This window comes from Streptomyces sp. NPDC000878, assembly GCF_053599695.1.
Genome location: NZ_JBSFMT010000041.1, coordinates 1 through 57,671 on the forward strand (window position 1 = coordinate 1; position 57,671 = coordinate 57,671).

The following is a 57,671-nucleotide window of genomic DNA, read 5'->3' on the forward strand; positions in this document are numbered from 1 at the left end:
ACCGACCACGGTCAAGACCCACATCAGCAGCATTCTCGCCAAGATCGGCGCCCGCGCCCGGGTGCAGGCCGTCGTACTGCCTGCGCGCTCGCGCAGGCACCCCGGGGGAAGTGGTCAGGAGTACCAGGTGGGTTCGGGCAGTTCGCCCTCGAGGACCCAGCGGCCGACCTCGCGCCGCTTGTAGGCGACGGGGTCGTGGAGCGTGTGCGTGCGGACGTTGCGCCAGAACCGGTCGAGGCCCTCGGCGCTCGCCGTGGAGCGGGCGCCGGTCACCTCGAAGATGCGGCCCGCGATCTCCAGGGCGACATCGGTGGCGCGGGCCTTGACGGCGGCGACCCTGACCTCGAAGTCGCCGCGCGTCTTCGCGGTGACGGCATCGGGGTCGTCGTGCAGCCGCTGTCCCTCGACGGCGACGGTGTCGGCGAGCGCCTCGACCGCCCAGAGCTTGGCGGTCAGGTCGCCGTAGGTGTCGATGACGTACGGCTCGTCGACCGCCCGCTCGTGCCCGCCGTGCAGCCAGGACCGGGCCTTGGTGCGGGTGTAGCCGGCCGCGGTGTCCAGTGCGCCGCCCGCGATACCGAGGTAGAAGTTGGCGAACACCAGTTGGATGGTGGGGACGTTGAGGGTGTTGTAGGTGCGCGGCCGGAACTCCCTGTCGACGTGACCGGCGGCCGAGGACCACGGCGTACGGACCCGGTCGAGGGTGACGCCGCCGCTCTCGGTGAGGCGCTGGCCGATGTTGTCCCAGTCGTCGTGGAAGGTCAGGCCCTCGGAGTCGGAGGGCACGATCGCGAAGACATGCTGGTCGGTGCCTTCCAGGACGCCTTCGAGGACGGTGACGTCGGAGACCCTGCTGCCGGTGGAGAAGGACTTGCGGCCGGTGAAGAGGAGGTCGTCGCCGTCCTCGGTGACCACGACGTCCTTGTCGCGCGGGTTGACGGCCCCGCCGAAGAACCACTGGTTGCGGGCGGCCTCGGCCTCGACGTGCTCCCACTGTTCACGGTTGCCGACCAACCGGGCGGCCCAGTTCCAGAGGTAGTGGTAGCCGAGGAGCTGCCCGATGGAGCCGTCGGCCTTGGCGACCTCGCGGACGACCCGGTAGGCGGTGGGCCAGTCCTGGCCTCCGCCGCCGTGCTCCGTGGGGCCGAGCAGGGTGACGATGCCGGAGTCCTTGAGGAGGCGGACCTCGGCGGACGGGGTCGCGCCGGTGCGGTCGCGTTCGGCGGCGTCGGTGGCGAGGACGGCGGCCACCTCGGTGGCGCGGGCGATCCAGTCCTGGGCGGTGTGCGGAGCGGGGCGGGTCCGCCAGTCGGCGGGCGTGACGATGCTCATCTCGATGACCTCCTCAGACCTGGGCGGTGACGACGGACTCGGGCTCGGTGTCGGGCAGTTGGGCCTCCAGCTCACGTACGAGCGGCAGCACCCGCTTGCCGAAGTACTCGACCTCCTCGTGGTAGTGCAGGAAGCCGAGGAGGAGCAGGTCGACGCCGAGCTTCTTGTACGCGACGATCCGCTCGGCGATCTGCTCGGGCGTGCCGATGAGCCCCGTACGGAAGCCGTCGTTGTACTGGACGAGGTCCTCGAAGGTGGAGTCCTGCCACATGCCCTTGCCGTCGGCGGCGGACTGTCCGGCCTGTTTGACGGCGGCGCCGAAGCCCTCGACGGCCTCCCGGTCGGCGTTCGCGACGATCTCGCGGAGCGTGTCGCGGGCCTCGGCCTCGGTGTCACGGGCGATCAGGAAGCCGTTGAGGCCGAACTTCGGTGCGCGGCGGCCGACTTGGGCGGCCGATGCCCGTACGTCGGCGATCTGCTCGACGACCCCGTCGAAGTCCTTGCCGTTGGAGAAGTACCAGTCGGAGACCCGGCCGGCCATGGCGCGGGCGGCGGTGGAGTTGCCGCCCTGGAAGATCTCGGGGTGCGGGCGCTCGGGCGTGTTGAGGGGCTTGGGCTTGAGGGAGAAGTCGCGCAACCGGTAGAAGTCACCGGCGAGTTCGGTGTGGTCCTCGGTCCAGATCTGGCGCAGCGCCTGAATGAACTCCTCGGAGCGGCGGATGGGGGTCCCCCCGGTTCGAGCGAAGCCGAGAACTGGGGGAGCTCGTCGTGCTCCAGCCAGGGCTCGCCGAGGGCGGTGAACTCGCCCTTGAACCAGCCGGAGACGACGTTCACGGCGAAGCGGCCGTTGGACAGGTGGTCGGCGGTGGCGCCGAGTTTGGCGAGGACACCCGGGTGCCAGAGGCCGGGGTGGACGGCGGCGATGACCTTCAGGCGCTGGGTGGCCAGGAGCAGGGCGAGGCTGAAGCTGGTCGACTCGTGCTGGAACTCGGCGCCGTAGCTGGCCATGTAGCGGACCTGGCTGAGCGCGTACTCGAAACCGTTGTTCTCGGCGAGGACGGCGAGTTCACGGTTGAAGTCGTAACCCCAGTCGGTGCGCTGCTCGATCTTGCTGGTGACGAGTCCACCACTGACATTGGGGACCCAGTAGGCGAATTTCACGGGCTCTGCGGGAACGGCCTCTGCGGGCATGCGGAACTCCTGTTGCGGAATGCGTTTCCGGGCACGCCAATTCCGGCCGGAACGAAATCCGGCAAGATGCCAGGCGGTTGCGGAAAGGACGCGGCGGATCGGGACGGGGATCAGGCCGCGGAACAACAGGAGGCGCTGGAGACGCGCGCGAGGTCGACGTGGCGTCGCCGCGTGAGGTCCAGTCGCATCTTCATGCCATCGATCGTGACAGTCACCGAAGAGAGCAGTCAAGGAAAACCCGACCGGTCTCGTATCGCGGACCACCTGATTTCACGAAGGCGTGACAGGGAAACCCTTGAACGGGCCCCTCGGACGCCCGCATTCTGCTGCGGTGCGTACAGAACAGCTGGAATACATCGCGGCCGTCACCCGGCTCGGTTCGCTGCGCCGGGCGGCCGAGGAACTGCGCCTCTCCCAGCCCGCGTTGAGCGAGACCGTGCGCAATCTGGAGCGGGAACTCGGGGTCGACCTGCTGGAGCGCAAACGGTCCGGGGCGACGATGAGCACGGAGGGCCGGGAGCTGCTGCCGCACATCGTCAACGTGCTGGACGCGGTGGACCGGCTCAGAGCGGCGGCGGGCGAGCAGCACCGCATCAGCCGCATGGTGCGCGTCGGCACGGTGAACGCGGCGACCGTGCCGTTGCTCATCCCGGCCGTCCGGGAGTTCCGCGCGGCGCACGAGCTGACGCAGGTGGAGGTGGTGGACGTACAGCAGGCGGAGATCCACCGGGGGCTCACGGAGGGCGGTTTCGATCTCGGCCTGGTGAACCAGCTGGAGGGTGACGACGTGCCCGCCGGCTTCGAGAGCACCGAGTTGCTGCGCGGGCGTCCCGTGGTGTGCGTACGTCCGGACAGTCCCCTCGCGGCCCGGGAGACGGTGTCGGTGGCCGATCTGCTCGCCGGGCCGCTGATCGCGATGCGCGCCGGGTATGTCATGCACCGCTATCTGCACCGGCTGCTGGGCGGGGACGGCGCGGCGTTCGCGTACTCCACGGACGGCGCCGAGATGGGCAAGCTGATGGTCGCGGAGGGGCTCGGGGCGACGGTACTGCCCGACTTCAGCGTGATCGGCGACCCGCTGGAGCGGTCCGGCGTCCTCACCTACCGGCCGATCGCGGAGGACGACACGACCCAGGTGCTGCTGACGCTCCGGCGGCGCCGTGCCGAGTCCGTGCCGCTGGCCGCGCGGGACCTGCACGAGGTGTTCGTACGCCGGGCCCGCGAGCTGGGCGGAACACTCACCGTGCGGGACGGGGCACCCAGCGTCGCCTCACTACGCATAAAGGAAAAATAAGAGCAGAATGTAGTTAGGCGGCATTTACCGCACACCGCATCAGACGCGGTCAGGCCTGCACAGTCGAAGGAGACGAGTCATGGCCAACGTCTCGCCCACCAGAGGTGACATCTCCAGCCACCCTGATGTACACGAAATGCGGGCGCGGTACGCCCGTATGCTCGGCGGTCGCGATGTGGCGCTCGTGGACGGACCGGTGTTCCTCGTCGGTCTGTACTGCGCGGCATCCCCCTGGATCCTCCACTACACGACGAGCCAGCCCCCGCTCGTGACCCACAACCTGATCATGGGCATCGCGATCGGCCTGCTGGCCCTCGGGTTCACCAACACCCCGGAGCGTATGTACGGCCTCAGCGGAGCCCTGTGCGCGATGGGTGTCTGGATGATCGTCTCGGCGTGGATCGTCGGCGACAGCCCTGACGCGGGTGTCGTGCTGAACAACATCATCATCGGCGTCCTGGCCCTGTTCCTGGGGCTGCTGAGCGCGGGCGCGACGGCGAGAAGCTCCAGCAGGACATAACCGGAAGCGGGACACAACCGGAAGCGGGCCCGGTCCTTGGAGGGGACCGGGCCGCTCGCCGTTCAGCTCACGTTGAGTGCCGTGTCGTCGACGACGAAGGACGTCTGGAGCACGGAGCCCTCCACGCCGGTGAACTTCACGGTGACCGTCTGGCCCGCGTAGGCGCTGAGGTCGAAGCTGCGCAGCGTGTAGCCGCCGGCCGCGTTCAGGTTGGAGTAGGTGGCCAGGGTCGACAGGACCGTGCCGCTGCTGTTGAGGATCTGCGGCTTCAGGGTGTCGTACGCCGTCGAGGTGGTCGTCTCGGCCGTGTCGATGTGCAGATAGAAGCTCAGGGTGGCCGCGCAGCCGGACGGGATCGTCACCGACTGGGCGAGCGTGTCGGTGTGGGCGGAGCCGTAGCCGTTCAGCCAGGCCTTGTAGGAGCCGGTACGGGCGGCCTGGCCGGAGTCGGTCGTGATGACACCGCTGGTCGCGGTCCAGGACGAACTGCCGGACTCGAAGCCGGGGTTGGCGAGCAGCTGGGCGGCGGTGCAGGTGCCGTCGCCGCCTCCGTCGTCACCGCCGTCGTCGTCGGTGGCACCGGCGAGCCAGGCCGTGGCGTTGAGGGCGAGTTCCGCGTTGGTGCCGGCGGTGTCGTTCCAGCCGTCGTACAGCGTGTTGCCGGACTGACCGGTGCCGTCGTCGATCGGGGAGCTGTCGCCCCAGAACGCGACCCGGCCGCTGCCGAAGGTGCTGGTGGCGAAGAAGGCTCCGGTGTTGCCGGAGTAACCGGTGCGGTAGACGAGGCCCTTTACCGAGGAGTTGGCGGTGGGGCTGAGCGTGGCCGTCGTACCGCTGCGGATGATGCTGCCGGTGACCGTGCCGAAGGCGCCGTTGAGGACCGGGTCCGTGCTGCTGGAGATGGCGCTCGGGTCGTCGGTGCTGACGTTGAGGGTGTCGACGGTGAAGCCGAACGGGTTGGTGCTGTCGACGCTGTTGTTGCTCATCAGGTCGTTGATGATCTCGACGGCGTCCTCGCCGTCGTTGTTGCGGTCGGCGCCGGTGTGGTCGGAGACGAGGAAGAGTCCGCCGCCGTTCTGCACGAAGGTCATCACGGCGGTCTTCTCGGCCGTGGAGAGCAGGACGTTCGGCTCGGGCAGCACGAAGGTGTCGAAGTTCTGCAGGTCAGTGGCGGCCGAGGTGCCGTAGGTGATGGTGCCGCCCGAGGCGAGCGTCTTCAGCGAGTAGTCGCCGGTCTGCTGCAGGGCGACGCCCCAGGCGGAGATCGCCCCGGTCCAGTCGGTCTCGGAGGACGGGGTGGAGTCCTGGCTCAGCGGGTCGGGCTGGCTGGTGCTGATGATCCAGTCGGCGTTGCCGGCCGTCTCCGCCTTGGAGTTGTCGAACAGGATGCGGTGCGGGGTGGCCGCCTCTGCCGGGGCGGCCGTCGACATCTGGACGGCGGCACTGGCGCCGAGCAGACCGAACACGGCGACGGCCGTGGTGACTCCGGAACCGAGTCTTCGATGCGGGGAGCTTCTGAACGAGGGCATCCGGGGAACCTCCGTCTGGGGTGGGAAGAGGTTGAAGAGGTTGTACGAGGGGGGAGTCTTCGCGCGTAGAACGACGAGCGGTCGGCTTCCACGCAACGCGAGTTTGAAATGTACATGGCACCCAGAGGGTTGACCAGGCCACCTCGGACTGTCCCGGACCGCAGCGGGCACTAGGAGGACATAGTCATTACCGGGCTTCATTACCGGCAAAAAGGGGTGGAGATGGGTATCTCCAGCATCATCGGCGCCATCATCATCGGCACGATCATCGGCATACTGGGCCGACTCGTCGTCCCGGGGCGCCAGCGCATCGGCATCCTCTGGACGATCGCGGTCGGCATCGTGGCCGCGCTCATCGGATCGGCGATCGCCGCCGGCTTCGACGTGTCCGACACGGACGGCATCGACTGGGTCGAGTGGCTCATCCAGATCGGCCTCGCAGCGTTCGGCGTGGCCGCACTGGACCGGGCGAAGGCACCGCGACGCAGCCAGGGCAGCAGGCGGCGCTGAGAATTCCATTGCGGGCACTGAGCGACGGGGACTAAACAGGCCTGGCGGAGTCCCGTGCGGTTCACCCGCGCCCCCGCAAGGGGCGCGGGAAACTGCGCGACCAGCCACGACGGACCCGCAGCCGAAGCACTGCTGCCGCTCACCGTCCTGGAGACGACTTGCCCCCACGCATCACCCGACTCACCGACCCCGACCCCGGAGCATCGAGCCGCCGACTCGTCTGGCTGGCCTCCGACCCGGACGGCACCCCGCTCGGCTGCGCCTCCCTCCGCCTGTTCACCAGGGAGGGCCAAGAGCATCTCGCCGAGCTGGAGCTGACCGTCCACCCTGCCGAGCGTCGGCAAGGGGTCGGCACAGCGCTCCTGGAGGCCGCCGTCACCGCGGCCCGCAGCGCCGGACGACGCTCACTCGTCGCGCAGGCCGAGGAGGACTCCCCCGGCGACCGCTTCCTGACGGACCGGGGTTTCCGCCGGGTGCTGACACTGACGTACGCCCGGCTGCCACTGGCCGACGCCGACCTCGCGGAGATCATCCGGCTCGCCGAACTCCCGCACCCCGGCTACCGGTTGACGTCCTGGGAGGGTACCGTGCCGCCCGAACTGGCCCGGAGCTACGCCGACTCGCGCCGCGCCATGGACGACATGCCGATGGAGGACACCGACTACGGCACGGTCGTGTGGGACGTCGACCGCGTCCTGGCGGCGGCCGAGGCGATCGCCAAGCGCGGCGACCTGCTGCACACCGTGGCCGTGCTGGACGCGGCGGACGGTTCCGTCGTCGGCTTCTCCGAGTTGGTGGTGCCGGGCGACGGCCGGGGCGACGGACAGCACTACGGCACGGCCGTCCTCCCCGAGCACCGCGGACACGGCCTCGGCCGCTGGATGAAGGCCGAGTCGATCCGCCGGGCCCGCGCACACCACCCCGGACTCACGGGGCTGCTCACCGACACGGCGAACAGCAACGCGCCGATGCTCGGCATCAACGACGAACTGGGGTACGTACCCACGCACCGGGCGGTGGAGTTCCAACTCGGCCTGTGAAGCAGCGGCCGGCGGCTCGCCCGTGCCGGTCAGCTGCCCGCCCCGCGATAGTCAGCAACCCGCCCCCGCCTCATCTCGGTCAGCGACCCTCCCGGGGTCCGCCCCCGCCACAGCGCGGGGCCCGCCCGGTGTCCGACCCGGCACGGGCCAGGGCTCGTGCCCGGCCACGGCACCGGGTCGTGGAGTCCCAGCTCGGCCCGCGAAGCCGCGACCGACGGCTCGCCCGGGTGTCGGTCGACGACCCGCCCCATGTGTCGGCCGGCGGCCCGCCCGGCGTCCGCCCCCGGCACGGGCCAGGGCCCGATGCCACGGTCATCGGACTCGGTGGCGCTGCCGCGCTCGGTGCGCCCCCCGCACCGCTCAGGGCTCGTACACGTACGGCGTTGTCGTGGTCAGTGGTTCGAAGCCGAGGCGTTCGAGGACGGGTCTGCTCTGGTGGGAGGCGTCGACCTGGAGGTAGCGGTAGCCGCGCTCCACGGCGTCGCGGGCGCGGTGGGCGACCAGGGCGCGGTAGATGCCCTTGCCGCGCCAGGTCTCGACGGTGCCGCCGCCCCACAGCCCGGCGAACCGGGTCCCGGGTACGAGTTCCATGCGGGCGGCGCTCACCGGCTCCTCGCCGGCCAGCGCCACGACGGCCGTGACGGTGTCCGGGTCATCGGTGAGCCGGGCGAGCAGTTGGCGCCGCAGTCGGGAGCTGTCGGTTCCGAAGGCCTTCTCGTGCACGTCGGCCACGAGGTCGACGCCTGCCCGGTCGGTCACCGGAACGAGACGGATGCCCTCGGGCGGCTCGGTGTCGAAGGTCAGCGCGGAGACCTCGCCGATCATCAGCGTCTCCTCGGGTTCGGGCGTGAACCCCGCTGTCCGCAGCCGGTGTCCCAGGTCGATGGGGAGGTCGTGGCCGTAGAGCTTCCACTCGAACCCGCGTCCGAGGGCGGTGTAGTGGCGGATCTGCTCGGCGATCGCCTCATCGGCGCTGTCCGCGTCGAGGTCGGACCAGACCACCCCGTTCCAGCCCTGGGCATCGGCGACCTGGCGCACCACCCCGCCCACCCGTTCGATCCGGGCGCCTGGCCCGTCGGGCTGTGCCCCTTCGCGCATGTCCCGGTCGTAAAGGGCGAGCACACCTACATGATCCATGCCGTAACTCCAGCACCCCTGTGCGGCAAGCGCAACGGTATTGGCGCCTGGGATACGTCACCCTTCCGATCATTCGCGCATGCGAAGCATATTGCTGCTTTCTGCGCCGCCACGGTGACATCCGGTGATCACCGGGCCGTCCCGCCCGCACGGACGTACCCTGCACCCTGAAACCGCACCGCGAGGAGGCCCGGTCAGCCATGGTGAAGAGCGACGAACTGCCCTATCTGCGCCGCTGCGTGGAGCTGGCCGCCGAGGCCCTGGCGGCCGGCGACGAGCCCTTCGGTTCCGTCCTGGTGGGCGAGGAGGGCGCCGTACTGGCGGAGGACCACAACCGGGTGGCGTCCGGCGACCGCACCCGCCACCCGGAGTTCGAGCTGGCCCGCTGGTCCGCCGCCCATCTGACCCCGGAGCAGCGGGCGGCGGCCACCGTCTACACCTCCGGCGAGCACTGCCCGATGTGCGCCGCCGCACACGCCTGGGTGGGCCTCGGACGGATCGTGTACGTCGCCTCGTCCGAGCAACTGACCGCCTGGCTAGGCGAGTTGGGCGTCCCCACAGCCCCGGTACGGCCCCTGCCGGTCAACGAGATCGCGCCCGGGGTGACGGTCGAGGGCCCGGTGCCGGAACTGGCCGAGGACGTGCGCGAGTTGCACCGCCGGTTCTACGCAGGGGCACCCCAACAGGGCTGACCTGTACGGGAGTTCACCGCTACCCGAGTTCGAGTGTGGTCACCCCGAAGACCCTCTCCCCCGCGAACTCCCGCACGGGGCCCGTGTACATGCGTGCCGTCTCGAAGGACGGGACGAAACCCGCCTCCTCCGCCAGCGCGACGGCGGCCGAGTTCGGCTCGGGGACGTCGATCGCGACCTCCGTCCCGGCCGCGTCGGCGGTCAGCGCGGCGAACAGCGCCCGGGCGTCGTCGGCGGTGTCGGCGAACAGCGGGCCGATCCGGGGCGCGTCACGGCCGGGGCGGACGACTCCGTAGCCGGTGACGGACCCGTTCCCGGCGCGGTTGCCGTCGGCCACGCGTACGAAGGCCCGATGCCCCGGGGCCGTCAGCCAGTACTCCAGGAAGCGGGGCCGGTCGGCGGGGGTGCACAGGGCGTCGTAGGCCGTGATCGCCGCCAGATCCTCCCGCCGTACGGGACGTACGCCCGCCGGGGTGTCGGCGGCGGGGACGGTTCCGGTGTACCGGACGGCGCGGTAGGCGGGTTCGAAGCCGGAGCGGCGGTAGTTGTCCTGCTGGGCGACCACTCCGTCGAGGCCGACCGTGCGGGTGCCGTCGTGGGCCAGCGCGGTCTTCCAGGTGGTGATCCCGTAGCCCCGGCCGCGTACGTCGGGACGGACGAGATAGAAACCCAAAAAGGCGTACGCGTCACCGTAGTTGACGACCGAGATCGCCGAGACGGACTCCCCGCCGATCCTGCCGATGAAGAAGCCCTCAGGGTCCTGGGCGAAGAACCCGGCGGTGTCCGACAGCCCCGGGTTCCAGCCCTCGTCGCCCGCCCATCCGGTGACCACCGGCCAGTCCTCGGGCGTGGCCCGGGTGACGAGGAGGTCTTCGGGGCCCGGAGAGATCGGGCCGGCGGAGGTGGTCATGGGTGTGCTCCGTTCCGTTCCATCGGGGGATGCGGCCCCCGTCCGGCCACAGCTCTCTGCCACGACTCTCGGCCATGGCTCTCGGCTGGGGTGCGACCACCCAGCGTAACCGTCGCCCGCGCCCGGCCGCCGGGAGGCGAGCCCCTGGTGGCCCGCATATCGTGTTCGAGGGCGCCGTCCCGGCCCGCAGCCGGGACCCCGCCTCTGGAGGCATTCATGCGGTCCGCGTACCGACGCCGGGCGCTCGCCTCGGCCGCGACACTCGCCCTGCTGGGGGCGGGCTCGCCGACGGTGGCCACGGCGGACGACAAGCCCGGCCTGTCCCGCTTCTACGACCAGAAGATCGACTGGTCGGCCTGCGCCGTCGGAGCCCTGTACGAGCCGCCGACGGACGACCTCCAGTGCGGCAAGGTCACCGTCCCGCTCGACTACGCGAAGCCCGACGGCGACACCCTCGAACTGGCGATGGCCCGGTACCGGGCGACCGGCAAGTCCCGGGGTTCCGTGCTGCTGAACTTCGGCGGTCCCGGCGGCCCGGGCGTCAGCCAACTCGCTTATGACGGCAAGGACTTCATGAGCCTGACGAACGGCTACGACGTGGTCACCTTCGACCCGCGCGGGGTCGGCAGATCCTCCCCCGTCAGCTGCGGCGAAGGCACGGACACGGCCGCGGACGTCGAGGTGACCGGTGGCGAGGCCGGCGACAATCCGCGTGCCGTCCTCGAACAGCTGCGCAAGGCGGCCCAGGCATGCGCCAGGCACTCCGGACCCGTCCTGCGGCACATCGGCACCGTGAACGCCTCACGCGACCTCGACGTGATGCGCCAGGCTCTCGGCGACAAGAAGCTCAACTACCTCGGTTTCTCGTACGGGACCCGGCTCGGCGCGGTGTACGCGACCCAGTTCCCCAAGAAGGTGGGCCGGTTCGTCCTCGACGGCGTCGACACCCTCACCGAGTCGCTCGCCGAGCAGGGACTGGCGGGCGCCGCCGGGCAGCAGACCGCGCTGGAGGCCTTCCTCACCTGGTGCGTGATCGACATCGCCTGCCCGTTCGGACAGGACGTGCGCGTCGCCCGCCAACGGGTCGTCGACCTGGTGGACTCCCTCGACGAGGACCCGGTGCCGACCGGCTACGGCGACCGTTTCTCCGGTCAGGATCTGGTGGGCGCCATCGGCCAGGGGCTCTACAGCAAGCGGATGTGGCCGCCGCTGGAGCGGGCCCTCGCCGGGCTGGTCGAGGACGGTGACGCGAGAGGGGTCATGGCCTTCGCCGGCCGAGGCGTCGCCGTTCCCCCGAGGCTGACCCCCGCGCGCGAGAACCCCGTGCGGCAGAACCTCGTACAGCAAGACCCCGTACCGCAGAGCCCCTCGCCGGACTCCGACGGGCATCTCGTCGACGAGGTGGAGGTGCCCATCGACAACCTCCCCGCCGCGCTGATGGCGATCAACTGCGCGGACGACCCCGACCGCCCCACCGCGGCCCGGATCACCAAGGATCTCGCCGCCCTGCGCGCCTCCTACGAGAAGGCCTCCCCGGTGTTCGGCAGCTACCGGCTCACCGAGGTCCTGACGTGCTACGGCCGGCCCAGGGGCACGGACTTCATCCGCACCGAGGTCCGGGACGTCGACACCCCGAAGATGCTCCTGGTGGGCACGCGCGGCGACCCGGCCACGCCGTACCGCTGGACCACGGAGACGGCCGAGCGGCTGGGCTCGGCGGCGGTCGTCCTCGACAACAAGGGCGAGGGCCACACCGGGTACGCGTCCTCGAAGTGCGTGCACCGCAAGGTCGACGCCTTCCTGCTGTACGGCTCCCTCCCGGCCGACGGCAGCTCCTGCGGCGCGGACGAGGCCGGCTGAGGCCCCCTCACTGCTCCCTGCCCTCACCGCCCGCCGAAGGGGCGCCCAGGAGGTCGGAGAGGCCACGGTCGACGGCGTCGCCGAGGTCCTCCCTCCCGGCCGCCACGACGGCGAACGTACGGAGCAGGAAACGGCGCAGCGCAGGGGTGTCGAACTGGAGCAGGGCCAGGCCGTGCGGCGAGTGCAGCTCCAGGACCGTCCGTGCGGGCCCGCACGGCCAGATGTGGACGTCGCCGCCGCCTGCGGGCCGTCGTACGCCTTCCTCCAGGAGGCTCCGGGCGAAGGTCCAGCTCACCCCCTCGCCGTCGAGGGCGGCCTCCGCCGGGAAGTCGATGTGCACGGCCAAGGGGTCGGTCGATGCGTAGCGGAGCGTGGCACGGACGGGAAGCTCCTGTTCCTCCGAGGTGATCAGGCGTGCGCGCGCGGGCTGTTCGAGGGTGACGTCCATGGCAGTCTCCGCTCCGGTTCGGGCCGACGATGGTGATGCCGACGCGTTGTGCCGACGTGGTGTTACGACCCCGAAATGGCCTCTTCGATTACGCGGAATCCGCAGCTTTTATTGTGAGCTGCATCACTAACTGGCGTGGTTTTCCGTGGGGATCGTGAACCGACGGGCGATTCGGGGGCAACCTGACCCTGCGCCCCGGCACCACATGGCCGCACATCGCACAAACGGTCGTCGAACACGCGAGTGAATGAGTTGCCACTCATCTCCATCGATCCATCAAGTCGCGTACCCCGACTACGACTTGGCACACCGGACGCGTACCGTTTTTGCCCCAGGAAAACCGTCCGAGAAGACTGTGGCATATGCCAGAAGCACCACCGTATCGGGTGTTGCCAAATCCCTTACAGGGCGTCGCAGGCTGTGCAAGAGTCGTAACCGGTCCTTCCGTCAGCCTTGGTCGTACCGTCCCTTCATCGGAGTGCGTCATGCCGCCCCATCTCTCCGCGGACCGCCCAGCCGCCCAGCCGCCCGCGCGCGGCTCGGTCGACGCGCTCATCACACAGGCGCGACAGCTCAAGGGCGACGTGGACGCCGTACGACGGGACACACCTGCCGACGGTTCGGACCCGCAGGAACGCTGGCAGCGCGCGCTGTACGACCTGGCACTGCATCAACTCAACGACCTCGACGAGCACTTGGCCCAGCTGCGGGACGGACCGCAGCCCCTGCCCGAGGATCCCGTGGCCGCCGAGGCGGTGCCCGCCCTGCGAGCCGTGCCGACCGCTCCCCGGCACGACTCGCTCCTGAGCCGGGTCGGCAGCGCGGAGTGGAACCTCCTTACGGACGAGGCCAGTTGGTCCGGTGAGCTGTACGAGATCCTCGGCCGGGACCCGGACGCGGACCCGCTCACCCTCGACGAGCTGCCCTCCCTGGTCCTCGACGAGGACCGGCGAAGGCTCACCGCGATGGTCACGGACTGTCTGATCGACGCCAAGCCCATCGACGGCGAGTTCCGCGTCGTGCGGCCCGACGGCGGCGTACGGACCGTGCACATGATGGGCGAGCCCGTGCTCGACGCCGACGGCAGCACCGCCTCCATGTGGGCCGTGCTGCGGGACGTCAGCGAACTGCGCCGCAGCCAGCGGACGGTGAGCGAGACCCGTGACTCGTTGCAGCGTCACCGGCACCACGCGCAGTCCGAGCGCCGGCTCGCGGTCGAGTTGCAGGAGGCTGTGCTGCCGCCGTGGCGCGGCTCCCTGCGACTCCCGCGCCAGGGACCCCAGGCCCTGGACCTGGCCGCCCACTACCTCCCCTCCTCGACAAGCGCCCTGATCGGCGGCGACTGGTACGACGCGCTCGAACTGGCCGACGGCGACACGCTGTTGAGCGTCGGCGACCTCACCGGGCACGGGGTGACCGTGACTTCGGGCATGGCGATGCTGCTGGGGGCGCTGCGCGGCATGGCCGTGGCGGGCACCCAGCCGGGCCAGCTCATGTCCTGGCTCAACCAGTTGCTCGACGCGTCCGTCCAGCCGGCCCTGGGCAGCGCGATCTGCTGCCGCTACCGGCCGGAGACCCGCACCCTCACCTGGGCGCAGGCAGGACACCCCGCCCCGCTGCTGTTCCGCGACGGGACGGGGCGCATGCTGAACCCACCGAGCGGCGTCCTGCTCGGCGCGACCTCGGGCGCTGTCTACGGACAGGCCGAGGAGACCCTGGAGCCGGGCGATGTGCTCCTCCTGCACACCGACGGACTGGTGCCCGGGCGCAGGGAAGGTACCGCCGTCGCACACCGCCTGCTCGAACTGGCCCCGCGCTTCGGCGAGGCACGGACCGCGCAGGACTGCGTACGGGCGGTGGTGGAGGAGTTCGGCGAGGCCGAGCGGGAGGACGACGCCTGCGTACTCGTCGCCAGAGTGGCCCCGTAGAACCTGTCGTCGGGGTAGGACTGCCAGGGCAGAACTGCCGGGATAGGACTGCCGGGCAGGCTAGACCCGCCCGGTGTCGTTGCCGCCCCTTCCTCTCGTCTGCTTCGGCAGCGACAGTTTGATCTCCTCGCGGAGTTCGTTGATCTTCGGATAGCTGGAGTACTCGGCGGTGAGCCGGTACATCTCGCGCAGCCGGTCCCAGGTGCGGTGGGAGGAGTTCGAGCCCATCGACACCAGCGCCAACCGCGCGTAGTTGGCCGCCTGTTCGGGGTCGTCGGCGATGAAGCAGGCGGAGGCCATGGACAGGAAGTCGAAGATCTTCGACCGCTGGCGGCCGTCGACCCGCAGTTCCAGGGCCTTCTCCGCGTAGTACTGGGCGTGCACGGCCGCGGCCGGTTCGTGCTCGGCCAGGGTGCGGTAGGCCAGGGCCTGCATGCCGTACAGGTCCTCCGCCTTGAACATCTGCATCCAGCTCGGCGGCGGCACATCACCCTTGTCGGAGACGAAGAGATCCTCCGCCTGGCCAAGGGTGCGGCGCATCGCCTGGCCGTGCCCCATCGACGCCTGTGCCCAGGCCTCGACGGTGTACAGCATGGCCTTGGTGCGGGGCAGAGTCTCCTCGCCCGAACCGGAGTTGGCGAGCTTCATGAGGTCGAGCGCGTCGTCGGGCCGCCCCAGGTGCACCATCTGGCGGGCCGCCCGGGAGAGCGCCTCCCCGGCGCGCGGCCGGTCGCCGCCCTCCCGGGCCGCGTGGGCGGCGATGACGAAGTACTTCTGGGCCGTGGGTTCCAGGCCGACGTCGTGCGACATCCAGCCGGCGAGGACGGCGAGGTTGGCGGCGACGCCCCACAGGCGCCGTTGGAGAGGTTCGGGGTGCCGGTAGGCGAGCATGCCGCCCACCTCGTTGAGCTGACCCACCACTGCCTTGCGCTGGAGCCCGCCGCCGCGGGCGGCGTCCCAGGCCCGGAACACCTCGACCGCGCGTTCCAGTTCCTCGATCTCCTGCCACCCGATGGGGGCGGCCTCGTACCGGTCGAAACCGGCGGGATCGGCGTGCAGGGGGTTGTCGAGGTCGGGAGCGTCGGCGGAGAGAGTCGGGTCGGTGTGCAGCCAGTCGTGCATGGCACTGCTGAGTGCGGAGCCTGCGGTGAGCGCGACGCCCGCACCCACCAAGCCGCGTCGGTTGAGCATGAGGTCCATTCCCGTGAATTCGGTGAGGACCGCGGCAGTCCGATCGGGCGTCCACGGCACGCCGTCGGGAGCTTCCGCACTCCCGGCGCCCGGCCGTTTCCCCACACGCCCGTGCCGGACCAGACCTAAGTCCTCTATGGTCACGACACGGCCGAGACGCTCGGTGAACAGGGCAGCCAGTACACGCGGCACCGGATCGCGCGGGATCTCTCCCGTGTCGATCCACCGCCGCACCCGCGAGGTGTCGGTCGCCAGCTGGGGGTGGCCCATGGCCGCCGCCTGCCGGTTGACCAGTCGCGCGAGTTCGCCCTTGGACCAGCCGGTCAGGCCGAACAGGTCCGTCAGACGAGTGTTGGGTTGTCCGCTCACGTCAAGCCCCCAGGTTCTCGGCTGAGTTGACAGTAACCGTCTGTCAGTTGCTGAGCGACTATTCGCCAGGGTTCGCCAGGGTTCGCCAGATGGTGTGCCACTGGTCACCGGGTGTCAGGTAGGAAAGCGCCACCCCGACCCGGTCGCCGAGGAACACTCCCCAGGGTGTACCGGAGCGGCCGGGCCGGGCAGCGCACGACCGACGCAGGCACACGAAGGGATCTGTTTCTCCCATGTACGCAGCATCGTCCTCCGTGTCCGCCCCTCCCCGGCTGCTGCACCCCCGCCCGGGTGGCAGCGGCCCCTACCTCGACCCCGCGCGTCCGGCGGCCCCTGTACTGGGTGCCGGTGCCGGCCGGGCACGACGGCTGCCGGGGATCGGTACGCAGCCGCTCAGCGGGAGACTCGACCTGTCCGGCGCACAGGGCGCCCAGCTGCGCACGGCGATCGCGTCGGTGCACCGGATCTGCCCGGAGTTCGCCCCGGTGCAGGTGCTGCGCCGCAGCGGACGCTCGGTGCTCCTGGTCGGGACGACAGGGCGGAGCACGGCCGTCGCCAAGTGTTTACTGGACCAGTCTCCCGCGTGGGCCGAGCGGATCCGGCACGAAATAGCCGCTTACCGCTCGTTCGTCCGGCACCGCCCGCCGGTGCGGGTGCCCCGGCTGATCGCGGCGGACCCGGACAACTGCACGCTGGTCATCGAGCGGATGCCGGGCCGGGTCGCGGCCCTGCAGCGGCATCCGGTCGAGGCACCGCCGCGTGCGGACATCAGGGCGGCGCTGAGCGCGATCTGCCGGCTCAACGCCTGGCGCCCGCCGGCGGGCACGTTCGACGCCCCGCTGGACTACGCGGCCCGTATCTCCCGGTATCACGAGCTGGGTCTGCTCACCGACCGGGACATGGGCGATCTGCAGAAGCTGGTGCACGGCATCGCGCACTCGGCGGGCCGCCAGGGCATGGGCCAGTTCTGCCACGGCGACGCACTCCTGTCCAACATCCTCCTCTCACCGGCCGGTCCAGTGCTGGTGGACTGGGAGCACGCGGGCTGGTATCTGCCGGGGTACGACCTGGCGACGCTGTGGGCGGTCCTCGGTGACGCGCCGGTGGCCAGGCGGCAGATCAGTCAGCTCGCGCAGTCGACGGGACCGGCGGCACGGGACGCCTTCCTGGTGAACCTGATGCTGGTACTGACGCGCGAGATCCGTACGTACGAGCTGGCCGTGCAGCGTTCGATGCACGAGACGACCCCGGCGGCACCGGGTCCGGCCGGGCCGGGTGCTGCGCCGTCCGGCGAGGAACAGCGGCTGCTGCTGAGGCGGCTGCACGACGACTGCCAACTGGCCCGACGGGCCGTGCGCGCGGCGGTCGGCACTCGCTGACGGGGGACGTGGCCCGCGATGCGCCTGGACAGCGGCGCATCGCGGGCCTTCGTCATGCCTGGCCGCGGGACGTCGCGAAACGCCGCCCGCACCCTGATTGACATGGGAACTCTCCGGCCTCTGGGCATCATTGACGGATCGTCGGGCAGCCGATAGCACTGACATACGTTTCGGCCCCGTACGCACCCCCACGACCGCCCGTCCCAGGAGGCCGCCTTGCGAGGATCCGCCGACCCCACGTATCCCACCGATCCCGGACGCAGACGCCTGCGCAGAACCGCAGGTGCGCTCGCCTCGGCGGCGCTGCTGCTGCCGCTGCTCGGCGCGGCCCCGGCCGACAGCGGCGCCCCGGCCACCGGGCTGCAGCGCGCCTTCGCCGCGGCGTCCGAGCAGTACCACGTACCGCAGAGCGTCCTGCTCGCCGTCTCCTACCTCCAGTCCCGCTGGGACACGCACGCCGGGGCGCCCAGCGTCACCGGCGGCTACGGCCCGATGCACCTCACCGACGCCCGGACCGCCCTCGCCGACGCCCCGCACCACAGCGAGGGCACGGAGGACGCGCGCGGCGACAGTGCCCGTCCGGCCCTGCACCCCACCACGGAGGTGCCGACACAGGCCGAACTCCCGCCCCGGCTCAGGACGTTGACGAAGGCGGCCGAGCTGACCGGGCTGCCCGCCGAGCAGCTCCGTACCGACCCGTCGGCGAATGTCGCCGGCGGCGCAGCCCTGCTGGCAGCCGCCCAGCGGGACCTGGCCGAGCCGCTGAGCGCCGACCCGGCGGACTGGTACGGCGCGGTGGCCCGCTTCTCCGGCGCCGACGACACCGCGACTGCGGCGGCGTACGCCGATGACGTGTACGACGTCCTGCGCACCGGCGAGCGGCGCACGACCGACGCGGGACAGCGGGTCGCTCTCGCCGCGCGCCCCGAAGTGGCCCCCGAAACCGCCCAGTTGAAGCGGACCGGGCTGCGGACGGTGTCCGCCGAGGGCACCGAGTGTCCGGTGACGGTGTCCTGCGAGTGGATTCCGGCGCCCTACGAGGAGTTCGGCGACGGCGACTACGGCAACCACGACCTGGGCAACCGCCCCGCCTCTCAGAGCATCCGGTACATCGTCGTCCATGACACCGAGGACGCCTGGGACGGCGTACTGGCCATGGTCCAGGACCCGACCTATGTGTCCTGGAACTACACGCTGCGCTCGACGGACGGGCACATCGCGCAGCATGTGAAGGCGAAGGACGTGGCCTGGCACGCGGGCAACTGGTACGTCAACGCCAAGTCGATCGGTCTTGAGCACGAGGGGTTCCTCGCGAGCCCGGACGCCTGGTACACGGAGGCGATGTACCGGGCGTCGGCCCGGCTGGTGCGGTATCTGGCGGCCGAGTACGGCATCCCGCTGGACCGGCAGCACATCCTCGGCCATGACAACGTGCCGGGTCCGACCACCTCGACGGTCTCCGGGATGCACACCGACCCGGGCCCGTACTGGGACTGGCAGCACTACTTCACACTGCTGGGCCGCCCCTTCGAGCCCACGGCCCGCCGGGGCGGCGACAGCGGTGTGGTGACGATCCGGCCGGACTACGCGTCGAACCGGCCGGTGTACACGGGCTGTGTCACGGCGGGCCAGGCGTGCGCGGCCCACGGGTCGAGCGAAGTACGCCTGTACTCGCAGCCGGACACCACGTCGGCGCTGATCAAGGACATCGGGACGCACCCCTCGGGCGACGGCACCTCGTCGACCGGCGTCAACGACGTCGGGTCGCGCGCCTCCACCGGCCAGCAGTACGCCGTCGCGGAGCGCAGGGGCGGCTGGACGGCGATCTGGTACCTCGGCCAGAAGGCCTGGTTCCAGAACCCGGCCACGAACCCGACGGCGGTGAGCGCGACCGCAGCGGTCGTCACACCGAGGGAAGGGCTGACGGAGATCCCTGTGTACGGAAGGGCGTACCCGGAGGCCTCGGCCTATCCGGCGGGCGTCCCGGCCCAGACGGTCTCGCCGCTGCCGTACAAACTGCCCGCGGGCCAGAAGTACGTGGCCGGGGACAAGGTGCCGGGCGAGTACTACTACGCGGTCACCTTCGACACGTCCGCGCACCGGGTCGTGGTGGGCAAAGACCAGTACTACGAGATCCAGTACGGCCACCGGGTGGCGTTCGTGAGGGCGGCGGACGTACGGCTAACGGCTTAGCCGAGGGCCCCGCGCCCCTTTGGGGCGCGGGGAACTGCGCGACCAGCCACGACGGACCCGCGCGTACCCACAACGTCTAGCTGGTCTGAAAAAGCTCCGCCGGCAGCGGCTTCAGCAGCGCGTACAGATCGTCTGTGATCGGACGATCCCATGCCGCGATGGTCACCAGGACGTTGTCGCTGCGGTCGAACTGCACGCAGGCGATCCGGCTCTCGGAGAGCTTGAGACGGCGCACGATCAGGAGGTTGTCGCCCTGCATCACCGGGACGTCCTCGGTGCCGACGACGGTGACCTCCTCCTCGTTCTCCAGGGCCAGCAGCAACTGGGCCACCTCGAACGGGACCTCGTCCTCGGCGACGTCACGGGCCGGGGAGCCCTCCGGCAGATTGCCGATGACCATCGCGGGACCACGGCCGCCGAACAGGTCGTAGCGCAGGAAAACGCCCTGGCAGCTGCCGTCGGGCGCGGGCAGCAGGCCCGCGCCCAGATTGCCGGGCCAGTCACCCGGATCCATGGCCAGAACATCGAAGTCGGGGCCGGCGGGAGTGGCACTGCGGCGGCGGAGGAACGACATACAGCAATGGTACGTGCCCCGCCGGACCTCCATGTCCCTCGGGCACCAGACGCTCCGCGGGACAGGCTCTTCGTTTGCCACCGGCCGGTGGGGGCTGGTCGCGCAGTTCCCCGCGCCCCTTAGGGGCGCGCTGCACCACACCGAGTTCATCAGCTCAGGTCAACCAGCCTGCTTGTGCCGCTCGTGGTGACGAGCCACCCTGGCCCGGTTCCCGCAGGCCGGCCTGCACCACTCCTGGCGCGGATGCTCCTTGAGGAAGTAGCGCACACAGCGCGGTGCGTGGCAGGCCCGCAGCCGTGCCCGGTCCGGGCCGGCGAGAAAGGCGACGGCGGCCTGCGCGAGCACGGCCACGACCTCCCCCTCGCCTCGTACGCCCTGGTGGCGTACGACGGGTTCGGCGTCGTCGGCCCAGTCGAGCACCGGAACGGTGGGGGTGCGGGCGGCGGCCACGTTGAGCCGCCGCAGCGCCTCGGGCAGGGGCAGCAGCCGCGCCGCGTCCGCCGGGCTCGGTGCCCCGGGCCGCACCGCGCGGGCGAACAGGGTCCGGACAGCGGCACGCAGTTCTCGTACGGCGGTCAGCGCGGCCTCGTCGGCGACGAAGCCGTCGGTGTCCGGCAGGGTGTCGTGGTGGGCGCGCACCCAGGTGGTGAGGCCGGTGGGGTCGGTGAGGTCGTCGGCGACTCCGCCGTCGCCGTCGTGGCGGACGGTGAGGGCGAGGTCGAGGGCGAGCCGCGCGTCGCTGGTGAGATCACTCTGGATCAGGTCCCGCATGGAGCTAATGCTAAGCCCCGCCACACCCATTAGCGCGAAGTTTCCTCGCCCCCGCCGCCCCTACCCTTCCCATCCCGTTCCGGGGGGGGGGGGGGGCCCCCCCCCCCCCCCCCCCCCCCCGGCGTGGGGGGGGGGGGGGGGGGGGGTTGTTGGTGGGGGGGGGGGGGGGGGGGGGGGGGGGGGGGGGGGGGGGGGGGGGGGGGGGGCGTCGTAGGGGGTGTTTTTCGCCCCCGCCGCCCCTACCCGTCCCATCCCTGGGGGCTGCGCCCCCAGACCCCCCTATCGGCCTGAACGGCCTCGTCCTCAAACGCCGGACGGGCTGAGTGGGTGGGGTTCGGCGGGTGGGTGGGAAAGAGGCTCGCGCTGAACGCGCTTGTCCTCAAACGCCGGACAGGCTGAAAAACCAGCCCCGGCCGGTGCCGAAGAGACACCGCCTGTACTGCGGAAGCGGCGGCGGGTAGGCGGGCGGGGAATTGGGTGGGCTGGGCACGGTTGTCCTCGGACGCCGGCCGGTGCTTGATCTTTCAGCACTGGCCCGTACCCCCACTCAGCCCGTCCGGCGTTTGAGGACAAGGCCCGTTCAGGGCCGGAGCGGGGGTTCGGGGGCGCAGCCCCCGAGGGATGGGAACGGGTAAGGGCGGCGGGGGCGACAACAACCCGGCCTCAGGTTGGCTCGCTCGCCCCCTCCACCAGTGCTGTCTGGATCAGTGTCGCCTTGCGGCGTACCACGTACTGGGCCCTGCCCGGGGGGAGGTTCCGGGGCTTGGTGTTGCCGAAGACGTAGCCCTCGCTCGGGGGGCAGGACAGCAGGACGCCCGGGGTGTTGACCTCGTCCAGGCGGCGCAGGAGCTGGTCGTTCAGGCCTCGGCCCGCTCCCGTCGCCGAGCGGACCGCGATCACGTGGAGGCCGAGTTCGTGGCCCAGGGCCAGGTGGTCGAAGAGTGGGGTGAAGGGGTGGTCGTAGTTGTTGCTGCCGACCACCATGTCGTAGTCGTCGACCAGGACGAACAGGCGGGGGCCGTTCCACCAGTCGGCCAGGCGCATGCGGGCCGGGGTGATGTCCGGGCCGGGGAGGCGGGTTTTCAGGGCGCGGGCCGAGCCGCCCACCAGTTCCTTCAAAGCGTCCACCGAGACTGCGTGGCCCAACTGGTATTCGGCCGGTACCGCGTCCACCAAGTCGCGGCGGTAGTCGACCACCAGGATGCGGGCCTCCGCCGCCGTGTAGCGGGCCGTGATCGCCTGGGCTGCGAGGCGTAGCAGGTTCGTCTTGCCGCTTTCCGTGTCGCCGACTGCGACCAGGTGCGGGGTCCGGCTGAAGTCGTGCCAGACCGTCGACAACTTCTCCTCGTCCTGGCCGAGGGGCAGGCGCAGGCCGTCGGTCAGTTCCGGGGCCGGCAGTGCCGAGGACGGCAGGCGGTGCGGGAGCATGCGTACCGGCGGCGCGGGCGGGCCCGTCCAGGCCTCCGCGATCTTCTCGACCAGGGCCGTCACGCCTTCCGCGAGGTCCTCCGCGTTGTCGCTGCCGTCGATGCGCGGGAGTGCGGTCAGGAAGTGGAGTTTGTCGCCGGCTGTGAGGCCTCGGCCCGGGGTGCGGGGCACGGTGGCCGCCTTGCGGACGTCCACCACGGAGTCCATCGTGTCGCCGAGCCGCAGCTCCAGGCGTGTGGCGCTCTGGTCGCGAATCTGTGCCGAGAGTTCCACCCAGCGGGTGGTGGTGACTATGAGGTGGATGCCGTAGTTCAGGCCGCCGGTGGCCAGTTGGTTGAAGGTGGGGAGCAGGTTGTCGAAGTTCTGTTTGACCTGGGCCCAGCCGTCTACGACCAGGAAGACGTCGCCGTGGGTCTGGTCGGCGAACTCCCCGGCCGCGCGGCGCCGTCGGTAGGTGGCCATGGAGTCGATGCCGTTGTCGAGGAAGAACTGCTCGCGCTGGTTGAGCACGCCGGTGACCTCGGCCACCGTACGGCTGATGCGTTCGCTGTCCAGCCGGGCCGCGACCCCGCCGACGTGCGGCAGGCCCGCCAGGGAGGAGAGCGTGCCGCCGCCGAAGTCCAGGCAGTAGAACTGGACTTCGGTGGGAGTGTGGGTGAGGGCGAGGGACGTTATCAGGGTGCGCAGGACTGTGGACTTGCCGCTCTGGGAGCCGCCGGCGATCGCCACGTGGCCGCCGCCCGCCGACAGGTCCACCACCAGGGGGTCGCGGCGCTGGTCGAAGGGTTTGTCGACCAGGCCTACCGGTACGCGTAGGCGTCCTGTGCCTGGCCAGCCGGTGGCGGACAGGCCTCGGTCGGGCGTGGGGGTCAGGCCCGGGAGCAGGGCGTCCAGGGCGGGGGGTGTGCTCAGTGGCGGTAGCCAGACCTGGTGGGCCGTCGGGCCGTGGCCGCGCAGGCGGTCCAGGGCGACGGTCAGGAGGCTGTCGGTGGACTCCGTCTCCTCCTCCTGCCGCGGGTCGGGTACGGCGGCCGGGGTGCGCGGCACCACCCAGCCCGCCGACCAGGGCACGACCTGGCTAGCGACGCGGGCCTGTACGACGGCGCCGCGCCGGTGCCGGTACGGGCCGGAGACGTACGCCGCCCGGAAGCGGGTCAGTGCCTCTACGCCGCTCTTGAGGAAGCCGGCGCCGGGCTGGGAGGGGAGCTGGTAGGCGTCGGGGACGCCCAGGACACCCCGGCTCTCCATCGCGGAGAAGGTGCGCAGGCCCACTCGGTAGGACAGGTGGCTCTCCAGCTGGTGCATACGGCCCTCGTCCAGGCGCTGGGAGGCCAGGAGGAGGTGGACGCCGAGGGAACGGCCCAGGCGGCCGATCATCACGAACAGGTCCATGAACTCGCGGTGCGCGGCGAGGAGTTCACTGAACTCGTCGACGACCACGAAGAGGCTGGGGAGGGGGGCGAGCGGGGTTCCCGCGGCTCTTGCCTTCTCGTACTCCAGGGCCGAGGAGTAGTTGCCCGCCGCTCGCAACAGCTCCTGGCGGCGGATCAGTTCGCCGTGCAGGGCGTCCTGCATACGGTCCACCAGGGCTACTTCGTCGGCGAGGTTGGTGATCACTGCGGAGGTGTGCGGGAGTTCGTCCAGGCCGAGGAAGGTCGCGCCGCCCTTGAAGTCGACCAGGATGAAGTTGAGGGTCTCGGAGGAGTTGGTGAGGGCGAGGCCCAGGACGAGGGTGCGCAGCAGTTCGCTCTTGCCGGAGCCGGTGGCGCCGATCAGCATGCCGTGCGGGCCCATGCCGCCCTGCGCGGACTCCTTGATGTCGAGTTCGACGGGCGCGCCGTCGGCGCCGATCGCGACCGGTACGCGCAGCCGGGCGGCGCCGGTGTGCTTGCGCCAGAGGGTCGCCGGGTCGTGCCGATAGAGGTCGGGGATACCGAGCAGGGTGGTCAACTGGACGTCTGCGGCAAGGGGTTCGGCGGAGTCGGCGGTCAGGCCCATCCGGTACGGGGCGATCAGCCGGGCCAGTGACTCGGCGACGGCCGGGCCGACCCGGTCGGGGCGCCCGAGCAGGGTGGTCTGTTCCTTGCGGGTGCGGTCGGTGCGTACGAGGCGTACCGCGGCCGGTGTCACGTCCAGGCGCAGGGTGGTGCGGCCGGGGCGCCAGGTGAGGGCGCCGGACAGGTCGAGGACGATGGTGTTGCGGAAGCCGGGGCCGTCCAGGCGGTGGCCGGCCGGCACGGTGACGCCGTCGACGACGATCACCGTGAACGGCTCGTCGCGGCCGGGCGCCGCTTCGGGGTCGAAGACCGGGCGCTCGGTGAACTCGGCGCCGAGCAGGTCCTCCAGGTCGTTGAAGGCGGTGGCGACCATCCGGGCGGGGCCCGCGCCGTCCTGCTCCTGGGGGTGCAGGTTGTGCGGCAGCCACTTCACCCACTCCCACTCCGCGCGCCGTTCGTCGGACACGCACAGCGCCACCCACAGCTCCTCCGGCGGGTGGAACAGGGCGAGTTGGCACAGCGCGGCCCGGACCATGGCGCGTACGGCGGCGTCGTCGCCGCGGGTCAGGACGCGGGACCAGGAGCGGAGGTAGAGGGCGATGGGCTGCTCTGGCACCGTGCTGTAGGCGCGGACGAAGCGGCGCAGGGCGTGGGCGCTGAGCGGTTCCAGGTCCTCAACCGGCTTGGTGGAGAGGGGGTTCAGCCGCATGGCGAACTGCTGGTCGCCGACGGCTATCCGCACCTCGCCGAAGTCCTCGTCCTTGACGCGCCGCTCCCACAGGCGGGTGGTCCGCACCATCGTGCGCAGCACCTTGGGGTCGGGGTGGCGCCAGGCCAGCGCCAACTGCTGTTCCACGACGGCCCGGTGGACCTTGCGGCGGGTCTGGGTGAGATAGCGCAGATAGTCGCGCCGCTCACCGCGCAGGCGTTCCTTGCGTTCGCCCGCCTTGCGCATCACCTGGCCGACCATCATGGCGGCGGAGGCCAGCACCATCATGCCGAGGGCGATGTACATGAACGCGCCGTTGCCGCCGCCGGGCCGGATGAACATCAGCATCATCGACACCGACATCATGGCCATCGGCAGATACGTCCAGACCGCCGAACTGTCCGCGACGACCTCGGGCAGCGTCGGTGGTTCCTGGAGAGTCAGCTCGCCCTCGGGCATGTCCGGGCCCCGGCGGCGGGCCGGCCTGCGGAACAGAACCACGCTCAACGCACATGCTCCTTCACAGGGGATGAATAGCCACCCGGTCGCAAATCGGTCAACAGGGGCGCGGCAGCGGGCACTTGTGACACGCCACTGAAACGGGACCCATAATTCCGTTCGATCGGCGGTCAGTAGTCTGCCTGCCAGCAACTCGTACGTCCAAGCGGACGCGAACACGAATGTGCGTGAACCGGAACGCGAACACGAACGTGTGTGAACCGGAACATGAACCGGAACGTGCACTGAACGAGAGCGCGTTCGCCGCCCGAGATCTTTTGGAGACGTGAGCCCCACGATGACCGACAGCTCCGTTGCGGGCCTGTGCCGCCTCACGGTACGGGCCCCGGCCAGGACCATCGATCTGGCGGTGCCCGCAGACGTGCCCGTGGCCGATCTGCTGCCCACCGTGCTGCGTTACGCCGGGGAGGAGATCGAGGAGAGCGGCCTGGAGCACGACGGCTGGGTCCTGCAACGCATGGGCGGCGCCCCGCTGGACGAGGAGAGCACCCTGGAGGCGCTCGACCTCAAGGACGGCGAGGTGGTGTATCTCCGCCCGCACACCGAGGCGTTGCCCGAAGTACGGCTCGACGATCTGGTGGACGGCATCGCCAATGTCACCCGGGACCGGCTGCACGGCTGGAACCCGGCGGCCGGGCGCCGGCTGTTGCTCGGCATGACGGTGGCCGCGCTGACGCTCGGTCTGCTGGTGCTGGCCTGGCCCGGCGGCCCGGCCTCGGTCCGGATCGGCACCGCGGGTGTGGCCGGGCTGCTGCTGCTCGCCGGTGCGGCCTCGGCCAGCCGTGCGGTCGGTGACGCGGCGGCGGGCGCGACCCTCGGTTTCATGGCGGCGCCCTATCTGGCGCTGGCGGGCTGGCTGATACCGGGCGGGGAGATCGCCGGTCCGGACGCCCACCAGGTGCTCGGCGCCCGGCTGCTCGCCGCCGCGGCGGCCGGAGCGGGCGGCGCCGTGCTGGCGCTGGCCCTGGCAGCCGTACGTACGCCTCTGTTCGTGGCGTCGGCGCTGGTGGCCGTGGCCGGGGCGTTGGCGGGCGCTCTGATGAGCGTCCTCGACCTCTCGGTGGACGGCGCGGCGGCGGCGGTGGCCGCGCTGACGGTGCTGCTGGGCGGGTTCGTGCCCTCCCTGTCGTTCAAGCTGGCCGGGATGCGGATGCCGGCGCTGCCGACGAACGCGCAGCAGCTCCAGGAGGGCATCGAGCCCTACAACGGGCGGGACGTGGCCACCCGTACGGAACTCGCGAGCGGCTGGATGACCGGCCTGTACGCGGCGACCGGCGTCCTGTGCGCGGGCTGTCTGGTACCGCTGACCAGGAATCCGAGTCTGCCGGAGACCCTGACGGCCGTGGTGCTGGCGCTGCTTCTGCTGCTGCACGGCCGGGGGATGGTCAACGTGTGGCAGCGGCTGGCCCTCGTACTGCCGGGCGCGCTCGGTGTGGCCCTGCTGGTGCTCGCACTGGCCGTGGACACGGCACCGGCGGACCGGCCGCTGCTCGTGGTGGGACTGCTGGCGCTGGCCACCGTCCTGGCCGTCGCGTCGTGGACGGTACCGGGGCGGCGGATGCTGCCGTACTGGGGCCGGGCGGCGGAACTCCTGCACTCCCTCCTGGCGATGGCCCTGCTCCCTCTGACCCTGTGGGTGCTGGGCGTGTTCGCCGCGTTGCGCTCGCTCATGGGCTGAGACGGGTGGGGTGGGTGGTGCGGGGAGGGCAGGCGGTGCGGGTAGTACGGCTGGTAAGGGCAGGGCAGCTCGCGTGGGCCGTACCGACTGCGGCGCCAGGAGCGCGGGCGGTGCGGGCAGTTCGGCCGGTGCGGGCGGTGCAGGCGACCTTCCCGTGTCGGGTGGGCAGGTCGTGTGGCTTGGTCGACCGGTCGGGCTGGACAGGCATGCCGCTTGGTCGTCGGCCCCGGCAGGGCCGGTGTACGGCTTGGCCGTCGGCAGGGCGACCTGAATGTCGGGCCGGGGAGGACAGCCGTACGGCTCCCCCGCCGGGTCGGTCGAAGCGGTCCGGGGCGGCTCGTGCGCCGGCCCCGGCCGGGGCGGACGTACGGCTTGGGTACTGGCCCTGACCGGACGGGCGACCCGACCGTCATAGGCACCCCGGCAGAGAGTCACCGGCCCCGGCGGCCGACCCGCCACCCCCGGTCTACTGGAAGGACCCGCGGTACATGCAGTCCAAGCGCGATCAGGTGCAGGCGCACACCTTCATCATGAGCCGGCTCACCTCGGGCATGCTGCTCGCCGATCCGGATGCCCCGGAGAGCCCGCTCGGGCGTACCACCCGGGGGGCGGTGGCCGGGCTGCTGATCACGGTGCTGATCGCGGCGGGGGCGGTGGTGTTCGGGCTGATCTCGCCCGGGGGGAATGATTCCTGGCGCAGTGGCGAGTCGCTGATCGTCAACCGGGAGACGGGGGCCCGGTATCTGTATCTCGACGGGCGGCTGCGGCCGGTACGCAACTATTCCTCCGCGCTGCTCATCGGCGGCGCGGATCTGGCCACCACCGATGTGTCCACCGCTTCGCTGCGCGGCACGCCCGTGGGCGCCGCGGTGGGGATCGCGGGGGCGCCGGACTCGGTGCCCGGCACGGGGGACCTGGAGTCCGGTGCCTGGCAGGTCTGTTCGGCGCTGGGCAGCGTCACGAGTGCCGACGGTACGGTCACCACGCGCGCCGTGACGGCCCTGGTGGCCGGAGCCACAGTGGCGGGCGATCCGGTCGGCGTCGGTGAGGCCGTGCTGGTGAGCGGGCCGGACAAGAAGACGTATCTCGTGTGGCAGGGCAGCCGGTTGCCCTTGGACACCGAGTCCGGTGCGCTGCTGTCGCTGGGGTACAGTTCGGTGACCCCGCGTCCGGTCTCCGCCGCCTTCCTGGACGCACTGGTGCCGGGCGCCGCGCTGGCCCCGCCGCAGGTGACGGGGCTGGGGTCGGCGGGGCCGTCGCTGGGCGGTACGGCCACCAAGGTGGGCCAGGTGTTCCAGGTCACCGTGCCGGGCGATTCCTCTGGCACGGGGACGGGCGACGACTCCGGTGGGCAGTACTACCTGTTGCGCGGCGAGGGGCTCGTCCCGGTCACCGCGACCGGGGCCGCGTTGCTGCTGGGCGACCCGGACATCCGGGCCAAGGCGTACGGCGGGGAATCGCCCGCGGCCCTGCCGATCGGCGCGGACGTGCTCAAGGACCATCTGGCGCCGGGCAGCACCGGCGTCGATCCCTCGGCCTCCGGGCTGCCCGACACCCCGCCCCGCGCGGTACGGGTGCCGGCCGGCTGGACGGCGTGCGCGCAGGTGAAGCCCGGGGCGGACGGTGTGCGGGTCAGCTCCCTGCTGGTGCGGGAGAGCGAGCTGGCCCCGGTCACCCAGGCGAGCGGCGAGCCGGTGGCGGCGGCCTGTCTGCCGGTGGACGCGGTCGTGGTGCGGCCCGGCCACGGGGTGCTGGTGCGGGCGCTGAGCGCGGGCGGCGGTGCGGTCGGCGCCGCGACCTACCTCGTGGGCGACGACGGGGTGAAGTACCGGGTGCCCTCGAAGACGGCCCTGGCCGCGCTCGGGTACGCGGAGTCCGACGCGCGCCAACTGCCCTCGCCGCTGCTGGCGATGCTGCCGACCGGGCCCGATCTGAGCCCGGAGGCGGCGACCGGAGCGGCGGCCCCTTCGACGGTGGCGGCGGTGTGCGGTCGTACCGGCGGAGCGTCCGAGGCGGCCGGGGTTCCGGGCGCTGCCAGCGTTTCCGGACCTTCCGGCGCTTCAGGCCCATCCGGAGCTTCAGGCTCATCCGGCGCTTCCGGCGCCTCGGAGAATGCCGGGACGTTGCTTTCAAGTAAAAGGAGTTGATCTGTGTCCGATCCAACTACCCCTGAGTCGCGCCGTGTTGCAACCATTTCAAGGGCAACTCTAGTCTCCTGAAGTCGAAGCAGTAGCCCGAAGTTGACGCAGTATCCGATCCCGAGGAGGGAACGATGGCAGGCAACGGCCAGCAGTCAAATGAACAGTCCACCCGCAACGGCATTCAGGCACTGGAGTCCGCCTTCAGCGGCATCCTGAAGTCGCGGCAGGACGTGGACCAGACGCGCGCCACGCTCTCCAGTGGCTACCAGGGCAGCGACGGCGGCCAGTTCGGCTCGCTGCTCAAGCAGTGGGACGACCAGTGCAACAGCATCCTGCGCAGTCTTGAGGACATGGTCGACAAGCTCAACCAGAGCCTCAGCCAGCACGGCAAGACCCAGGGTTCCTCCAACGAGTCGATCAACTCGGCCTACACGCAGTCGCAGGCCGCCTTCGACCAGCTCGCCGGCTGACCGGTCCGTCACCCGCCCAAGCCCGAATTCCCCCCAGTTCAGGAGAGGTTCTCATGTCCGACAACCTGACCGACGGTCACATCTACGTCGACTACAACCACATGAACAACGCCGCCGACGACATGGTCCAGCAGACCAAGGCGATCGCGAACACCCTCGCGTCGCTGGAGGCCGAACTCGGCGAGCTGGTCAAGTCCTGGTACGGCGAGGACGCCAACATGTACCGCCAGAAGCAGCAGGCGTGGGACGCGGCGGTGAAGAACATGGAGACGCTGCTCACCTCGCACTCCACGCTGCTGACGGACATCTCCGACAACTACCGCTACAGCGAGAACTCGCTCTCCCAGATGTGGTCCGAGGTCCAGATAGGCCGCTGACGCCGGACGAACCGGACGGACGGCCAGTAGGGCCGGAGCCCGTCCGGTTCCACCGTCGTCCCCCAAACCCCGCAGGAGGAAGCCATGGCGGATCTGACCCGGCTGGACGCGGCGTCGCTGAAGACGTTCAGGGAACACGACCTGGCCGAGTTCATCACCGATCTCAAGAACATCATGAAGGACGACTCCAACGGCGTGCGCTCGCTGCACAGCGTCGTCAAGGGCATCACCTCCCCCGACTACATCGGGGAGAACGCCGTGCTCGGCATCGGCCTGATGGCCGGTGACGACGCCGTCTACGGCAAGACGCTGCTGGCCTCGGTCCTGTCGTCCGCGACGTCGATCGACACCGTCCTCGAGGCCCAGGGCAAACTCTTCGACGACATCGACGACAACCTCGAGACCACCATCTCCACCCTGCTCAAGACCCAGGACACCACGCTCGAAGGCATCAACGGCGAGAAGTTCCTGGACATCTGGTCGGACATCGACGAGGACCTGGCCGGGGACGAGGACGACTGACCCGGGCGGCCCGCGCCGCCCCACTCGGTACGTCCTCCTCCCCCCACCCACCTCACGCAGCGGAGCCCCGCCATGCCGGCCAAGCACGACCCCGACGACTACTGGGGCCAGGCAGTCACCCTCCTCACCGGGTACGCCGTCCCCAGCCGGAAGACCCTCTTCGACACCCTGAGCAGCAAGGAACACATTCCGCTGTTCCGGGGCGGCCTCGAGTACCTCGAAGTGCCCATCCTGACCGAGCAGCACTTCACCGCCATGGTCGGCTGGCACGCGCAGGAGGGCGAGGACTACAACCTGGCGTTCGTCGACGCCGGCGGTGACGGCAAGCACGACTACGCCAACCTCTACCAGGCGACCATCGTCTTCATCGGCGTACCGGTGGACGGCAACGGCCGGGCCCGGCTGCTCGACGCCGGCGAGCTGACGGGCGGCGGCAAGTTCACCGGGTCCCAGGGTGACGAGTGGGACTTCGGCCCGTTCGCGCAGTACGCGAGCGGTTCCAAGGCGGCGCTGCAGAAGCTGCTCGCCGACGGGACCACTCGCGGCTTCTCGTACAACGGCTACGACGTGCTGAACGCCGAGGCCGTCGACGCCAACTCCTTCGAGCGCACCGCGCAGTCCTTCGACCGGACGATGAAGTTCTTCAAGGACCACGCCACGACGCTGACCCAGTGGGAGACCTCGCTCGGTGAGGAGAACGCCGCGTGGCGGGGCCAGGCGGCGGGGCTGTTCTGGCAGCTCGTCCACCAACTGCGCACGAACTACGACGACTACGTGGACCAGCTCGGCGGCGCCACCTTCACCGCGTCGCAGACCTTCAAGGGCGGCCACACCCCGCAGTCGAAGCTCAGCAACGCGCTGGCCGCTGCCCAGAAGGCCCTGCTGACCGAGGGCCAGAACCTCAACAACGCGTGGGACACCTGGGCCAGCGACGGCCGGCACGACCCGCACCGCATCCTGATGGAGCTTCTCGACGAACTCACCGTGTGGGTGCTGCAGAACAACATCAGGCACACCACAGTGCATTCGTACTCGGGGGAAGGGGCGGCGGGCTACTACTACAGCACGGACGACGACTTCAAGCAGAACCACCCCGTCTACGGGAACCTGAAGGACTACCCCGGCGCCTGGAAGAAGATCGCCGACGCCGCCGTCACCGCCTGGAACAAGCGTGTGCAGGACGTCCTCGTCGCGGCGGCGAGCCTGGCGATCACCAACCTCAAGACGACGTGGAGCGAGCTGGAGGACGCCTTCGAGGAGCTGGAGACGAAGAACACCTCCACGCTCACCGACCAGTACGACAAAGACCAGCGCGACATCCTCACCGACCAGGCGAACCAGAACCAGGAGAACCTCAACAACTCGCTGAACAACCTCGGCGACAACCTGAACAACCTGGGGGACGGGCTCGGGGACGGCCTGAACGATCTGGGCGACAACCTGGGCAACAGCCTCAACGGGCTCGGCGACAACCTGGGCGACAGTCTCAACGGCCTGGGCGACGGGCTGGGCGACAGCCTGAACGGTCTGGGCGACGGGCTCACCAACCTGGGCGACGGCCTCGGCGACGGACTCGGGCTCGGGGACGGCCTGGGAGACGGGCTCGGCAGCAATCTCGGCTCCAACCTGGGCACCGGCCTCGGTGACGGTCTCGGCACCGGTCTCGGCACCGGTCTCGGAACAGGTCTGGGCCTCGGTCTCGGGCTCGGTGGTACGGACGACGGCAACGACGCGACCAAGGGCTCCACGGTCACCAACCCGGACGGCAGCACCACCACGCTGAACCCCGACGGCACGCTGACCACCCGCTACCCCGACGGCACCACGCAGCTCCTGGACCCCGAGACCGGCACCATCACCACGACCGCCCCCGACGGCACGGTCACCACCGGCGACCTCACCGTCCCCGGCGGATACACCAACCCCGACGGCAGTGTCACCAGCCTCAACCCGGACGGGACGCTCACCACCAGGTTCCCCGACGGCACCGTCACCACCATCGACCCGGAGACCGGCCAGCTGACGACGACCAACCCCGACGGGTCGGTCGAGACCGGCAACATCGGCGGCCTCGGTGACGGACTGGGCGACATCGACCTGACCAGCCCCACCATCATTCCCCCGACCACCAGCACCAGTTCCCTGGGCGACCTCGGCAGCCTGAGCAACCTGGGCGACGGCCTGGTCGGTTCCTCCAGCAACCTCGGCTCGTCCCTCGGCGACGGCACCTCCGGGCTCACCTCCAGCAGTCTGCTGGGCAACGGCATCGACAGCGGCAACTACGCCGACTACGACGACGGCGAGGACAGCACGGGCGACCTGCTGTCGGGCGGCGCCCTCGGCGCCCCGGTCAGCGCGGCCACGGACGGCTCGGCGAACAGCTCGGGCGCGGCGGGTTCCGGCGGGTCACCGCTGTTCCCCGGCATGGGCGGAATGGGAGGCATGGGCGGCGGCGGAGCCGGTGGGGGCGGCAACGGCCCCTCGGAGCGGGTCCGCAACGTGCTCACCGAGCCCGGCGGCGGCAACGGCAGGCGTGGCGGCCGGCCCGGAGGGCGCAAGAGCGCCGCCGCCGAGGACGAGGACGTGACCGTCGTCCGGGGCCGCGGTACGACCACGAGTTCCGGCGCCGCCTACGTGGCGGCCGGAGCGGGAGCAGCCGGGCAGGGCAACCGGTCCACCGAGAGCGGCGACCGTGACCGCCAGAGCTGGATGGCCGAGCCGGAGGACGAGGACGTCTGGGGCACCGACGAGGGCGGGGCGCCCGCCGTGATCGGAAAGTGAGCGTGCTGGGCGTGGTGAGGGTGCTGCGGATGCTGAGCGGTTTGAGACGAGCGACGAAGGAGGCGCGGGCATGAGCGACATGCGGGAGACGATCGAGCAGCGGCTCGCCCAGGCCATGGCCGACCTGGAGACGACCCAGACGGAGGTGGCGCGGGCGGAACGCGAACTCGCCGACGCCACCTCCACCGTGCGCTCCCCCGACCGCTCGGTGGAGGTCACCGTCAGCGCGCAGGGCGACCTGACCGAGCTGAAGTTCCTGGACGGCAAGTACCGCACGATGTCCGCCACCCAGCTCGCGGCCAGCGTCCTGGAAGCGGTCCAGGAGGCCCGCGGGGAGATGGCCCGCCGGGTGATGGACGCCTTCGAGCCGTTCACCCGCCCGAACGACGCGGTGCCGGAACTGTCCGGGGTGAACATCGACTGGCAGAAGATCTTCGGCCCCGGGGTGCTCGACGGACCCGGGGGCGGGCACGGCCGTTCGTCGTCCAGCCGACTGCGCGACGAGATCAACGAGGACACGGAGGACTGATCTGACATGGCTGAGGGAAACGCGTACTACGCCGAGCCGGACCGGCTGGCGGCGGGTGTCCGGCAGATCAACGCGATCGGCACGTTCGCCCACGAGATGCTCCGCGACTTCACCACCACCGTGAACGACACCCACGGCTGGCCGGGCAAGGACGACAGCTTCGCGCGGGAGGTCATCCCGCAGGAGGTGAAGGAGCGCACGATGGCCGTCGACACCGGGACCTCCCTGGTCGAGGCGGTGGTGAGCGTCGCCGACGGCACCATGTCCAACCTGGAGAACATCCGCAACACCCAGAACGGCGTCATCGACTCCATCAACTCCGCGGGGAACCGCAACGGAAGGCGCTGACCCTGCCATGAGCATCATGGTCTCGCCCGAGCTGAACAACCTGCTCTTCGTGCTCATCGGCGAGAAGATGCTCCAGGCCGACGAGGATCTCGCGTACGCGAGCCACAAGCCGTACAGGCGGCTCGGCAAGAACGTCCGCGACCTCTCCGACCTGATCGAGGAGTCCGTCAGGGGCGTCGGCGGCGCGCTGCCGCCCCAGGTCGGTCAGCAGTACGTACGGGCCATGCGGCTGTTCGTGGACAACGGCGGTACGAACTATCTGCGGGAGTTCTCCAAGCAGCTGGACGACGTCGGCGACGGCCGGGTCAAGACCTCCATGGACATCATGGAGTCGAAGTGGCAGATCATCGCCGAACTGGTGCGGCTGCTCATCGAGTTGGCGATCATCACGGCGCTGTCCTTCTTCACCGGCGGTACGTCCGCCAGCCAGGTGGCCACGGCGAAGGCCCGCAGCCGTCTGTCCATCCTGGCCACCCTGGACCAGTTGCTCAAGCGCACCCATGTGATGCCGAGCCTGTCGGAGGCGTTCGACGAGGCGTTCCAGACGTTCGTGGTCCGGCTCGCGATGATGACCATGGCTCCGGAGGGCCGCCGTCCGGACGACTTCGACTGGTCGCAGATCCTCCAGGACGGTGTCTTCGGGGCATTCACCGGCGCGTTCCACGGGGTGTTCGACTCGCTCACCAAGACCCTCGGCAAGGGTTTCAAGAACATCCTCAACGGCCCGGGAGGCAACCCCTTCAACAAGTCCACCACCAAGAACTTCTCCGACGACCTCACGTCGAAGTTCAACAACCCGCCGAAGCTGACCACGGCCGACAAGTTCGGCCGGGGCGTCGTCGACGGCGCGAACGAGTTCCTGGTGGCCGGCGGGTCGGAGGCGGTCGCGGAGATCTTCGTCAACGGGATCTTCGAGGGCAAGTGGGAAGGGAGCTGGGAGACCTTCGTCGGCGCGGGCGTCAGCTCCGTGGTCACCTCGGCGCTGTTCGACGGGGCGTCGTCGATGGCCAACAAGTTCGGCTCCAACTTCGACTTCTCCAGCGTCAACGTGCTGCCGGTCACCGGGGACGACAGCACCGACGGCACGGGCCGCGGCAGCAAGGACAGCGGCGACTCCGACAGCGACATCACGAGAGGCATCGGAACCGGGAACGGCACCGGCTCCATCGACCTGTCGACGAGTGGCATCGCCGGGGTGGACGGTATCGGCGTCGTCGGCGGTCTGGGGGCTGTCGGGGCCCTCGGCGGTGTGGGGACGGTGTCCACCACGTCCTCCGGCGGCACGGGAACACCGTCCACGGGAGGCAGCGGCGCCTCCTCCCCCGGCAGTACGTCGGGAAGCAACTCCGGGAGCAATTCCGGGAACAACTCCACGTCCCCGGGCGGGAGTCGGGGCAACCAGTCCAACGGTACGGACTCCGACCAAGGGGCCGACGGTGCCTCCGACGACACGGCCGAGTCCTCCGACGACGCCACGCAGGAAGCCGCCGAGACCGGTGGCGTGGGCTCCCAGGACACCGGCGGTACGGGTGACTCCGACAGCCAGATCCAGGGCGCCGGGTCGGACACGCCGACCTCGCCCTCCGTACCGACCACCGGTTCGTCGCACACCGGGAACGGGGCTCCGGATCCCGCCCGTACGACATCGTCGGAGGACGGCACACAGTCCCTGACGGAGACGTCGTCCGAGTCCGATGCCAACTCCGCGTCCGAGTCCGGGATCAACACCGTGTCCGGCACCAACTCCGGGCTCGGGGAGGGCATCGGCTCCGGCTCGGACGCCAACTCCGGGCTCGGGGAGGGCATCGGCTCCGGCTCGGACGCCAACTCCGGGCTCGGGAACGGCATCGGCTCCGGTTCCGGCGCCAACTCCGGTTCCGGGAACGGCATCAGCTCCGGCTCCGGCACCGACTCCGGGTCCCGGTCCGGCGCCGACTCCGTCATGGGGCCGGTCGCGGCCACTCCGATCCCGACCGGCAGCGCCCCCGCCCCTGCCCCCAACTCCGCTTCCCCTTCCGCCTCTTCCCCTGCTTCCTCCCAGGGCTCGCAGCAGTCCCCCGCGTCGGCATCCGGCCCTCAGCCGTCGCAGCGCGGTGCGGCCCCGACGGGGTCGGGTGCGGACGCCGATTCCGGCGCCGACGCCGGTACGTCCGGTTTCGACGTACGCCGGACCGGCGCCGACGGCGACCCGGTCACCGAGCTGACGGTGGAGGTGGAGTTCACCAACGCCGACGACCTCCCGGAGGCGGACCGGCAGGCGGTGTGGGACCGGATGGCCGCCGGTGCGGAAGGAGTCTTCAACGCCCCGGGCCACCGGCTCCCCAACGGCGACCGCGTCCAGGTCACCGTCGTCCCCGTACCTCCCGGCGGACGCGCTCGTCTGAAGGCGGATTCGGAAGCAGACCTCGTCCAGCGGATCAACGACCGGCTGGACCTGAGCGACCAGCTCGACGGCTCCCCGGCCGACCAGGACCAGGACACCGCCCCCGGACCGGATTCCGTCCGCACGGTCGGCACGCCGACCGCCGACATCGACGCGCCGTCGCGCATCGTCACCGAGTCCCGACCGTCGGCCGTCGACCCGGGGTCGGCCCCGGACACGGACGCGGATCCCCAGGTCTCCGAGGTCTCTGAGGGGGCCGAGGTCTCCGACCCGCCGGCCCCCGTCCCGGTCACAGCCACCTCGCAGGCGCCGTACGACGTGCTGACGGGGCTCTCCCCGGCCGCGCCCTCCTCCGTAGCGCAGCCCGTGCCGTCGCCGGAGACGGACGCCGACCAGGACACCGACCTGGACGCCGACGCGGTACAACCGTCCGCCGTGGACAAGGGGAAGGGCCGGGCGGTCCCGGCCGAACCCGCGGACGACCATGCGTCGGTGGAGTATCCGGCGGAGTCGCCGGACGCGTACCGGCGGGAGCTCGCGGGGTACGACGCTGACCAGGCGCTGGCCGAGTACGGTTCGGCGCTGACCGCGCTGAGGCAGGCGCAGGCGGCGTTCGAGGAGGCCGAGTCGTTGCGCGCCTCGGGCGAGGGCACCTCGCACGGCCGTGAGTGGGCCGAGGCGCAGGGGCGGATGCACGACGCGCAGTCCTGGGTCACCGATGTGATCAACCAGCTGACGGTGCTGGAGGTCGACGCGCCGTCGTCGGAGGTCGACGAGGCGGACCTCGTCCTGCGGCCACGGCTGCGCGGCGGGGTGTTCGGTTTCGGCCGGCCCCGGCCGCCGCAGGACCTGCTGACCAGCCCTGCCGGGCCCTCCCTCGTCTATCCGCCCAGGCGGAACTTCGTACACAAGACGTACCGCTGGATGAAGCCCAAGCAGGCGGAGACCGATCGGCTGGTCCAGGTCGCGGGCGCGATGAACACGACCGGGCCGGTGCCCGGGATCCGGATGAACGAGGCCGGGACCACCTTCAAGACCGACTGGGACCCGGTGACCTCCGGCAATCTGGACCAGCTGACCCGGATGACGCTCAGGACGGAGATCAGGGACTCCATCAACGAGGCGCATCCCGAGATGCAACTGCTCGACAGCGCCGCCTGGTGGAAGGCGGTGGGGCAGCTCGACCACCGCACGGAGGGTTTCTGGCGCGGGCAGGAGGCTCGGACACGAGCCTTGGAAGCCGAGATCACGCGGCAGTCGGACAACCGGACCCCCTCGCTGACCCCGGTGGAACTCGCCGCGGTGGACACCACCCTGCAAGCCGCGCCGGACGCCCTCACCGGCGCCACCGCGCTGCTGAACACGCACCACGGTCTGATCCTCGGGGAGACGCACAGCGCCTCGACCAGCTGGCCCTTCCTGATCAACAACATGGCCGCGCTGCGGGCCCAGGGCGTGGGAACGATCTACGTGGAGGCGCTGCGCGGCGACAGCTTCCAGCCCTCGCTCGACGCCTACTTCCAGGCTCCGGCCACCGCGCCCATGCCCGTCGAACTGCGCCGGATGGCCACGCTGTACGACTCCTCGCACAATTCGCCGGCCGCCACCGGGCTGATGGAGACCCTGGAGGCCGCCCGCGCGAACGGAGTGCGGGTCGTCGCCCTGGACGGTCTGCCCGCCGCCGCCTCGATGAAGTCGGGCTGGGGAGGCTACGAACGGGCGGTGAAGTTCAACGCCTACGCGGCCCTCACGGTGCAGCGCGACCGGGCCGGCCGCAATGACGACTACGTCGTCGTGATCGGCAAGGCGCACTCCGACTGGCACCTTCCGCCCACGACGCCCCACCCGGCGGACGGCCCCGTCCTGCCGCCCCACTACCCCGGCCTCTCCCAGCTGCTGCACCTTCCCTCGGTCGAACTGGACGCCCAGTCGACCGCCCTGAACCGCATCCTGCCGACCGCCGTGCTCCCGCCCGGCGTCTACGACCCGACCATCGACGACGACGACACATCGTCAACGCCGTCGCCGACACCGGCACCAGCCCCTTCGGGGTGGGATGCGGCGCGTGCCGAGGCCGTACCCGTGCCGCGTTCGCACACCTGGGTCGACCCGGTGTCCAGGCCGACGGCGGCCGACGGTTCGCCCACGCAGTACATCGTCCGGTCCGGGTTCGACGTACGGCGTTTCACCCACGACGGCGAACCGGTCACCGACCTGACGGTCGAGGTGGAGTTCACGAACGCCGACGGTGTGCCGGAAGCGGACCGGCAGGCGGTCTGGGACCGGATGACCGCCGGGGTCGAGCAGGTCTTCAACTCCCCCGGCCACCGGCTCCCCAACGGCGACCGTCTGCATGTGACGGTCGTACCGGTGTCCCCGGGCGGGCAGGCGCATCTGAAGGTGGAGCTGGCCGATCCGGCCATCGGTGCCCGAACCTCCCACCACGTCTGGCGACTTGACGGGGCGGGCCAGGACTTCACCCACGAGATCGGCCACCAGCTCGGCCTGCGTGACGAGTCGCGGGACGCCACCGCACCCCAACGCCCGCAGGTCGAGGGCAGCTTGATGGGCGACTACGGACGTCCCGTACCGGACTCCGTCACCGCCGAAGCCGCCGAGACGGAGGCCGAACAGCACTACACCCAGGGCGGTCTGCGCCCCCGCCACCTCGCCCTGATCGACGCACTGGTCGGCGACACCGACGCTCCGGCGACGCGCGCCGAGACCGGTACCGTCTCCGGCGCCGACCCGCTCGCCCCCACCCCGCCCTCGCCCTTCGTACAGAACTACGGCAACCAGCACGACGGCAACGTAGGCCTCGTGCAGGTCGCGCCGCTGCCGCCCCGGGTGGTGGACGGCGTCCACCAACAAGTGCTGCGGGCCTTGGGCATCCCCGAAGCGCAGCGCGTGAACCATCCTCTGCTCGCCCAGTTGCGGAAGGATCTCAGCGCCGAGCAGTTGGTGCTCGCGCTGCCCTATCTGCGCAGCAGCATGGGCCATCGCATCACGGTGACCCACGACGGGCGCGAGCGGACCGTGGACATACGGCTCGCGCTGGGCAATCCCGTGGCGTCGAGGCGCTACGGCACCCATGACGTCACCGATCCCGATGTGCGGGTCGAGCGGCGCGGGTTCGGTACGCAGGAGTCGGGGGACTCGGAGTCCTCGGGCAACTACCGTACGGTGCCGGTGCCCTGGTCCCTGACGCTGCCCGTCACCGCGGCCGGCGCGGTGCGCGGGTGGGATCTCGGCCCCTCCCTCTCCCTGACGCACAACCAGCTGTCGATGTCCTCCTCGGTCACCCAGGTCGTGCAGACCACCACCGCCCAGCGCAGCAACGAGCTTGCGCAGGCGTTCGAGTTCACATCGAACTGGGAGATGCGGGTCGACACGCCCCGGATGGCGGCGCCCCCCAACTGGGGTATGGCCGAGGCCCATGGGCCGGTGACCATCTGGTTCCCGCAGCACCTGGCCGAGGCCGACACGTCCGGGACTCCGCTGCCCGACGCGGCCCGCCTGGACGATCTGCCGGTGTGGGGAGTGGACACCGTCGCGGAGCCGCAGCTGCTGCTGGAGTCCGTCCTGGCCGCCTTCCACGACGATCTGGCCACCATGAGCAACTCCTCCACCCAGGAGCTGGAGGCGTTCCTGTCCGAGTCCGTGCTGCGCGGAACGCTGCCCATGCAGCGTTCGGGCGGCATCTTCTCGCCGGTGCTCCTTGACTCCCGGGGGCGCGCGATCGGCATGTTCCAGGTGACCACGGAGGTCACCCCGGGGACGCCCACGCACAAGAGCCTGGACACGAAGATCAACCTGGAGAGCCATCTCCTCCAGACCGTGAAGGTGGACGGCCAGGCAAAGATCACCAACTCCGTCGGGGTCGACCTCGGTGGCGGACCGTCCCTCACCGCCGACCGCGCCCTCAATCACCCCAACGCGTCGGGCATGCTCGCCGGTGGGGTCACCGGCAAGGGCAGTGTGCGCTGGCAGACCAGCGACACCCTCGGCAACGGCGGCACCGCCGGTGTCATGCATGGCCTGCGCACCAACCGGAGTCACCTCCTCACGCCCGCGACCGTCCAGCACACGGTCACCCTCATCCGGCCCGGCGGGGGCGCGACCGTCCGCGAGTTCGACGAGTGGCCGGGCGGAATGCACCTGCGCGTGCTGAGCCGGGAGTCCGCCGAGGGGGTGCCGTCGACCGACGACACGCGGCGCGCACTGCCCGCCGAACTCGAGAATCTCGAAAGCATCGGCATCACGGCCACGACCCTGGCCGTCCAAGGCCCGCAGGAGCTCTTCGCGCATGCCGAGGTCTGGTTGCGTGCCCAGGGCTTCCTGCCGCCGGACGTCAATGCCCCCGTCCGCAACCAGGTGCTGCCCGACGAGGCGCTGGTGCAGGCCCAGTTGAACAATCTGCGGCGCTTCGAACAGGCCCGCTCCGACATCGGGCTGCGGGCCGCGACCGACGCCATGGTCGACGGCGGCCAGCCCCTGTGGCTCGAACGCCCCAGCGCCACGGGCACCCGCCGCGTCAAACTGAACCTCACCGCCGTCCGTGACACGGGCGCGGACGCGAAGACGGAGACGGACGCGGAGACGGGTGGCGTTACCGCCACCGGTCCGGACGCCGGACCCGACTCCACCGTCGCCCCTGCCCCCGCCGTGCCCAGCGTCCACATCAGTTCCCTCCCCGACATCCAGCACATCTCCTTCGCCTCCTTCGGCATGAGCGGCACGGAGCAGAGGGCGTCCGGTTACGGCTGGTCGCTGGGTTTCGGCGGCGGTCCCTCCGGGCCCGTGGGCCCGTTCACGAACGGCTCGGGCAGCCTCGGCGGGGCCCTCGACTACACGTACAGTCGGCAGACCGGCCATACGGCCTCGGTCGGCGCCGGTATGTCGCACGACCAGTTCTTCATCGGTTCCGGGCAGGGCAGCGAGGTCTTCGACGTACCGGCGCGGTTCGCGCTCGACCTGTACGAGAGTCCCGGCACCGAGCCCGCCAAGCGCTTCGCCGAGGACACCGCGCCCACCCCGTACACGGCGCCCGACGAGACCCCGACACCCGCCCCGCCGCCGCCCAGGACGGTGAGCGGCCGCATCAGGCTCGCGGTGCCCCACCACCGCACCCTGGAACCGGCCGCCGAGCCCGCGCCCGCGCCGGCGCCCACCCTGCGGGAGCCGGTGGCCGCCGATCACGCGCGGCTGGCCATGACCGACGCCAACGGCAGCCCGATGCCGGGAGTCACCAAGCTGCCGGACGACGCGATCGTGGACGTGTTCCGCGGCTCGGGGGCCCTCCAGGACGCGCTGCGGCGGCTCATCGAGGGGCCTCCTCGGGAACGGCAGAAAGCCGACCCGAAAGCCGAATCCAAGGCCGACTCAAAAGCCAACCCCAAGGCCGACCCTAAAGCCGACCCCAAGGCTGACCCCAAGGCCGACCCGACCACCATCGCCGCAGCCGCCACCGATACCGCCCCGGCCACCAATGCCACCAACGCCGGTACCGATGCCGCCACCGGTACAGGAATCCCCCAAGTCGTCGTGGACGGCGCCCAGTTCGTGGCGTCGTCCGTGACGGGAGGCGCCCAGTACGTCGCGTCCTCCGTCGCCGGAGGCGCCCGGTACGTGGCGTCCTCCGTCACGCAGGGCGCCCGGTTCGTGGCCACCTCCGTGGCGGGGCAGAACGCCACCGATCCGACCACGATCGCCGCCGAGGTGCAGCAGGCCGCGGTGTCTCCGGGCAATCTCCTCGCCCGCGCGCACCAGATCTTCAAGGGCGGGTACGTCGTCGAGGGCATCACCCTGCCCGGGCTCGGCGCCGACCAGGAGTACTCGCTGGAGATCCAGGGCTTCCTCCACGACCCGCGACACCTGGGCAGCGCCAAGCAGTACCTGGAGACCGGCGTCGTCGCCAACGACTCCGCCTCCCAGCAGAAGTCGGTCAGCGGCGCACACCAGATCGGGGCCGCCATCACGGGGACCAGGACCCCGGCCACGGCTCCCGCCGCTCCTGCCACGCCCGCCCCGCCCCCGGGGACGACCACCACGCCGGCACCGACGCCGGCCCCGCCGCCGGTCTTCGGGCCGTCGGCGAAGTACTCGTACACCAACAGGACGGAGGGCTCCGGCACGATCGCGTCCAGCACCGGCGTCAACCGGACGTCCACCGAGAGCAACATGGAACACCGGATCGGCGCCGACGCGACGATCCTGATCACCCTCCGGCGCGGCACCCGCAACGTGGTCGGCAACACGGTCGGCCTCGGCAGCGGGGCCACCACCACCCTCGTCCTCGAGCTGCCGCAGGCCGTGCAGTTCCTGATGACGGACGGCCAACTCAGCCGGGACGGGGAGTGGTTCGCCAACGTCGCGGGGCTCACTCCCCCGGCGCCCGCGCCGGAGGAGCTGCCGCCGCCCCAGCGTTTCACCCGCACCGGGGAACCGGGACTGGCCGCCGTGCTGGCCGTCACGCAGTTCGGCGCCCCGGAAGCCAAGCCCAAGGCGACAGCCGAAAACCCCGCCAAGCCGTCGGCCGACGACCCTGCCATGCGCCCGGCCCCCGGCACCGCCGAAGGACCGGCCGACAACAGCGCCGGGGAGCCGACGACCGCTCCCGTTCCCACCGGGGACGAGGCCCGCGCCGCCGCCGAGGAGGAGACCGGCGCTCCCACTCAGGACGAGACCCCCGATCTCATCGAGCGCCGGGACCGGCTGCGGGCCGAACTGACCGCGCTGGTCGAGGCCGAGGCGCCGGGCGTCACCCAGCCCGGCCACGCCTCCTACCTGCCCGGCGTGGCCTCCCGCATCGCCGACTACACCTCCACGACCGGTCTGCGCGCCCTCCCGGGACGCGGCCCGCGGGGCGCGCAGCGCTTCCACTTCCGCCATCTCGCGCTCGGCGGCGCCCGGCTGGTCGAGGTCACCCTGTCCGCCCGGCCGCGCGCGGACGCGGACGAGCTGCGCAATATACGTGGCCGAAACGCCGGGCCGGGTACGGGAATCGAGCAGTACCACGCGCACACCCCGGCCGGTGTCACCACCGCTACGACCAACAGCATGCAGCACGGTCTCACCGTCAACCCCACCACGCGCTATCCGCGCCCGGCCCAGGACACCCGTACCGACCGGAGCGGCCCCGTGCTGAGCGCCACCAGCGCGAGAAGCTACGGCACGAAGGCCGTGTCCTCGGCGGAGGACCGGTTCTGGCTGCGCACGGACAGCGCGGCCGACTTCGACATCGAGTACGACTACACGGGCTCCGTCCGCTCCGAGTTCGTCGCGGACTGGCCGCCCAACTGGCCCGGCAGCGCCCTCCAGGGCGGGGTCCTCGCCTGGAACGACGCGGACACCGTCACCGAGAGCTGGATCAGCCGTGTCTTCGGCACCCGGCCGTACCGCAGCGTGACCGTGCCGGCCTCCGTCACCCTGCGCTTCACCGGCAGCGAGGCGGCCGACGCCGAGCAGGTGGACGAGCCGCTGACGCCGACGGTCGGCGAGGAGGACCCCGGCCCGCTGGGCGCCCGCTTCGTCCCGATGGGGCCCGCACCGGTGTTCGACTTCAATGCCTGGTCGGAGCTGACCACCGCGCTGAACACGGTCGCCCCCAGCCAGGACCGCGGCTGGCGCTCGCTCGACACGTCGACGTCCGTCGAGAGCACCGCCGCCCGGCTCGGTGAACTCATCCAGGCCGGGGACATCTCCCTCGACCACCCCCGCACCACCGGCGGGCTCACCGAGAGCATGCCCGGCGCCTACCCGTTCGAGACCGACCCCACCGCCCCGCCCGCCCTGTCCGTGACACTGCACAACCCGCGCCGGGTCACCCAGGCCGCGGACGTCACGCTCGACCGGGTGCGCATCACCTCCGTCAGCAGCGGCTCGTCCATGAGCGGCGGCATCACCGGCGGCCTCAGCTTCCAGGGCGTCTACAGCACCGACGACCCCGACCGGTCGCTCGTCGGCGCCACGATCCCCCTCCTGGTCCGGCAGCCGCAGACGGCGAGCACTTCCCTGGGTGGCGCCGGTGGCAGCCGCGAGTGGCTCAAGACCGGCACCACGACCGCCCCCGACGACGGCTCGCGCGGCACCCGGTCGTACGAGGTGCTGGTCGACGCGCACCTCACCGTCCGGGGCCCCGTCGGCACCCGGCACGTCACCGGCACCGCCACCCTGCGCATCGCGGAACGGGACGCCCTCGGCCACGGGATCACTCCGCCGCGTACCCAGCCGCAGATGTACGACCTGCCCGCGATGGTACGGGCGGCGGCGGACGCCGAAGCCAGGGCCGCGCGGGAGTCGGCACCGAGCGCGAGTGCGAACGCGGACGCGGATCAGGGAACCGGATCCGCAGTCGTCGCGCCGGCCGAGCTGCGGGACTGGACCCGGCATCCGCTGCGCACCCTGCCCGGTCTGCTGGCCTCCCAGATCGACGCCGACGATCCGGCGGCCCAACTGTGGCTCGCCGTGAGCGAGATCGACACCGCCGCCGGGCAACGGGACCTCGGGCGGGCCCTGTTCGCCGCGTCGCGCGCCGCCGCGATCGCCGACAAGCCCGTCGAACTCGTCCTGCGCACCGACGACAACACGCTCACCCGCTGGCACTTCGGCCCCCACGGCAGCCTCACGACACTCGACCCGGCCACCGCCGACGCCTGGCAGCAGTTCGACACCCGGGCCACCGCGCTGGCCGACGCGGCGGCGGCCGAACTGGAGGCGCGCATCAAGGAGTACGACCTCCGGCTGGACAGCGACATCCACAAGGACCTGCTGGCGGACGCCGAGGAGGCGGTCGGCCTCGCGGCCCAGGCCCGCAACAACGCACGTGACAGGGTGCGCACCACCGAAAAGGCCGTCGTCCAGGCGCAGAAGGACCTGGAGCGGGCCGAGCAGGACAGCGACCGGTTGACGGGGGAGGTCACCCGCCTGACAGCGCTCGCCGGCGAACCGACGGCACGGATCCGCTCCCTCGACGAGGCGATCCGTGCGGCGGAGCTCCGGGTCAGGGAAGCGGAGTCGGTCACCGCCAGCATCAACCGCAACCGCACCGCCGGGGAGCAGCCCGACCGGCCCGCCGACGACGGTCAGGAACGTCCGGACGAGATCCGGACCCGTGAGGCCCAGGAGGAGCTCGCCAGGCTGCGGGCGGACCAGGACGGGCGCAAGCAGAATCTGGACGGCATCAACACCACGCTGGCAGAGGCGCGGGCAGCGGCCGATGCCGCCGAGCAGCACACCCTGCCCGAGCGGCGTGCCGCCGTACAGGAGGCCCAGCGGGCCGCGGAGCGGTCCCGCGCCGGCCTGACCCGGGCCACCGAGGACCGCCGTGCCGCCGTCGAGGAACGCGACCAGGCACGCGAGCACGCCGCGGACCTGGCGAACCGGACCCGGGAGGCCCTCGCCCGCCAGCGGGCCGCGACCGGCGTCCAGACGGCCGCCGAGGAGGCACTCCCCGACCTCGCGGCCGGCGTGTCCGCCGCCCACAACGAACCGCCGGTGGACGTACCGACGGGCTCCCTGGCCGCCACCCCGGCCCGCTGGCCGAACCCCACCGCGGCCCGCACCGTCCGCCCGGCCCCACCGACCACCAAGCAAAAGACACCAAAGACACCGGAGGCGCCGAAAAAGCCCGCCGCCTCCGAACTGACGCCGCCACCGCCCGGCGGCGAGGACACGCCAACACCCGTACCGCCGCTGGGGTCCTCCGGCAACGGCGCGAGCACCACCTTCACCGCGCCACCGCCGGTTCTCACATCCGGCAAGAACGGCTCCGCCGCGAAGAAGCAGACCAAGTCGCCCGGCGGTGAAGGTACTTCGTCGGCCGGGGGCAACGGGGGCGTGGTGCAGCCCCGGCACGCGCGGGGGCGGCTGGTGGGGTCCCTGGCGAACGGGGAGTGCCTGCTGTACTCGGTGCTCGCCGCCGACCCGGTGCACATCCGGGACAGCATTCCCGGCCTCGCGCAGCGGGACCCGGCCACCTACGAGTGGCTCGGTTCGCGGAACGTCCGGCGGGACCTGCACAACGTCGCGCTCACCCAGGTGCACCATGACCAGGCGGACGTGGCGATCCGGGAACTGCGGCAGCTCGTCACCGGGTACCTCAACAACGGCACGACGAACGGGACTCTGCCCCCTGCCGTGCTCGGCCAGTTCCGCAGGAGCCGTGCCCAGGCCTTCAGCAACGGACTGCCGTCGCTGAACCGCCAGGAACTCGACGCCCTGCTGCTCGAACACGACGTCAGCGAGGTGACCGTCCCGCAGACCTTCGAGGACAGCGACCTCCGCACCCGCTACCAGAGCGCGCTGCTAACACCGAACGCAGCCAACGGGCTGTCGGCGGAGCAGGCCGCCGTCGACGCCGCCGACGCCTCACCCACCGCCATGCTCGCCCATCTCCACCAGCACGGTCTGCTGCCCGCCGTGGCGGAGCTGACCGACAATGAGCAACGCAACCTGCTGGCCGGCGTCTATCTGGACAGCACCGCGCAGTTCAGCAGTGCCGAACTCGCCGAGGTGCTGGACGCCGTGGAGAACTGGGAGGCCCGCTGGGAGGCCATCGGCGGCGAGGTGTTCCTGCCCCTGGTCACCCACACGCTCGGGATCACGGTCGACGTGGCCCGGGAGATGGCGGGATTCCAGGGGCGCCGGGTGGTGGACACCGTCGGGCCGGCGAACGCGACCCGGTCCATCGAGGTCCACTACAACGGCGGTTCGCACTACGACGCCAGCGCCTCCTCTCCGATCCTGAACGCCGGCGCGGACGCCGATCCGCCCGCCCCCGTCCAGGTCACGGCCACCTCGCAGGCACCGTACGACGTGCCGTCGCCGACACCGCCCCCCGCGGGGTGGGATGCGGCGCGTGCCGATGCCGTACCCGTGCCGCGTTCGCACACCTGGGTCGACCCGGTGTCCAGGCCGACGGCGGCCGACGGTTCGCCCATGCAGTACATCGTCCGGTCCGGGTTCGACGTACGGCGTTTCACCCACGACGGCGAACCGGTCACCGATCTCACGGTCGAGGTGGAGTTCACCAACGCCGATGCCGTGCCGGAGGCGGAACGGCAGGCGGTGTGGGACCGGATGGCCGCCGGGGTCGAGCGCGTCTTCAACTCCCCCAACCACCGGCTCCCCAGCGGGGATCGCGTCCATGTCACCGTCGTGCCGGTACCCCCGGGCGGGCAGGCGCATCTGAAGGTGGAGCTGGCCGGGCCGGACGACGGCCGCCGCATGTCCCATCACGTGTGGCGCACGGACGGTTCGGACCAGGACCTCGTCCATGAGATCGGGCACCAGCTGGGGCTGCGCGACGAGTACCGGGACGCCACCTCGCCCGGGCGCCCCCGGGTCGAGGGCAGTTTGATGGGCGACTACGGACGTCCCGTACCGGACTCCGTCAGCACCGAAGCCGCCGCGACCGACGCTCAGCAGCACTACGCCCAAGGCGGCCTGCGCCCGCGCCACCTGGCCCTGATAGACGCGCTGGTCGGCGACACCGACGCCCCGGGGACGCGCCCCGAGACCGGTACCGGCCTGGGCGCCGACCCACTCGCTCCCACCCCGCCCTCGCCCTTCGTGCAGCACTACGGCAGCCAGCACGACGGCAACGTCGGCCTCGTCCAGGTCGAGCCGCTGCCCCCGCAGGTGGTGGACGGCGTACACCAACAGGTGCTGCGCGCCCTGGGTTTCACCGATGTGGCCGACGACCATCCGGTGCTCGTCCAGTTGCGGGACCGGCTCAGCGCCGAGCAGCTGGTGATCGCGCTGCCCTATCTGCGCAGCAGTCTGGGGTATCGCGTCACGGTCACCGTCGAGGGCCGGGAGCGGACCGTGGACGTACGGCTCGGGCTGCGCGAGCCCGTGTCGTCGGCGCGCTACGGCACCCATGACGTCACCGACCCCGATGTGCGGGTGGAGCGGCGCGGGCTCGGTGCGCAGGAGTCGGGGAACTCGGAGTCCTCGGGCAACTACCGTACGATGCCGGTGCCCTGGTCGATCTCGCTGCCCATCCCCAAGCCAGGGGCGCTGCGGGGCTGGGAGTTCGGCCCCTCCCTCTCCCTGACGCACAACCAGCTGTCGCTGTCCACGTCGGTCACCCAGGTCGTGCAGACCGTCACCGCCCAGCGCAGCAACGAGCTTGCGCAGGCGTTCGATTTCACCTCGGACTGGGAGGTACGGGTCGACACGCCCCGGATGGCTGCCCATGGCGGCCTCTGGAGGCCGGCGGAGAACCATGGGCCGGTCACCGTCTGGTTCCCGCACCATCTGGCCGTGGCCGACACGTCCGGGACACCGCTGCCGGAGGCGGCCGGGCTGGACGATCTGCCGTTGTGGGGTGTGGACACCGTCGCGGAGCCGCAGCTGCTGCTGGAGTCCGTGCTGAACGCCTTCCACGACGATCTGGCCACCATGAGCAACTCCTCCGCCCAGGAGCTGGAGGCGTTCCTGTCGGAGCCCGTGCTGCGCGGAACGCTGCCCATGCAGCGTTCGGGGGGCATCTTCTCGCCGGTGCTCCTTGACTCCCGGGGCCGGGCGATCGGCATGTTCCAGGTGACCACGGAGGTCACCCCGGGGACGCCCACGCACAAGAGCCAGGACGCGAAGATCAACCTGGAGAGCCATCTCCTCCAGACCGTGAAGGTGGACGGCCAGGCAAAGATCACCAACTCCGTCGGGGTCGAGCTCGGCGTGGGCCCGTCCCTCACCGGGGACCACGCGGTGGACCACCCCGACGCGTCGAACACGATCGGCGGGAGTCTCACCGGCAAGGGCAGTGTGCGCTGGCAGACCAGCGACAGCCTCGGCAACGGCGGCACCGCCACCGTCCTGCACGCCCTGCGCACCAACCGGAGCCATCTCCTCACCCCCGCCACCGTCCGGCACACGGTCACCCTCGTACGGCCCGGCGGCAGCACGACCGTCCATCGGCTGGATCCCTGGCCCAACGGCATGCATCTGCGGCTGCTGACCAGGGAGTCGGCCCAGGGGCACCCTCCAGGGGACGAAGAGGTGCGCGCACTGCCCGCCGAGCTGGAGAACCTCGAAAGCATCGGCATCTCCGCCACCCCGCTGGCCGTGGATGGCCCGCAGGCGCTGTTCGCCCACGCCGAGGTGTGGCTGCGCGAGAACGGCTTCCTGCCGCCGGCCACGACCACCCCCGTCCGCAACCGGGTGCTGCCCGACGAGGCGCTGGTGCAGGCCCAGTTGAACAATCTGCGGCGCTTCGAACAGGCCCGCTCCGACATCGGGCTGCGGGCCGCGACCGACGCCATGGTCGACGGCGGCCAGCCCCTGTGGCTGGAGCGGCCCACCGCGACGGGCGGTACGCATCGGATCAAGCTGAACCTGACCGCCGTCCGCGCCCCGGCCACGGTTCCCAGTGAGCACACCGTCACCCGCCCCGACGTCGTGCACGTCGCCCTGGCCTCGTTCGGCATGGGCGGCACGGAACAGAAGGCGTCGGGCTACGGCTGGTCACTGGGCATCGGCGGCGGCCCCTCCGGCCCCGTCGGCCCGTTCACGAACGGCAAGGGCAGCCTCGGCGGGGCCGCCGACTACTCGTACACCGGGCAGATCGGCCATGCGACGACGGTCGGCGCCGGTTTGTCGCACGACCAGTTCATCATCAGTTCCGGACAGAGCAGCGAGGTCTTCGAGGTACCGGCGCTGTTCGCGCTCGACCTGTACGACGGCCCCGGCACCGAGCCCGCCAAGCGCTTCGCCGAGGACACCGCGCCCACCCCGTACACGCCGCCCGGCGAGGACCCGCCGGAGCCCGGACCGGCGCCCCGGACGGTGGACGGCACGATCACCCTCGCGGTGCCCCACGAGCGCACCGTGGAACCGGCCGCCACGCCCGCCGCGCCCACGCCGGCGCCCACCCTGCGGGAGCCGGTGGACGCCGATCACGCGCGGCTGGCCATGACCGACGCCGACGGGAACCCGGTGGACGGGGTCACCAAGCTGCCGGACGACGCGGTCGTGGAGGTGTTCCGCGGTTCGGAGATCCTCCAGGAGGCGCTGCGGCAGATCGCCGCGGGCACCCATCCGGGGCATCCGGACGCCGGTCTGCTGGGGTCCCTGACCTCCGCAGTCGGTTCGGTGAGCCACCAGGTGCTCGTGGACGCGGCCCAGTCGGTGGCGTCGAGTGTGGCGGGGCAGAGCGCCACCGATCCGACCACGATCGCCGCCGAGGTGCAGCAGGCCGCGGTGTCTCCGGGCAATCTCCTCGCCCGCGCGCACCAGATCTTCAAGGGCGGGTACGTCGTCGAGGGCATCACCCTGCCCGGGCTCGGCGCCGACCAGGAGTACTCGCTGGAGATCCAGGGCGTGCTGCACAACGCGCGGCATCTGAACAGCGTCAAGCAGTATCTGGAGACCGGCTTCACGTCGATCGACTCCGCCTCCCAGCAGAAGACGGTCAGCGGCACCCACCAGGGCGGGATCGCCCTCACCGGGACCAGGACTCCGGCCACGCCGTCCGTGCCTCCGGCCACGCCCGCCCCGGGCTCGGGGACGACCACCGCGCCGGTCCCGACACCGGCCCCGCCACCGGTCTTCGGGCCGTCGGCGAAGTACACGTACGCCCGCAGGGCGGAGGACTCCGGCACGGTCGCCGCCAGCACCTCCGTCAACCGGACGTCCACCGAGAGCGACATGGAGCATCGGATCGGCGCCGACGCGACGATCCTGATCACCCTCCGGCGCGGCACCCGCAACGTGGTCGGCAACACGTTCGGGCTCGGCAGCGGGCCCGACATCACCGTCGCCGTCGAGCTGCCGCAGGCCGTGCAGTTCCTGATGACGGACGGTCAACTCAACCGGCACGAGGAGTGGTTCGCCGGTGTCCAGGGGCTCACTCCCCCGGCGCCCGCGCCGAAGGTGCTGCCGCTGCCCCAGCGTTTCACCCGCACCGGGGAACCGGGGCTGGCCGCCGTGCTGTCCGTCACGCAGTTGGACGACCCGGCGCCCGCCGCGGATGCTCCGCCCGCCGGTGAACCCACCACTGAACCCGCCGGAGACACGGCCGAGGCGCCGGTCGAGGACACGGCCGAGACCCCGGCCGACGACACCGCCGCCGAGCGCCGGGACCGGCTGCGGGCCCAACTGACCGCGCTGGTCGAGGCCGAGGCTCCGGGCGTCACCCAGCCCGGTCACTCCGCCTATCTGCCCGGGGTGGCCTCCCGGATCGCCGACTACACCTCCACAGCCGGTCTGCTCGCCCTGCCGGGACGCGGCCCGCAGAGCGTCCAGCGCTTCCACTTCCGGCACCTCGCGCTCGGCGGTGCCCGTCTCGTCGAGGTCAGTCTGACCGCCCGGCCGCGCGGCGACGCCAACGAACTGCGCGGAGTGCGCGGCCGGAACACCGGGCCCGGTACGGGAATCGAGCAGTACCACGCGCACACCCCGGCCGGTGTCACCACCGGCACGACCACCACCAGACAGCACGGCCTCACGGTCAACCCGACCACGCGCTACCCGCGTCCGGCGCAGGACACCCGTACCGACCGGGCCGGTCCGGCGCTGGGTGTCAGCAGCACGCAGAGCCGGGGCACGAAGGCCGTGTCCACGGCGGAGAACCGGTTCTGGCTGCGCACGGACAGCGCCGCCGAATTCGACCTCGACTACGACCTCACGGCCTCCGTGCGCTCCGAACTCGTCGCGGACTGGCCGCCCAACCTGGTCGGCGGCACCCTCCAGGGCGGTGTCCTCGCCTGGTTCGACACGGACACGGAGACCGCCGCGACCGAGAGCTGGATCAGGCGCACCCTGAGCGCCCGCCCGCCCCGCACGACGACCGTCCCGGCCACCGTCACGCTGCGCTTCACCGGCAGCGAGGCGGCCGCCGCCGAGGAGGTGGCCGGACCGCTGACACCGGCGGTCGACGTGACGGAACCCGACATCCAGGGCCCCCACTTCGTCCCGATGGGTCCCGCGCCGGTGTTCGAGTTCAACGCCTGGCAGGAGCTGACGACCGCCCTGAACACCGTCGCCCCCAGCCAGGACCGCGGCTGGCGGTCCCTCGAGACGTCGACGTCCGCCGCGAGCACCGCCGTCCGGCTCGGCGAACTCATCCAGGCCCGCAAGATCTCCCTCGACCACCCCCGCACCACCGGCGGCCTCACCGACAGCATGCCCGGCGCCTATCCCTTCGAGTCCGCGCCCGACACCCCGCCCGCCCTGTCCGTCACCCTGCACAACCCGCGCCGGATCACCCAGGGCGCGGACGTCACGCTCGACCGGCTGCACCTGCCCTCGGTCAGCAGCGGCTCGTCCCGGAGCGGCGGCACCACCGGCGGCATCAGCTTCCAGGGCACCTACAGCACCGACGACCCCGACTCGTCCCTCGGCGGCACCACCGTCCCCATCCTGGTCCGCCAGCCCCAGGTGACGGGCAGTTCGGTGGGCGGGACCGGCACCAGACGCGAATGGCTCAAGACCGGCAGCACGAGCGCCCCCACCAACGGCGCGCGCGGCACCCGGACCTACGAGGCGCTGGTCGACACCTACCTCACCGTCCGGGGCCCTCAGGGCGTCCGGTACGTCACCGGCACCGCGACCGTACGCATCGGGGAGCGGGACGCTCTGGGCCACGGGATCACTCCGCCGCGTACCCAGCCGCAGGTGTACGACCTGCCCGCGATGGTACGGGCGGCTGCGGACGCCGAGGCGAGGGCCGCCGCCGAGGCCGTGAACCCGGACGCGGGGACGGCCACGGAGGGGGATCCGGCAGCGGCCCCTCCGGTCGTCGCGGACGCGGAACTGCGGGACTGGACACGGCATCCGCTGCGGACCCTGCCCGCTCTGCTGGCCACCCAGATCGACGCGGCCGACCCGGCGGCGGAACTGTGGCTCGCCATGGGCGACACCACCACCGAAGCCGGGCAGGAGCAACTCGCGCGGGCCCTGTTCACGGCGTCCCGCACCGCCGAGATCGCCGGCAAGCCCGTCGAACTCGTCGTACGCACCGACGACAGCACCCTCACCTTCTGGAACTTCGAGGCCGACGGCGCTCTTACGGGGCTCGGCGACGCGGGTCCGGCAGCCTGGGGCGACTTCCACCAGCGGGCCACGGAGCTGACCGACGCGGCGGAGGCCGAACTCCGGGCGCGCGACGAGGAGTCCGCTCTCCGGCTGGACAGAATCCAGTACCAGGGCGCGTTGGACGACGCCGAGGGGAAGGCCGGACGCACGTTCACGGCCCTCGACACCGCCCGGACCGGGGCACAGACCGCCGACGAGGCCGTCAAAACGGCCCAGGAAGCACTGGAGCAGGCCCGGCAGGACAGCGAAAGACTACGGGGCGAGGCCGACCGCCTGGGCGCGCTCGCCGACGAACGGGCGGCGCAGATCGACAACCTGGCCGAGCCGATCCGGGCCGCGCAGCTCCAGGTCACGATCGCGGACTCGGTCACCGCCGACATCAACCGCAACCGTTCGACCGGACCGCAGCAACAGCAGCCCGACCAGGCCACCGCCGACGGCCAGGAGCGGCCGGACGAGATCCGGGCGCGCGAGGCCCACGAGGCCCTCGACAAGCTGCGGAAGACCCAGGAGGAGCACCAGCGCAACCTCGACGGGATCAACGCGGAACTGGGCGAGGCGCGCAAGGCCGCCGAGGACGCCGAACAGCGTGTCCTGCCCGAGCGGCATGCCACCGAGCAGCAGGCCCGGCGGACCGCCGAACAGGCCCACGCCGACCTGACCCTGGCCACCGACCTCCACGATGCCGCCGTCACGGCACTCGACAAGGCTCGCCGGCACGCCCAGGACCTGGAGAACAGGGCCGACGCGGCGCTCGCCCGGCTGACCGCCGCGGCGGGCGTCCAGACGGACGCGGAAGGGGACCTCGCCGCCCTCGCCGCCCAGGTGGTCACCGCCCGCACGGCACCCCCGGTCGACGTGCCGACGGGCTCCCTGGCGGCCACCCCGCCCCGCTGGCCGGACCCCACCGCCCGGGCGACCCTGGCCCGCAACCTCCCGCCGCGGCCCGCCGCGACGAACACGACGGACGAGGACGCCACTCACGTACCGCCGCCGCCCCCGCCGCCCCCGTTCGGGGACGGAGAGACCCCCGTCGTCCCCCTCCCGCTCACCTCCGACGGCGACGGCACCATCCCGCCAGCGCTCGGCGACACCAACGCCACGTTCACCGGGCTGCCGACGTCGACACCCGCCCTGATCCCGCCACTCACCGACCAGGACCCGTCCGCCGTGCCCCCGCCCGGCGACGAGGACACGCCACCGCTCATCCCGCCGCTCACCGACAAGGACGCCTCGACATTCGTCCCGCTATTCGGCGAGACGAGCACGTCCACGCCCACCCTGATCCAGCCGCCCGGCGACAAGGACACGCTCGCCCCGCCCCCGCCACCCGGCGACAAGAACGCGTCACCGCTCATCCCGCCGCCCAGCGGCAAGGACGCGTCCGCCCCCGTCCTGCCGCCCAGCGGCAAGGACACACCCGCACCCACCTCGCCCCTCAGCGCCAAGAAGCCGTCCTCGTTCATCCCGCAGTTCCTGGCCTCCACCAAAAACAAGACCACCCCCAGCAAGGTCACCTCCCCCGGGACGAAGGCGCAGCCCAAGTCGAGTGGTGGTCAAGGTGTTCCGTCGAGTTCGGGGGGCGGGGGCGTCGGACCGCGCCCGCCCGCGCGGGGGAAGCTGGTGGGGTCCCGGGGGAACGGGGAGTGTCTGCTGTACTCGGTGCTCGCCGCCGATCCGGTGTACATCCGGAACAGGCTCGGTCTCCCGCCGCAGGATCGCATCCACAGGTGGCTCAGCCTTCCCGGCAACGTCCGGAAGGAGCTGCGGGAAGCCGCGAACAGGAAGAAGCGTCCGCGGGCGGAGGAGGCGATACAGCAGATGCGGGGGCTGGTCGCGAGGTACCTCAACGAGCAGACGACGGCCGGGACCCTGCCCCTTGAGGTGATCGGCCAGTTCCGCGGGCACCGTGTCCAGGCCTTCGCCGACAGCCTGGAGTCGATGGACCGGCCGGAGATCGAAGCCCTGCTGCGCCAGCACGGCGTCGACGAGGTGACGGTCCCGCAGATCTTCGAGGACCGTGAACTCCGCGATCTTTACCGTGACGCGCTGGACGAACAGCACGCGGCGGACAACGGGCCGCCGTCGGAGTTGGCCGACGTCGCCGACGCCGCGCCCACCGCCATCCTCGCCTACCTCCGCGACCACAACCGGCTGCCCGCCGTGACGGACCTGACCGACGATCAGCAACGCGCCCTGCTGGCCGCCGTGTACGCGGACAGCACCATTCAGTTCACCAGCGAGGAACTGGCCTGGGTGCTGGACGCCGTGGAGAACTGGGACGACCGCTGGGAGGCCATCGGCGGCGAGGTGTTCCTGCCGCTGGTCGCCCACGCGCTCGGCGTCGCGATCGACGTGGCCCGGCAGGATCCGATCCGGGGGAACCGGGTGGCGGAAACCATCGGCCCACGGAACGCGACCCGGGCCTTCGAGGTCTACTACAACGGCCGTACGCACTACGACGCCAGCACCGCGTCGCCCCGGACCATCGTCCCCGACCGCGTGACCCCGGACGGCTCGTTCGCCGCCACGCTGCTCAACGCGCTGCCGGCGAACACGTCCCAGGGAACCGGCGCGGCGGACCGGCTGACGGCCCTCGACAGCACCGAAGGTCTGCCCGACTGGATGCGTGCGCGCCTGGCGGAGCTGGGCTCGGACGGGATCCCGCCGGGGGCCAGGTTGCCGGCCGCCCAAAGCACGCTGACGCCGGCGGAAATCCGCTCGCTGGGCATCGAGGTGACGCCGAGCATGGAGGCGGAGGCCGCGCTGCTCGGCGGACAGCTGCCAGTGTCGCTCGACCCGGTTCAGCGGCTCCAACTCCTCCTGAACCAGCCGGACTCGGCGGACTCGGCGGACTACGTCGCCACGGTGGCCGCACTGGTGGCGCATGCCATCCGCCGGGATATCGTGATCGTCGGCCCGGGTACCACCGAACGCCGGTACGGTTCCTTCCCCGGCGAAGCGATCCGCGTCAGGTTCGACGGCGTGGGGAACTCAGCGCCCGTTCAGCACACGACGGCGGACTGAGACATGACCTGTACATCTCCACTGCAACCGCCGTACCCCCGGCCCCCGTCGTACCCAGTGCCCCGCCACTCGGTACCCCAGTTCCCGGTGGGCCCTGCCCCCCACTGCCACTCCGCCTGGAGGACGTCATGACCGCCGCACAGAACGCCCCCCAAGGGCAGTCCGCAGCCGCCGAGCCGGATCCCGGTGCCACCGTGCCCGCACCGGATCCGACCGCAACAGCGGTCGCCGCCACGGCAGTTGCCCCACCCGTGTCCGAGCCCGGGTCGGCCCCGGCCCCGGATGCCGGACTGGACCCGGAGTCCCTGCCCGACCCCGAGTCCCTGCCGGAGTCGGAGTCGGAGTCCCAGCCGGGCGCCGCCACCGCCACCGCCGAAGCCGAGGGTGAGACCCCGGCCGGAGCCGGTGCGGCGGGTGCCGCTGCCGTGCCCGACGTGGTCACCGTCGGCGACGACTCCGACGGCGGCAGCGCCGCCACCGCGCAGGACGGCCACCCCGGCCGCCCGTCCCGGGCCATCCTGGCCGCCGCGGCCATCGCGGGCGCGCTCCTGGTGTCGGTGCCGTTCCTGATCAACGCCGGCAACAACGACGACTCCACGGTCCGTACGGCCGGTTCGGGCAGCACGGCCGACACGGTGCTGGGCGACTCGCTCGACGGGGTGGCCCCGGGCTCCTTCGAATCGGCCGAACCGAAGCCGAACTCCGGCAAGGCGACGCCGTCGACGAAGGCATCGAAGGGCCCCGCGAACACCGGCAAGGTCGCGGCGGGCGGCGCGGCCCCGGGTGCCGGTGCGGCCGGGAACAGCGGCAGCAGTGGAAGCAAGGGCCAGAGCACGGGCTCCGGCAGCGGCTCC

General features: G+C 71.4%; 30 protein-coding genes and 1 pseudogene (1 of these 31 running past the window's edge). 20 read left to right on the plus strand and 11 right to left on the minus strand.

Annotation, left to right across the window (positions count from 1 at the left end; genetic code table 11):
* Positions 1-184: LuxR C-terminal-related transcriptional regulator (locus tag ACWDR4_RS30130; RefSeq protein WP_450413250.1), on the plus strand; the 184-nt coding region annotated here is incomplete at its 5' end.
* Here ACWDR4_RS30130 and ACWDR4_RS30135 read toward each other — a convergent pair.
* The 3 genes and pseudogenes from ACWDR4_RS30135 to ACWDR4_RS30145 form a co-directional block, all read right to left on the minus strand.
* A complete protein-coding gene (locus ACWDR4_RS30135; protein WP_450413251.1) occupies positions 115-1,332 on the minus strand; it encodes an acyl-CoA dehydrogenase family protein in 1,218 nt (405 codons plus the stop codon). The two genes, ACWDR4_RS30130 and ACWDR4_RS30135, sit on opposite strands and share 70 nt — an antisense overlap.
* A 13-nt stretch (positions 1,333-1,345) precedes the next feature.
* A pseudogene (gene sfnG, locus ACWDR4_RS30140) lies at positions 1,346-2,523 on the minus strand (dimethylsulfone monooxygenase SfnG).
* A gap of 110 nt (positions 2,524-2,633) precedes the next feature.
* On the minus strand, positions 2,634-2,717 hold the full coding sequence (locus ACWDR4_RS30145; protein WP_351532065.1) for a putative leader peptide: 84 nt from the start codon (positions 2,715-2,717) through the stop codon (positions 2,634-2,636).
* A gap of 137 nt (positions 2,718-2,854) precedes the next feature.
* Here ACWDR4_RS30145 and ACWDR4_RS30150 point away from each other — a divergent pair, with 137 nt between their 5' ends.
* Positions 2,855-3,817 (plus strand): LysR family transcriptional regulator, encoded by a 963-nt coding sequence (locus ACWDR4_RS30150; protein ID WP_450413252.1) that lies wholly within the window; start codon positions 2,855-2,857, stop codon positions 3,815-3,817.
* A gap of 79 nt (positions 3,818-3,896) precedes the next feature.
* The gene (locus ACWDR4_RS30155) at positions 3,897-4,337 is read left to right on the plus strand and encodes an SPW repeat protein (RefSeq protein ID WP_450413253.1); all 441 of its coding nucleotides are present in this window, start codon (positions 3,897-3,899) and stop codon (positions 4,335-4,337) included.
* A gap of 62 nt (positions 4,338-4,399) precedes the next feature.
* Here ACWDR4_RS30155 and ACWDR4_RS30160 read toward each other — a convergent pair whose 3' ends face one another.
* A complete protein-coding gene (locus tag ACWDR4_RS30160; protein WP_450413254.1) occupies positions 4,400-5,866 on the minus strand; it encodes a hydrolase in 1,467 nt (488 codons plus the stop codon).
* Positions 5,867-6,088: 222 nt separating this feature from the next.
* Between ACWDR4_RS30160 and ACWDR4_RS30165 the strand changes: the two genes are divergently transcribed.
* Positions 6,089-6,376, plus strand: a complete 288-nt coding sequence (locus ACWDR4_RS30165) for a GlsB/YeaQ/YmgE family stress response membrane protein (RefSeq protein ID WP_450413255.1) — start codon at positions 6,089-6,091, stop codon at positions 6,374-6,376.
* Between the two features lie 158 nt (positions 6,377-6,534).
* On the plus strand, positions 6,535-7,416 hold the full coding sequence (locus ACWDR4_RS30170) for an N-acetyltransferase family protein (protein WP_450413256.1): 882 nt from the start codon (positions 6,535-6,537) through the stop codon (positions 7,414-7,416).
* A gap of 360 nt (positions 7,417-7,776) precedes the next feature.
* Here ACWDR4_RS30170 and ACWDR4_RS30175 read toward each other — a convergent pair whose 3' ends face one another.
* On the minus strand, positions 7,777-8,553 hold the full coding sequence (locus ACWDR4_RS30175) for a GNAT family N-acetyltransferase (protein WP_450413257.1): 777 nt from the start codon (positions 8,551-8,553) through the stop codon (positions 7,777-7,779).
* Between the two features lie 200 nt (positions 8,554-8,753).
* Here ACWDR4_RS30175 and ACWDR4_RS30180 point away from each other — a divergent pair, with 200 nt between their 5' ends.
* Positions 8,754-9,245: a nucleoside deaminase gene (locus tag ACWDR4_RS30180; RefSeq protein WP_450413258.1), complete on the plus strand. Its 492-nt coding sequence runs from the start codon at positions 8,754-8,756 to the stop codon at positions 9,243-9,245.
* Positions 9,246-9,264: 19 nt separating this feature from the next.
* Here the strand turns inward: ACWDR4_RS30180 and ACWDR4_RS30185 are convergent, their stop codons facing one another.
* A complete protein-coding gene (locus ACWDR4_RS30185) occupies positions 9,265-10,155 on the minus strand; it encodes a GNAT family N-acetyltransferase (protein ID WP_450413259.1) in 891 nt (296 codons plus the stop codon).
* Between the two features lie 216 nt (positions 10,156-10,371).
* Here ACWDR4_RS30185 and ACWDR4_RS30190 point away from each other — a divergent pair, with 216 nt between their 5' ends.
* A complete protein-coding gene (locus ACWDR4_RS30190) occupies positions 10,372-12,015 on the plus strand; it encodes an alpha/beta hydrolase (protein ID WP_450413260.1) in 1,644 nt (547 codons plus the stop codon).
* A gap of 7 nt (positions 12,016-12,022) precedes the next feature.
* Here the strand turns inward: ACWDR4_RS30190 and ACWDR4_RS30195 are convergent, their stop codons facing one another.
* Positions 12,023-12,463 carry an SsgA family sporulation/cell division regulator gene (locus tag ACWDR4_RS30195; RefSeq protein WP_369031721.1) on the minus strand — a complete coding sequence of 147 codons (441 nt, stop codon included), beginning with the start codon at positions 12,461-12,463 and terminating at the stop codon, positions 12,023-12,025.
* 485 nt (positions 12,464-12,948) lie between these two features.
* Here ACWDR4_RS30195 and ACWDR4_RS30200 point away from each other — a divergent pair, with 485 nt between their 5' ends.
* Positions 12,949-14,391 (plus strand): PP2C family protein-serine/threonine phosphatase, encoded by a 1,443-nt coding sequence (locus ACWDR4_RS30200; RefSeq protein ID WP_450413261.1) that lies wholly within the window; start codon positions 12,949-12,951, stop codon positions 14,389-14,391.
* 60 nt (positions 14,392-14,451) lie between these two features.
* Here ACWDR4_RS30200 and ACWDR4_RS30205 read toward each other — a convergent pair whose 3' ends face one another.
* Complete coding sequence (locus tag ACWDR4_RS30205; RefSeq protein ID WP_450413262.1) at positions 14,452-15,951, minus strand: DNA-binding protein NsdB; 1,500 nt, start codon at positions 15,949-15,951, stop codon at positions 14,452-14,454.
* A 233-nt stretch (positions 15,952-16,184) separates the two neighbouring features.
* Here ACWDR4_RS30205 and ACWDR4_RS30210 point away from each other — a divergent pair, with 233 nt between their 5' ends.
* Both ACWDR4_RS30210 and ACWDR4_RS30215 read left to right on the plus strand, forming a co-directional pair.
* Positions 16,185-17,330: an aminoglycoside phosphotransferase family protein gene (locus ACWDR4_RS30210; RefSeq protein WP_450413263.1), complete on the plus strand. Its 1,146-nt coding sequence runs from the start codon at positions 16,185-16,187 to the stop codon at positions 17,328-17,330.
* 216 nt (positions 17,331-17,546) lie between these two features.
* Entirely contained in the window at positions 17,547-19,523 is a 1,977-nt protein-coding gene (locus tag ACWDR4_RS30215; RefSeq protein ID WP_450413264.1) for an N-acetylmuramoyl-L-alanine amidase, read from the plus strand.
* 76 nt (positions 19,524-19,599) lie between these two features.
* On the opposite strand, the gene ACWDR4_RS30220 is transcribed toward ACWDR4_RS30215, so the two are convergent.
* From ACWDR4_RS30220 to eccCa, 3 genes are all read right to left on the minus strand, one after another.
* Positions 19,600-20,097 (minus strand): hypothetical protein, encoded by a 498-nt coding sequence (locus ACWDR4_RS30220; protein WP_450413265.1) that lies wholly within the window; start codon positions 20,095-20,097, stop codon positions 19,600-19,602.
* Positions 20,098-20,256: 159 nt separating this feature from the next.
* Positions 20,257-20,868 carry a CGNR zinc finger domain-containing protein gene (locus ACWDR4_RS30225; RefSeq protein ID WP_450413266.1) on the minus strand — a complete coding sequence of 204 codons (612 nt, stop codon included), beginning with the start codon at positions 20,866-20,868 and terminating at the stop codon, positions 20,257-20,259.
* Positions 20,869-21,531: 663 nt separating this feature from the next.
* Positions 21,532-25,461, minus strand: coding sequence for a type VII secretion protein EccCa (gene eccCa / locus ACWDR4_RS30230; protein WP_450413296.1), 3,930 nt, complete (start codon positions 25,459-25,461; stop codon positions 21,532-21,534).
* Between the two features lie 337 nt (positions 25,462-25,798).
* Here eccCa and eccD point away from each other — a divergent pair, with 337 nt between their 5' ends.
* The 10 genes from eccD to ACWDR4_RS30280 all read left to right on the plus strand — a co-directional run.
* Positions 25,799-27,199, plus strand: a complete 1,401-nt coding sequence (gene eccD / locus ACWDR4_RS30235) for a type VII secretion integral membrane protein EccD (protein ID WP_450413267.1) — start codon at positions 25,799-25,801, stop codon at positions 27,197-27,199.
* A 488-nt stretch (positions 27,200-27,687) separates the two neighbouring features.
* A complete protein-coding gene (gene eccB, locus ACWDR4_RS30240; protein WP_450413268.1) occupies positions 27,688-29,346 on the plus strand; it encodes a type VII secretion protein EccB in 1,659 nt (552 codons plus the stop codon).
* Positions 29,347-29,471: 125 nt separating this feature from the next.
* Entirely contained in the window at positions 29,472-29,810 is a 339-nt protein-coding gene (locus ACWDR4_RS30245) for a hypothetical protein (protein ID WP_450413269.1), read from the plus strand.
* A gap of 53 nt (positions 29,811-29,863) precedes the next feature.
* Positions 29,864-30,187, plus strand: coding sequence for a WXG100 family type VII secretion target (locus ACWDR4_RS30250; protein WP_450413270.1), 324 nt, complete (start codon positions 29,864-29,866; stop codon positions 30,185-30,187).
* An 84-nt stretch (positions 30,188-30,271) separates the two neighbouring features.
* Complete coding sequence (locus tag ACWDR4_RS30255) at positions 30,272-30,709, plus strand: type VII secretion system-associated protein (protein ID WP_450413271.1); 438 nt, start codon at positions 30,272-30,274, stop codon at positions 30,707-30,709.
* 72 nt (positions 30,710-30,781) lie between these two features.
* Positions 30,782-33,490, plus strand: a complete 2,709-nt coding sequence (locus ACWDR4_RS30260) for an AAWKG family protein (protein ID WP_450413272.1) — start codon at positions 30,782-30,784, stop codon at positions 33,488-33,490.
* 70 nt (positions 33,491-33,560) lie between these two features.
* A complete protein-coding gene (locus ACWDR4_RS30265) occupies positions 33,561-34,019 on the plus strand; it encodes a YbaB/EbfC family nucleoid-associated protein (protein ID WP_450413273.1) in 459 nt (152 codons plus the stop codon).
* 6 nt (positions 34,020-34,025) lie between these two features.
* Positions 34,026-34,367: a hypothetical protein gene (locus tag ACWDR4_RS30270; protein ID WP_450413274.1), complete on the plus strand. Its 342-nt coding sequence runs from the start codon at positions 34,026-34,028 to the stop codon at positions 34,365-34,367.
* 7 nt (positions 34,368-34,374) lie between these two features.
* On the plus strand, positions 34,375-56,817 hold the full coding sequence (locus tag ACWDR4_RS30275) for a hypothetical protein (protein ID WP_450413275.1): 22,443 nt from the start codon (positions 34,375-34,377) through the stop codon (positions 56,815-56,817).
* Positions 56,818-56,945: 128 nt separating this feature from the next.
* Positions 56,946-57,671, plus strand: the 5' portion of a protein-coding gene (locus ACWDR4_RS30280) for a ricin-type beta-trefoil lectin domain protein (RefSeq protein WP_450413276.1). The gene runs 516 nt beyond the window's last position; 726 of the gene's 1,242 nt are visible here — the first part of the coding sequence; its start codon is at positions 56,946-56,948; its stop codon lies beyond the right edge, outside the window.

Coding starts and splice junctions, on each gene's coding strand:
- ACWDR4_RS30135 (WP_450413251.1), bottom strand. CDS start 1,332: ATGAGCATCGTCACGCCCGCCGACTGGCGGACCCGCCCCGCTCCGCAC.
- ACWDR4_RS30145 (WP_351532065.1), bottom strand. CDS start 2,717: ATGAAGATGCGACTGGACCTCACGCGGCGACGCCACGTCGACCTCGCG.
- ACWDR4_RS30155 (WP_450413253.1), top strand. CDS start 3,897: ATGGCCAACGTCTCGCCCACCAGAGGTGACATCTCCAGCCACCCTGAT.
- ACWDR4_RS30160 (WP_450413254.1), bottom strand. CDS start 5,866: ATGCCCTCGTTCAGAAGCTCCCCGCATCGAAGACTCGGTTCCGGAGTC.
- ACWDR4_RS30165 (WP_450413255.1), top strand. CDS start 6,089: ATGGGTATCTCCAGCATCATCGGCGCCATCATCATCGGCACGATCATC.
- ACWDR4_RS30175 (WP_450413257.1), bottom strand. CDS start 8,553: ATGGATCATGTAGGTGTGCTCGCCCTTTACGACCGGGACATGCGCGAA.
- ACWDR4_RS30180 (WP_450413258.1), top strand. CDS start 8,754: ATGGTGAAGAGCGACGAACTGCCCTATCTGCGCCGCTGCGTGGAGCTG.
- ACWDR4_RS30185 (WP_450413259.1), bottom strand. CDS start 10,155: ATGACCACCTCCGCCGGCCCGATCTCTCCGGGCCCCGAAGACCTCCTC.
- ACWDR4_RS30190 (WP_450413260.1), top strand. CDS start 10,372: ATGCGGTCCGCGTACCGACGCCGGGCGCTCGCCTCGGCCGCGACACTC.
- ACWDR4_RS30195 (WP_369031721.1), bottom strand. CDS start 12,463: ATGGACGTCACCCTCGAACAGCCCGCGCGCGCACGCCTGATCACCTCG.
- ACWDR4_RS30200 (WP_450413261.1), top strand. CDS start 12,949: ATGCCGCCCCATCTCTCCGCGGACCGCCCAGCCGCCCAGCCGCCCGCG.
- ACWDR4_RS30210 (WP_450413263.1), top strand. CDS start 16,185: ATGTACGCAGCATCGTCCTCCGTGTCCGCCCCTCCCCGGCTGCTGCAC.
- ACWDR4_RS30220 (WP_450413265.1), bottom strand. CDS start 20,097: ATGTCGTTCCTCCGCCGCCGCAGTGCCACTCCCGCCGGCCCCGACTTC.
- ACWDR4_RS30225 (WP_450413266.1), bottom strand. CDS start 20,868: ATGCGGGACCTGATCCAGAGTGATCTCACCAGCGACGCGCGGCTCGCC.
- eccCa (WP_450413296.1), bottom strand. CDS start 25,461: ATGCCCGAGGGCGAGCTGACTCTCCAGGAACCACCGACGCTGCCCGAG.
- eccD (WP_450413267.1), top strand. CDS start 25,799: ATGACCGACAGCTCCGTTGCGGGCCTGTGCCGCCTCACGGTACGGGCC.
- eccB (WP_450413268.1), top strand. CDS start 27,688: ATGCAGTCCAAGCGCGATCAGGTGCAGGCGCACACCTTCATCATGAGC.
- ACWDR4_RS30245 (WP_450413269.1), top strand. CDS start 29,472: ATGGCAGGCAACGGCCAGCAGTCAAATGAACAGTCCACCCGCAACGGC.
- ACWDR4_RS30250 (WP_450413270.1), top strand. CDS start 29,864: ATGTCCGACAACCTGACCGACGGTCACATCTACGTCGACTACAACCAC.
- ACWDR4_RS30255 (WP_450413271.1), top strand. CDS start 30,272: ATGGCGGATCTGACCCGGCTGGACGCGGCGTCGCTGAAGACGTTCAGG.
- ACWDR4_RS30260 (WP_450413272.1), top strand. CDS start 30,782: ATGCCGGCCAAGCACGACCCCGACGACTACTGGGGCCAGGCAGTCACC.
- ACWDR4_RS30265 (WP_450413273.1), top strand. CDS start 33,561: ATGAGCGACATGCGGGAGACGATCGAGCAGCGGCTCGCCCAGGCCATG.
- ACWDR4_RS30270 (WP_450413274.1), top strand. CDS start 34,026: ATGGCTGAGGGAAACGCGTACTACGCCGAGCCGGACCGGCTGGCGGCG.
- ACWDR4_RS30275 (WP_450413275.1), top strand. CDS start 34,375: ATGAGCATCATGGTCTCGCCCGAGCTGAACAACCTGCTCTTCGTGCTC.